53 protein-coding genes and 1 other RNA gene are annotated in these 57,671 nt (G+C 65.5%); 25 read left to right on the top strand and 29 right to left on the bottom strand.

Annotation, left to right across the window (positions count from 1 at the left end; genetic code table 11):
- The first annotated feature begins 227 nt into the window (after positions 1-227).
- The 6 genes from smpB to HK401_RS17335 all read left to right on the top strand — a co-directional run bounded on the left by smpB (position 228) and on the right by HK401_RS17335 (position 5,123).
- Entirely contained in the window at positions 228-698 is a 471-nt protein-coding gene (gene smpB, locus HK401_RS17310; RefSeq protein WP_166973083.1) for an SsrA-binding protein SmpB, read from the top strand.
- Between the two features lie 218 nt (positions 699-916).
- Positions 917-1,294: a transfer-messenger RNA gene (gene ssrA / locus HK401_RS17315) on the top strand.
- 152 nt (positions 1,295-1,446) lie between these two features.
- A complete protein-coding gene (locus HK401_RS17320) occupies positions 1,447-2,004 on the top strand; it encodes a hypothetical protein (RefSeq protein WP_181275905.1) in 558 nt (185 codons plus the stop codon).
- A 96-nt stretch (positions 2,005-2,100) separates the two neighbouring features.
- Positions 2,101-3,393, top strand: coding sequence for a histidine kinase (locus HK401_RS17325; RefSeq protein ID WP_181275906.1), 1,293 nt, complete (start codon positions 2,101-2,103; stop codon positions 3,391-3,393).
- Entirely contained in the window at positions 3,390-4,025 is a 636-nt protein-coding gene (locus HK401_RS17330) for a response regulator (protein ID WP_181275907.1), read from the top strand. The genes HK401_RS17325 and HK401_RS17330 overlap by 4 nt, the downstream gene beginning before the upstream one ends.
- Positions 4,026-4,112: 87 nt before the next feature.
- Positions 4,113-5,123 carry a DUF418 domain-containing protein gene (locus tag HK401_RS17335; RefSeq protein WP_258234309.1) on the top strand — a complete coding sequence of 337 codons (1,011 nt, stop codon included), beginning with the start codon at positions 4,113-4,115 and terminating at the stop codon, positions 5,121-5,123.
- Positions 5,124-5,284: 161 nt separating this feature from the next.
- Here HK401_RS17335 and HK401_RS17340 read toward each other — a convergent pair whose 3' ends face one another.
- From HK401_RS17340 to speB, 4 genes are all read right to left on the bottom strand, one after another.
- Positions 5,285-6,937 (bottom strand): thiamine pyrophosphate-binding protein, encoded by a 1,653-nt coding sequence (locus HK401_RS17340; protein ID WP_181275909.1) that lies wholly within the window; start codon positions 6,935-6,937, stop codon positions 5,285-5,287.
- A 357-nt stretch (positions 6,938-7,294) separates the two neighbouring features.
- Entirely contained in the window at positions 7,295-8,857 is a 1,563-nt protein-coding gene (locus HK401_RS17345; protein WP_181275910.1) for a sodium:solute symporter family protein, read from the bottom strand.
- 91 nt (positions 8,858-8,948) lie between these two features.
- Positions 8,949-10,664 carry a thiamine pyrophosphate-binding protein gene (locus HK401_RS17350; protein ID WP_181275911.1) on the bottom strand — a complete coding sequence of 572 codons (1,716 nt, stop codon included), beginning with the start codon at positions 10,662-10,664 and terminating at the stop codon, positions 8,949-8,951.
- Position 10,665: 1 nt separating this feature from the next.
- Positions 10,666-11,676 (bottom strand): agmatinase, encoded by a 1,011-nt coding sequence (gene speB / locus HK401_RS17355; RefSeq protein ID WP_181275912.1) that lies wholly within the window; start codon positions 11,674-11,676, stop codon positions 10,666-10,668.
- A gap of 202 nt (positions 11,677-11,878) precedes the next feature.
- Between speB and HK401_RS17360 the strand changes: the two genes are divergently transcribed.
- Positions 11,879-13,300: a PucR family transcriptional regulator gene (locus HK401_RS17360; RefSeq protein ID WP_181275913.1), complete on the top strand. Its 1,422-nt coding sequence runs from the start codon at positions 11,879-11,881 to the stop codon at positions 13,298-13,300.
- Positions 13,301-13,321: 21 nt separating this feature from the next.
- On the opposite strand, the gene HK401_RS17365 is transcribed toward HK401_RS17360, so the two are convergent.
- From HK401_RS17365 to HK401_RS17395, 7 genes are all read right to left on the bottom strand, one after another.
- Positions 13,322-14,431, bottom strand: coding sequence for a histidinol-phosphate transaminase (locus HK401_RS17365; protein WP_181275914.1), 1,110 nt, complete (start codon positions 14,429-14,431; stop codon positions 13,322-13,324).
- A 104-nt stretch (positions 14,432-14,535) separates the two neighbouring features.
- A complete protein-coding gene (locus tag HK401_RS17370; RefSeq protein ID WP_181275915.1) occupies positions 14,536-15,342 on the bottom strand; it encodes a tetratricopeptide repeat protein in 807 nt (268 codons plus the stop codon).
- Positions 15,339-16,574 carry a vWA domain-containing protein gene (locus tag HK401_RS21110; protein ID WP_181275916.1) on the bottom strand — a complete coding sequence of 412 codons (1,236 nt, stop codon included), beginning with the start codon at positions 16,572-16,574 and terminating at the stop codon, positions 15,339-15,341. Before HK401_RS21110 ends, HK401_RS17370 begins: the two co-directional genes overlap by 4 nt.
- Positions 16,571-17,545 (bottom strand): vWA domain-containing protein, encoded by a 975-nt coding sequence (locus HK401_RS17380; RefSeq protein ID WP_181275917.1) that lies wholly within the window; start codon positions 17,543-17,545, stop codon positions 16,571-16,573. The genes HK401_RS21110 and HK401_RS17380 overlap by 4 nt, the downstream gene beginning before the upstream one ends.
- Entirely contained in the window at positions 17,536-17,988 is a 453-nt protein-coding gene (locus HK401_RS17385) for a hypothetical protein (RefSeq protein WP_181275918.1), read from the bottom strand. The genes HK401_RS17380 and HK401_RS17385 overlap by 10 nt, the downstream gene beginning before the upstream one ends.
- Positions 17,975-18,859: a DUF58 domain-containing protein gene (locus HK401_RS17390; RefSeq protein ID WP_181275919.1), complete on the bottom strand. Its 885-nt coding sequence runs from the start codon at positions 18,857-18,859 to the stop codon at positions 17,975-17,977. The genes HK401_RS17385 and HK401_RS17390 overlap by 14 nt, the downstream gene beginning before the upstream one ends.
- Positions 18,860-18,871: 12 nt before the next feature.
- Positions 18,872-19,867: an AAA family ATPase gene (locus tag HK401_RS17395; protein ID WP_181275920.1), complete on the bottom strand. Its 996-nt coding sequence runs from the start codon at positions 19,865-19,867 to the stop codon at positions 18,872-18,874.
- Between the two features lie 616 nt (positions 19,868-20,483).
- Here HK401_RS17395 and nrdH point away from each other — a divergent pair.
- The 4 genes from nrdH (at position 20,484) to nrdF (ending at position 24,429) form a co-directional block, all read left to right on the top strand.
- The gene (gene nrdH, locus HK401_RS17400; protein ID WP_025778731.1) at positions 20,484-20,729 is read left to right on the top strand and encodes a glutaredoxin-like protein NrdH; all 246 of its coding nucleotides are present in this window, start codon (positions 20,484-20,486) and stop codon (positions 20,727-20,729) included.
- A 1-nt stretch (position 20,730) separates the two neighbouring features.
- Positions 20,731-21,144 carry a class Ib ribonucleoside-diphosphate reductase assembly flavoprotein NrdI gene (nrdI, locus tag HK401_RS17405; RefSeq protein WP_181275921.1) on the top strand — a complete coding sequence of 138 codons (414 nt, stop codon included), beginning with the start codon at positions 20,731-20,733 and terminating at the stop codon, positions 21,142-21,144.
- A gap of 5 nt (positions 21,145-21,149) precedes the next feature.
- Positions 21,150-23,276, top strand: coding sequence for a class 1b ribonucleoside-diphosphate reductase subunit alpha (gene nrdE / locus HK401_RS17410; protein WP_309136042.1), 2,127 nt, complete (start codon positions 21,150-21,152; stop codon positions 23,274-23,276).
- Positions 23,277-23,457: 181 nt separating this feature from the next.
- Positions 23,458-24,429 carry a class 1b ribonucleoside-diphosphate reductase subunit beta gene (nrdF, locus tag HK401_RS17415; protein WP_181275923.1) on the top strand — a complete coding sequence of 324 codons (972 nt, stop codon included), beginning with the start codon at positions 23,458-23,460 and terminating at the stop codon, positions 24,427-24,429.
- A 316-nt stretch (positions 24,430-24,745) separates the two neighbouring features.
- Here the strand turns inward: nrdF and HK401_RS17420 are convergent, their stop codons facing one another.
- From HK401_RS17420 to sdhC, 6 genes are all read right to left on the bottom strand, one after another.
- On the bottom strand, positions 24,746-24,916 hold the full coding sequence (locus HK401_RS17420; protein WP_181275924.1) for a hypothetical protein: 171 nt from the start codon (positions 24,914-24,916) through the stop codon (positions 24,746-24,748).
- A gap of 400 nt (positions 24,917-25,316) precedes the next feature.
- Positions 25,317-26,612: a D-alanyl-D-alanine carboxypeptidase family protein gene (locus HK401_RS17425; protein ID WP_181275925.1), complete on the bottom strand. Its 1,296-nt coding sequence runs from the start codon at positions 26,610-26,612 to the stop codon at positions 25,317-25,319.
- Between the two features lie 221 nt (positions 26,613-26,833).
- Positions 26,834-27,625 (bottom strand): succinate dehydrogenase iron-sulfur subunit, encoded by a 792-nt coding sequence (locus HK401_RS17430; RefSeq protein ID WP_181275926.1) that lies wholly within the window; start codon positions 27,623-27,625, stop codon positions 26,834-26,836.
- Entirely contained in the window at positions 27,625-29,385 is a 1,761-nt protein-coding gene (sdhA, locus tag HK401_RS17435) for a succinate dehydrogenase flavoprotein subunit (protein ID WP_181275927.1), read from the bottom strand. The genes HK401_RS17430 and sdhA overlap by 1 nt, the downstream gene beginning before the upstream one ends.
- A gap of 9 nt (positions 29,386-29,394) precedes the next feature.
- Positions 29,395-29,844 carry a succinate dehydrogenase hydrophobic membrane anchor subunit gene (locus tag HK401_RS17440; protein WP_181275928.1) on the bottom strand — a complete coding sequence of 150 codons (450 nt, stop codon included), beginning with the start codon at positions 29,842-29,844 and terminating at the stop codon, positions 29,395-29,397.
- Between the two features lies 1 nt (position 29,845).
- On the bottom strand, positions 29,846-30,223 hold the full coding sequence (sdhC, locus tag HK401_RS17445) for a succinate dehydrogenase, cytochrome b556 subunit (protein ID WP_166973017.1): 378 nt from the start codon (positions 30,221-30,223) through the stop codon (positions 29,846-29,848).
- A 412-nt stretch (positions 30,224-30,635) separates the two neighbouring features.
- Between sdhC and HK401_RS17450 the strand changes: the two genes are divergently transcribed.
- From HK401_RS17450 to HK401_RS17470, 5 genes are all read left to right on the top strand, one after another.
- Positions 30,636-31,745, top strand: a complete 1,110-nt coding sequence (locus HK401_RS17450; RefSeq protein ID WP_181275929.1) for a mannose-1-phosphate guanylyltransferase — start codon at positions 30,636-30,638, stop codon at positions 31,743-31,745.
- Positions 31,746-31,929: 184 nt separating this feature from the next.
- Positions 31,930-33,102 carry an amidohydrolase gene (locus HK401_RS17455; RefSeq protein WP_181275930.1) on the top strand — a complete coding sequence of 391 codons (1,173 nt, stop codon included), beginning with the start codon at positions 31,930-31,932 and terminating at the stop codon, positions 33,100-33,102.
- 61 nt (positions 33,103-33,163) lie between these two features.
- Positions 33,164-34,309, top strand: coding sequence for a BMP family ABC transporter substrate-binding protein (locus tag HK401_RS17460; protein ID WP_258234310.1), 1,146 nt, complete (start codon positions 33,164-33,166; stop codon positions 34,307-34,309).
- A gap of 59 nt (positions 34,310-34,368) precedes the next feature.
- Positions 34,369-35,472 (top strand): adenosine deaminase, encoded by a 1,104-nt coding sequence (locus HK401_RS17465; protein ID WP_181275931.1) that lies wholly within the window; start codon positions 34,369-34,371, stop codon positions 35,470-35,472.
- Positions 35,469-35,909: a hypothetical protein gene (locus HK401_RS17470; protein WP_258234311.1), complete on the top strand. Its 441-nt coding sequence runs from the start codon at positions 35,469-35,471 to the stop codon at positions 35,907-35,909. The genes HK401_RS17465 and HK401_RS17470 overlap by 4 nt, the downstream gene beginning before the upstream one ends.
- A gap of 6 nt (positions 35,910-35,915) precedes the next feature.
- On the opposite strand, the gene HK401_RS21115 is transcribed toward HK401_RS17470, so the two are convergent.
- The 4 genes from HK401_RS21115 to HK401_RS17495 form a co-directional block, all read right to left on the bottom strand.
- Positions 35,916-37,304: an FAD-dependent monooxygenase gene (locus HK401_RS21115; protein ID WP_309136036.1), complete on the bottom strand. Its 1,389-nt coding sequence runs from the start codon at positions 37,302-37,304 to the stop codon at positions 35,916-35,918.
- 105 nt (positions 37,305-37,409) lie between these two features.
- Positions 37,410-38,120 carry a hypothetical protein gene (locus HK401_RS17485; RefSeq protein WP_181275932.1) on the bottom strand — a complete coding sequence of 237 codons (711 nt, stop codon included), beginning with the start codon at positions 38,118-38,120 and terminating at the stop codon, positions 37,410-37,412.
- 208 nt (positions 38,121-38,328) lie between these two features.
- Entirely contained in the window at positions 38,329-39,018 is a 690-nt protein-coding gene (locus HK401_RS17490; protein ID WP_181275933.1) for a GNAT family N-acetyltransferase, read from the bottom strand.
- A gap of 115 nt (positions 39,019-39,133) precedes the next feature.
- The gene (locus HK401_RS17495; protein WP_181275934.1) at positions 39,134-39,628 is read right to left on the bottom strand and encodes a MarR family winged helix-turn-helix transcriptional regulator; all 495 of its coding nucleotides are present in this window, start codon (positions 39,626-39,628) and stop codon (positions 39,134-39,136) included.
- Between the two features lie 198 nt (positions 39,629-39,826).
- Here HK401_RS17495 and sucC point away from each other — a divergent pair, with 198 nt between their 5' ends.
- The 4 genes from sucC (at position 39,827) to HK401_RS17515 (ending at position 44,190) form a co-directional block, all read left to right on the top strand.
- A complete protein-coding gene (sucC, locus tag HK401_RS17500) occupies positions 39,827-40,996 on the top strand; it encodes an ADP-forming succinate--CoA ligase subunit beta (protein WP_181275935.1) in 1,170 nt (389 codons plus the stop codon).
- Between the two features lie 18 nt (positions 40,997-41,014).
- Positions 41,015-41,911, top strand: a complete 897-nt coding sequence (sucD, locus tag HK401_RS17505) for a succinate--CoA ligase subunit alpha (RefSeq protein ID WP_181275936.1) — start codon at positions 41,015-41,017, stop codon at positions 41,909-41,911.
- A 288-nt stretch (positions 41,912-42,199) separates the two neighbouring features.
- A complete protein-coding gene (locus HK401_RS17510) occupies positions 42,200-43,285 on the top strand; it encodes a threonine aldolase family protein (RefSeq protein ID WP_309136043.1) in 1,086 nt (361 codons plus the stop codon).
- Positions 43,286-43,392: 107 nt separating this feature from the next.
- On the top strand, positions 43,393-44,190 hold the full coding sequence (locus HK401_RS17515; protein ID WP_181275938.1) for an HAD family acid phosphatase: 798 nt from the start codon (positions 43,393-43,395) through the stop codon (positions 44,188-44,190).
- Between the two features lie 145 nt (positions 44,191-44,335).
- Here HK401_RS17515 and HK401_RS17520 read toward each other — a convergent pair whose 3' ends face one another.
- Together HK401_RS17520 and HK401_RS17525 are read right to left on the bottom strand one after the other, a co-directional pair.
- The gene (locus HK401_RS17520; protein WP_181275939.1) at positions 44,336-45,505 is read right to left on the bottom strand and encodes an RtcB family protein; all 1,170 of its coding nucleotides are present in this window, start codon (positions 45,503-45,505) and stop codon (positions 44,336-44,338) included.
- Between the two features lie 375 nt (positions 45,506-45,880).
- Complete coding sequence (locus HK401_RS17525) at positions 45,881-46,291, bottom strand: universal stress protein (protein ID WP_181275940.1); 411 nt, start codon at positions 46,289-46,291, stop codon at positions 45,881-45,883.
- A 238-nt stretch (positions 46,292-46,529) separates the two neighbouring features.
- On the opposite strand from HK401_RS17525, the gene HK401_RS17530 reads away from it, so the two are divergent.
- Both HK401_RS17530 and HK401_RS17535 read left to right on the top strand, forming a co-directional pair.
- Positions 46,530-47,915 (top strand): MFS transporter, encoded by a 1,386-nt coding sequence (locus HK401_RS17530; protein ID WP_181275941.1) that lies wholly within the window; start codon positions 46,530-46,532, stop codon positions 47,913-47,915.
- A gap of 119 nt (positions 47,916-48,034) precedes the next feature.
- Complete coding sequence (locus HK401_RS17535; protein WP_181275942.1) at positions 48,035-49,420, top strand: class I SAM-dependent methyltransferase; 1,386 nt, start codon at positions 48,035-48,037, stop codon at positions 49,418-49,420.
- 55 nt (positions 49,421-49,475) lie between these two features.
- Here the strand turns inward: HK401_RS17535 and HK401_RS17540 are convergent, their stop codons facing one another.
- Both HK401_RS17540 and HK401_RS17545 read right to left on the bottom strand, forming a co-directional pair.
- Positions 49,476-50,450 (bottom strand): HAAS signaling domain-containing protein, encoded by a 975-nt coding sequence (locus tag HK401_RS17540; protein WP_181275943.1) that lies wholly within the window; start codon positions 50,448-50,450, stop codon positions 49,476-49,478.
- Positions 50,447-50,794: a PadR family transcriptional regulator gene (locus HK401_RS17545; protein WP_181275944.1), complete on the bottom strand. Its 348-nt coding sequence runs from the start codon at positions 50,792-50,794 to the stop codon at positions 50,447-50,449. Before HK401_RS17545 ends, HK401_RS17540 begins: the two co-directional genes overlap by 4 nt.
- Positions 50,795-50,889: 95 nt before the next feature.
- On the opposite strand from HK401_RS17545, the gene HK401_RS20880 reads away from it, so the two are divergent.
- Both HK401_RS20880 and HK401_RS17550 read left to right on the top strand, forming a co-directional pair.
- On the top strand, positions 50,890-51,018 hold the full coding sequence (locus tag HK401_RS20880; RefSeq protein WP_258234326.1) for a hypothetical protein: 129 nt from the start codon (positions 50,890-50,892) through the stop codon (positions 51,016-51,018).
- A gap of 10 nt (positions 51,019-51,028) precedes the next feature.
- On the top strand, positions 51,029-51,313 hold the full coding sequence (locus HK401_RS17550; RefSeq protein ID WP_258234321.1) for an HAD family hydrolase: 285 nt from the start codon (positions 51,029-51,031) through the stop codon (positions 51,311-51,313).
- Positions 51,314-51,518: 205 nt separating this feature from the next.
- On the opposite strand, the gene HK401_RS17555 is transcribed toward HK401_RS17550, so the two are convergent.
- Both HK401_RS17555 and HK401_RS17560 read right to left on the bottom strand, forming a co-directional pair.
- On the bottom strand, positions 51,519-52,874 hold the full coding sequence (locus tag HK401_RS17555) for an APC family permease (protein ID WP_181275945.1): 1,356 nt from the start codon (positions 52,872-52,874) through the stop codon (positions 51,519-51,521).
- 13 nt (positions 52,875-52,887) lie between these two features.
- Positions 52,888-54,549 carry an amidohydrolase gene (locus tag HK401_RS17560; RefSeq protein ID WP_181275946.1) on the bottom strand — a complete coding sequence of 554 codons (1,662 nt, stop codon included), beginning with the start codon at positions 54,547-54,549 and terminating at the stop codon, positions 52,888-52,890.
- 123 nt (positions 54,550-54,672) lie between these two features.
- Between HK401_RS17560 and HK401_RS17565 the strand changes: the two genes are divergently transcribed.
- On the top strand, positions 54,673-55,326 hold the full coding sequence (locus tag HK401_RS17565; protein WP_258234312.1) for a TetR/AcrR family transcriptional regulator C-terminal domain-containing protein: 654 nt from the start codon (positions 54,673-54,675) through the stop codon (positions 55,324-55,326).
- A gap of 3 nt (positions 55,327-55,329) precedes the next feature.
- Here the strand turns inward: HK401_RS17565 and HK401_RS17570 are convergent, their stop codons facing one another.
- Positions 55,330-56,670, bottom strand: coding sequence for an APC family permease (locus HK401_RS17570; protein ID WP_181275947.1), 1,341 nt, complete (start codon positions 56,668-56,670; stop codon positions 55,330-55,332).
- 106 nt (positions 56,671-56,776) lie between these two features.
- Positions 56,777-57,658 carry a carbon-nitrogen hydrolase family protein gene (locus tag HK401_RS17575; RefSeq protein ID WP_219922053.1) on the bottom strand — a complete coding sequence of 294 codons (882 nt, stop codon included), beginning with the start codon at positions 57,656-57,658 and terminating at the stop codon, positions 56,777-56,779.
- Positions 57,659-57,671: the final 13 nt, after the last annotated feature.

Consider the following 57,671-nt stretch of genomic DNA (forward strand, 5'->3'; position numbering starts at 1 on the left):
CCGAGAACAGTAAGACCGGCGGCTACGTCAATCCCCTGCCCTACACCGCCGGCCCCCATTGGCCCCCCGACGGCGGCCCAGCACCCTCGCGCGCGGTGGCGGGGCCGCCGTCGGGTAGCAAATGGAGGGGGTTTCGGCGTTGGGGCCCTGGCCGGGATGGGCTAGAATAGACGGCTGTGTGCGCGAACGCGTCCACCAGCGATGAAGAAGCAGAGAGGAGGCCGGTCATGCCGAAGGACACAGGCAAGAAAGTCATTGCGAGGAACCGCAAGGCACGCCACGACTATCACATCGAAGACACGTGGGAGGCCGGTCTCGTGCTCACCGGCACCGAGGTGAAGTCGCTGCGCGAAGGCCGGGCCTCGCTCACCGACGGATTCGCGCTGATCTTCCAGAACGAGGCATGGCTCGAGGGCGTCTACATCCCCGAATACATGCAGGGGACCTGGACGAATCACACCGCGCGCCGGCGTCGCAAGCTACTCCTCCACCGCGAGGAGATCCTCAAGATCTCGCAGAAGGTCAAGGAATCCGGCCGAACCCTGGTGCCGCTCGAACTCTACTTCGACGGATCTCGGGTCAAGGTCGAAATCGCTCTGGCCAAGGGTAAGCGCGAATGGGACAAGCGCCAGGCGCTGCGCGAAGCGCAGGACAAGCGCGAGGCCGAGCGCGCGATGAAGTCCAAGCAGTTCCTCTGAGCGCACCGAGGCGGTCGTGTCGTCGGCCGCACCCGGACGGATGCGGGTTCGATTCCCGCCATCTCCCCGCCGTCGCCGAGGCGGTCGTGACGGTGGCCGTGGCCGTGCGGAATACGATTGGCTCGGCCGGTGTTGAGCGAGTATGCTGGTGTTCCTGTCCAGCCGAGAAACCCGCCTCCGCGGGCGCCAGAGCGAGGGCAGGATTGGTAACAGAATATGGGGATGATCGGTTTCGACGTTGGACACTTCGTCGGGAGAAGCGGGCCGAGAATGCAGAGTCATCTCGTTAATGTCCTCTGCAAAACAATAGGTGCTAAGTCTAACAACCGCACCGATTTCGCCCTCGCTGCCTGATAGAGCGCGAGCTGCGAATCCGTCAGCCTAGAGTTGCCTCTGCTCTAGATCCTGGCGTCGCTTAAGGGGCCACTGCTTCAGGCACATGTTGGGGGTGCCTGAGGGACTCTTACTCAACTCCGTTCGTTGGCTTACGTGTTCGTGCGATAGCCAGAACCTAAGACACTAGTTCACGAACTGCGCCCGGAGAAGTCCTGACAATCTGCCGACGGACGCGGGTTCGATTCCCGCCATCTCCACTGTGAAGTGCCCTGGATTCCTTGCGGATCCGGGGCTTTTCTGTACCCATCCGGCCGGACGGCCGATATCGATCAGCCGATCGGCTGAGGTCCGCGGGGTTGTGAACCGGAAAGATCGTCATTGTCACGATCTGAAACATCCGGAAGGAATCCCTATGAAGAAGGCGCTCATCGCCCTCGCTGTCGTCTGTTCGCTCCTCGCTGTGATCATCAGCGGCCTCCTGATCGGGGAGCAGAAGGCGAAATCCGACCTCGAGGGTCAGGTCGGCGAGTTCCTCGACGAATGCGGCGTCACAGCCACATCGATCGACGTCCACGGTCGACCGTATCTTCTCTATGCGGCGAAAGGGGACGCTGACCTCACCTACGCCGACCTCGACCCGGTCGACGGCACGAACAAGGACCAGCTGCTCATCCATCGCCTCTCACATGGGACGGCCGATCGGCTCACCCGATTCATCACGTTCGACTACCCATCCGCCGGGGCCACACCGGTGCTCAACGATGACGGATCCTACTCCGAATTCGCCACGATCAAAGGCAAGAAGGTGACGTTCTCCGCGCAGGCTGATGACACGAAGCTGCAGGTCTTCGCGGACGGTCGCCCTGCCGGTGAGCTCAAGCTGCCTCAGTCGGCTGAGGTCAAGGGAGTATCGGCTCAGGAAGTCGGCATCGGCGTCGAGATCGAATATTCCTCGTCCAGCTGCCGCTGATCACCGATCACCGCGTCAATACCGACTGCCCCACCTGCCGCCGAGTACCCCGGCAACACCGAATGCCCACGGCGTCCCCGACTAGACTGAGACCCAATGAGACGAATCATCGCTTGGCTGTGGCTGGTCCCGGTGCCGCTGACGTTCGTGTTCGAGCTGTTCGTGAACTCGGACCCGATGCTGACCATCGGAAACGTCCTCGCCGTCGGCGCGAGCCTGCCCATCCTGATACGGGTGCAACGGGCGAATTGCGGTGTTTCGACGTTGTGGATCGCCGTCCTCGGACTCGTGATCGGTCTCGTCTTCGCCGCCTGGGCCCAGACGATGAGTCTGACCGTGATGTGGCTGAGTCTGGTCGCCATGACGATGTTCACCCGACTTGCCACGAGTTGGGTGAGTGTCGCGCTCATCGTCCTGCTCGCTGCCGGCAACGCCGTCGTTCCATCGCTCATGCCCGACGGGCTGATCTTCAGTCTTGCGGCGATCATCGTCATCGTGGTGGCCATCTCGATCGGTCTGATGCTGCGCTTCGCAGACCGTTCCCTCACCGAGCGGCAGGCCACCGCCGCCGAGGCGGAACGCCGTCGCATCGCCACCGAACTGCACGACCTCATCGCCCATGAGGTGACCGGAATCGTGGTCCTCGCCCAGGCCGCCGGCCGCAGCGACAATGCGGCGCTGACCTCGACCGCCCTGCACAGGATCGAAGAGTCCGGGGCCCGAGCCCTGACCGAGATCCGCCGCCTGGTCTCTGACACCCGGGCGGAAACCGGGACGCGCGCTCCGGTCGCCTCCGGGCCGCAGTCGCTGCGGGACCGGGTCACCGCCTACGGCGATCAAGCAAGCATCGATATCGCCGACGGTCTCGACAACCGCACTGGATCGAACCATCAGGTCGGACCGAAGTCTTCGGGGGAGACCAGTGGTGGAGCCACTCCGACCACCCCGGGTTCGGCCTTGGGGCTCGACGAGCGCGTCTGGCCGGTCCTCGACCGGGTCCTCGTCGAATCACTGACAAACGTCCGCCGCCATGCCGGCTCCGACGCCACGGTCGCCGTCCGCCTCGACCGCGACGAATCGCATCCGGAGACACTGGTGATGACGGTGACGAACGGCCCGGGCACCGGAGGGGTCGGAGCCGGAAGCGGTACGGGACTGAGCAGTCTGCGGACCCGGGTGAGCCACCTCGGCGGAACCGTCGAGGCCGGACCCGAACCCGACGGCGGCTGGAGCGTACGCACCCGCCTGCCCGGGGCAGCGGGAACATCAGCGCAAGCATCGGCCCAGCCGACGGCCCAGCCGACGGCCAAGCCGCCGGCCCAGCCGACGGCCGAACCATCGGCCCCGCCGACGGCACCATCTTTCGAACAGCCGGAGGAACCCCGATGATCACAGTCGCCGTCGTCGATGACCAGGAGATGGTGCGGATGGGGTTCTCCCTCATCCTCGACGCCGAGGACGGCATCTCCGTGATCGGCCAGGCCGCCGACGGCGTCGAGGCGATCGAACTCGCGAGGAGGGACACACCGGATGTCATCCTCCTCGACATCCGCATGCCCCGCCTCGATGGGCTCGCCGCCCTGCCGCGACTGACCGAGCATTCGAAGGTCATCATGGTCACGACCTTCGACGACGATGACTACGTCGACGCGGCACTCGCAGGCGGTGCGAGCGGCTTCCTGCTCAAGGACGCCGGCGCCGACCTCCTCATCGCCGGAGTCAGGGCCGCAGCCAACGGCGATGCGCTCATCTCGCCCTCGCTCACCCTCGATCTGCTCAGCCGTCGGGCCGCGACACAGAGCACGGACACGCGCGCGGTCGACCGGCTGAGTGAGAGGGAACGTGAGGTCGCGAGGCTCGTCGCCATCGGGCGGACGAATCAAGAGATCTGCGAGACCCTCTTCATCTCGCTCGGCACCGTGAAGACTCACCTCGGGAGCATCCAGACTCGACTCGAAGCCCGCAACCGCGTCGAGATCGCCGCAGCGATGTGGGAATCCGGCGTGATGAATCGGCCGTGACCAATCGGCCGAACGGCTGACCCTGTCCGGACCGAATCGGCCACCGAGCCGATGTCCCGAGTGCTCGCGGCGACGAGGATGGATGCCATGAAAACAACACCGCAAACCATCGACAGCCCACCTCGCCGCCGTTCCAGGATCGTCGCCCTCGACGTGGTCCGCGGCTTCGCCCTCTGCGGGATCCTCCTGGTCAACCTGCCGCCCATGTTCGACCTCGGGGTCGACGGTCAGGCGATGGACTTCTATCGGGTCTACGAGGACGTCGTCCAGAATCGCTTCTTCCCGATCTTCTCCTTCCTCTTCGGCATCGGCTTCGGCCTGATGTGGCTGAGCGCGACTGAGCGCAGCCCGCGCCCCCGGCTGGCCCTGCTCCGCCGCTTCGCGTTCCTCGCGGTCATCGGCGGCCTCCACCAGCTCCTCCAGCCCGGCGAGGCGCTCCTGCCCTACGCGGTCGTGGGCATCGTCGTCCTCCTGCCCACGACATGGATTCCGAAACGCTGGCTGACCATCTCCACCGGCATCCTCGGTGCAATCCTGCTGGTCGCCGCGATCATGACCGGGGGAGGGATCACGACCATTCCCGGTCTCTTCCTCCTCGGCCTGGCCACCGGCTGCAGCGGGCTCATCCGCCGCGCCCTCGACCACCCCGGACGACTGGCCCTGCTCGGATCGGTCACCGCGGTGATCAGTGTGGCTGGATTCCTCGTCACCGACTACGAGGCACGGCAGATCAACCAGTGGATCAACGCCGGCCTGGGCATCACGATGGCCTTCACCTACGTCGTCATCGTCGTCCTGCTCCTGCGCACCCCCGCCGAGGTGGTCCTGCGTCCCGTGCTCTCCCCGCTGGGGCGAATGGCGCTGAGCAACTACGTCGGAGCGACGCTCCTCATCGTTGCGGTCCGTGCGGCGACCCCTGATCTCAGCCGGTTCGATTCCCATGGCGGTTACCTCGCCGGCCTCATCATCTCGATCGGGATCCTCACCCTGCAGGTCATCGTCTCGGCGCTGTGGCTGCGGTTCTTCGGGCAGGGTCCGTTGGAGAAGCTGTGGCGCTACGTCACCTGGGGTCCGAACCGCGAGTCCGTCGCCGCCTGAGCTAGAGGTTCTGCCTGAAGCCGTCAGCTCTCCCGGCACACCAAGTGGGTACAGATTGCACATTTTCGAGTCGGAAATGGCAATCTGTACCCACTTGGTGTGCCGCGGCGTCCGTAGGACGGTGAAGTCCGGGGGACTCAAGACGAGCTGAATCGGACTCTTCACGAGTTCACGCGGATGACCTCTTCCTGGTACGGAGCAATGATCGCCCCCGAGATCCGCAGGTCGAGGAGGAGGAACTTCCGGTCCTCGACAGGAGTCACCGTCCACTCCTCGACGACGTCCAGATCGGCCAGCGATCGCACCTCGACTCCATGACCGCCGGCCGCGGTGGCCAAGGCGGCGAAATCGATCTCGTCGATGAGCATCGGCGACTTCTCGAGCCCCTTGAGTCCGTAGAGGTTGACCTCGGCCCCGTAGGCGGCGTCGTTGAAGACGACGGCGATGCCGCGCCCTCCTGCAGAGCGGATTGCAGTGTCGAGATCGGACAGGGCCATGGCACCGCCGCCGTCACCGGTGGTGAGCACGATGGTCGATTCCTGATTGGCTCGGGCCGCCCCGGCCACGCTGTGCCAGCCCAGTCCGATCGACTGGAAGGCCGTGCCGACCATCGCCAGACGATCGGGGGCGCTGGGCTCCCAGAACATGTTCGCCCACGCGATGAAGTGTCCGCCGTCGGAGACGACGACTCGATCGTCGGGCAGGAGCTCACCGAGGCGGGCGGAAGCGGTCCGCGGATCCAGACGCCCATCCTCGGCGAATTCCCTGCCCACCTCGTAGGCGCGGTCGGCCGTCGTGTCCACGGTCTCGCGCCACCCGCTGGATTGAGCCCCGTCTCTGTGCAGCCGGGTGACCAACTCCGAGGCGGCCAGTTTCGCGTCGGCGCGAACGAAACCGCCGACTCGGGCGTTCGTCGCACGATCATCGGTATCGATCTGCCACACCTGCGTCGAGGGATCGAAGAGCTCACCGAAACGCATCGTGAACTGATTGAGTGAAGCGCCGAAGACCACAGCCACATCCGCCTCACGAATGCGCTCCATCGCCCCCGGGGCTCCGAATCCGCCGGTCACGCCGAGGTCGAACTCGACATCGGGGAACACGTTGCGACCCAGCGCGGTCGTCGCGGTCAGGGCGCCCGTGGCCTCGGCAAGGGCACCGAGCTCGGCCTCCGCACCGGCCAGCCAGGCACCGCGCCCAGCCAGGAGCACGGGTCGCTTCGCCTCGGCGAGCTCAGCCGCCAGCCGGTCGAGAGAGACCCTTGCAAAGTCGGTCGCCGGGGCCAGGGGAACAGGGCGCCCGGGGCCCGGCACCTCGGGGATGTCGCCGATGTCGAGGGTCGCGACGTCGTAGGGGATCGCCAGCACAACGGGCACGCGGTAGGTCAGGGCATGTTCGACGGCGGTGACGGTCGCGGCGGCCGCGTCGACCCGGCCCACGGTGTAAGTGCGCACACCCACTGTCGAGGCCATGGCGATCTGGTCGACGTCCCAGGGGCGGGGGCCTGACGTGGGCTCATCACCGACGACGAGGACGAGTGGCACCTTCGCCTGTGCCGCCTCGGCGAGAGCGGTGAGCGTATTCGTGAAGCCGGCGCCGTACGTCGTGGTGGCCGCGGCGATCCGCCCGGAGGTGCGGAAGTGCGCATCGGCCGCGACGACGGCTCCCGCTTCGTGCCGAACGGCGGTGTAGTTCGCCGAGGTCGAGGTGAGCAGGGCATCGAGGAAATAGGCGTTGCCGTTGCCCATGAGACCGAAGACCTCATCGATGTGGCGGGCAAGAGTGTGGGCGACGTGTGCGGAGGTGTGAGCCATGGGAGACCTTTCGCGAATGAGATATGGAAATGAGGGATCCATATATGTCTCACACGCTGGTTCGGTCTCCTGCGACCCGTTCGGCCCTTGCGACCTCTTCGGCTGCTGTGACCAAATCGGGCGCCGACCCGGCGGCTTCGTGCTCCTTTTTCGAGCACCGGCTGATGTGCGCTCGCCCTACTCGCCGGCTTCCGGCGTCGCTGAGAGCAGCTCAGCCTGACTCTTCGAATATAGGTGACTGTGGCGCTCGTCTCCAAGTCGCGCGGGACCCCAGCGCGCAGATCCGCCCCCATCAGAACTACCCGACGGCGGCCCAGCAACTTCGCGCAAGGTTGTTGGGCCGCCGTCAGGTAGTAATCAGCGGCTCAGGCGCTCTTTCCACGCGGCCATGATCTCCGGTGAAGTCGGCTTCGATGCGAGGGATCCCACGAGGTAGCCGATGAGCGAGGCGATCAGACCGAGGTAGATCGCCTCGTTCGAGTAGATGCCCATCGTGATCATGACGACCACGGTGGTCACAGCGCCGAGGATCATGCCGGCCATGACGCCGACGATGGTTCCCCGCTTGAACACGAGACCGCCGAGGATCGGGATGAAGAGGCCGGCGACCAGCAGGTTGTAAGCGACCGTGAGCGCTTCGACGACGCTGGGCATGATCATCGCGAGCACCAGAGTGACGACGCCGAGGCCGATGAGGTAGATCCGCGAATCGCGGATCTCGTCCCCGGTCTCGCGGACGAGGGACTTCACCAGCGTCGATTTCGCCCCGGCTGCGCTCGCCGAGGCGGCCCCACCCGTTCCGTCGACCGATCCCGCACCGCCGGTCGGGTCCGACCCGTCGCCCGCCGAGGCTGCCTCACCCGCACCGTCGGCCGAGACCTCAGGCGCGGAGTCCCTGCGGGCGAGGATCGGTTCGACGATGTCCTGCCGGCACACGGTCGAGGCGGCCATGAGGGAACCGGAGGCCGTCGACATCATCGCGGCCAGTGCCGCGGCGAGGACGAGGCCGGCCAGCACCGGCGACATCGAGGCGCCGACGACGGCGACGAACACATCATCGGGAACCTCGATTCCGGGCACGATCTTCGTCGCAGCCATGCCGATGAGCGCACCCGCGACCGCGTAGAGCAGGCAGTACACGCCGGCGGAGAATCCGCCCCACCGGGCGACACCGGGTGAGCGGGCGGTGAACACGCGCTGCCAGATGTCCTGCCCGATGAGCAGGCCGAGGGTGTAGATGAGAATGTAGCCGAGCACCGCCTGCCAGCCGATGCCCACCGGTGAGGTCTGCTCGGCCGGCAGCGAGGCGAACAGATCGCCCAGTCCGCCGGACCTGCTCAGCACGATCGGGAGCATGATGAGGAAGATGCCGATCGTCTGGATGAGGAACTGGACGAAGTCGGTCAGAGTGATCGACCACATTCCTCCGAGCATCGAGTAGAGGATGACGATGCCGCCGCCGATGAGCACCGACCAGAACTTGTTGAGATCGAACAGGGCGTGGAAGATCGTGGCGTAGGCGACCGTCGAGGTCGTCGAGATCATCAGCCCATAGGCGGTCATGATCGCGCCCGAGACGAACCGCGAACCCTTCCCGTAGCGGAGTTCGAGCATCTGCGAGACCGTGTAGATCTCGAGCTTCTGGATCTTCGGGGCGAAGAACAGCGACAGGGCGATGATGCCCAGGCCGATCGCGAACACCAGCCACATGCCCGACAGTCCCGCAGTGTAGCCGAGGCCGACCCCGCCGATCGTCGAGGCCCCGCCGAGGACGACGGCCGACATCGTCCCCGTGTACAGCCAGCCGCCGAGGCGTCGGCCGGCGACGAGGAAGTCGTCCTGGTTCTTCGCCTTGAATCTTCCCCAGATTCCGAATCCCACCATGGCGGCGAGATAGATGATGACAACGAGTGAGTCCACTGCGACTCCTTCTTTCGGCTCGGCTCGATAGCCGATGCTTGGTTCGACTCGGTGATCGACCCGCGGCACGAGCGCCGCGGGTCGGTTCGGATCAGTCTCCGACGGTGATGTGAATGACGGTGGGTACGGTGCGATCGAGCGCCTCGGCGACGGTCGACGGCAGGTCGGAATCGATGTCGGATTCGGCGATCGTCACCCCGGCCCCGCCCATGGAGCGGCCGAGGGAGGCGAAATCGGGGCGCGCCAGCCGGACCGCGAAGGGCTCCATGTCCCGCTCGACCATCTGACCTTCGATCTCCGCGTAGCCGCCGTTGTCGACGACGACGAAGGGAATGCCCAGCCCCAGCTCCGTGGCCGTCATGATCTCCTGGACGGAGAACATGGCCGCTCCGTCGCCGACGATGCACGCGACGGGACGAGTCGGATCGGCGACCTTCGCTCCGAGTGCGGCGGGAATGCCGTAGCCCAGGGTTGCGAAGCCGGGCATGTAGAGCAGCTGGTCGGGGGTCCGTGCGGACAGAGCGTGCACGGTCCCGTCGTAGGTCACCTGCGAGGAGTCACCGGCGATGACGACATCCGGTCCTGCACCGTCCTCGACGAGCCGGGTGACGCGGGATCCGATCGATGAGAAGTCGAAATCGGCGTCGCGGTTCGCCCGGATCTCTTGGACCCGTGTGGCCCCGGATCCCTTCGCCGAGGCGGCCGTGCCGTTGGTCTCGGGCGACTCCGATCCGAATCCACCCGCCGAGGCGGCGGTGCCCGAGTCATCCGTCGCCGTTCCGTCGTCGAGCACGTCCATGAGCGCGGTGAGGAATTCCGCGGTGTCCGCGCAGGCGAGGATGTCCCCGGGCAGGTTCTTGTTCAGCTGATCAGGGTCGATGTCGCAGCGGATGACAGTCTGTGCAACGGACCGATCGCGGACGCCGATCGCACTCTGGGCGCCGATGACCCCGCCCCACAGGTCGGAGTCGGCCAGTTCCGAGCCGAGGACGATGAGCACATCCGCTGCAGCGGACTCGGCCTGGACAGACGGGAAGCGGACGTTCGAACCGAGCGAGAGCGGGTGGTCCTCGGGCAGAATGCCCTTCCCGTTGGCCGTCGTCGCCACGGGAGCATCGAGTGCCTCGACGAAGCGGGCCACCTCGTGCTGCGCGCGACGAGCTCCCCCGCCGACGATGACGAGCGGACGCCGGGCGGACCGGACCGCCTCGGCGGCGCGGGTGACGACATGATCGTCGAGGGCGGGACGACGACCGGAGAACGGGGCCGGGACGCTGCCGTTCCAGGCTCCCTCGAGCACATCGAGGGGGACCTCGATGTGCACGGGTCCGGGGCGGGCGGAGTCGAACATCGCGAACGCCTCGGCGACGGCCTGGGCGGCACCCTCGGCGGTGCGGGTGCGCTGGGAGGACACGAGCAGCCGGCCCACCGCGCCGGAGGAGTCCTTCGTCTCGTGGAGCATGCCGACGTCGGCGCGTTCGAGTCCGGTGGGAACGCCGGGGGAGAGGATGAGCATCGGACGCGACTCCGCATACGCGGTCGCGGCGGCGGTGAGGACGTTCGTCAGTCCCGGACCCGAGGTCGTGATGACGACCCCGGGCTTGCCGGAGACAAGGAAGTATCCGTCGGCGCCGTAGCCGGCTCCCTGCTCGTGCCGCGGTGTCACCGCGCGGATCCCGTACTCCGGCAGGTGCCGGTAGAACTCGAGGTTGTGGGTGCCGGGGATGCCGAAGATCGTGTCGACGCCGTGCGCGGCGAGGGCGGCCACGACAGCCAGCCCGCCGTTGCGGAATTCCTCGTTCGTCATCTCAGACTCCGAGGGCTTCGCCGGAGGGGCCGGTCGGTTCGGTGGCGCCGTTGGCCTCGGCGGCCCACAGGGAGAGCATCTCGTAGCCGACGTGGGCGGCGGCCAGGCCCGTGATCTCGGCGTGGTCGTAGGCCGGGGCGACCTCGACGATTTCGGCGCCGACGACATTGAGGCCCTGCAGGCCGCGGATCGAATTGAGCAGCTCCCGGCTGGTCATGCCGCCGGCCTCGGGGGTGCCGGTGCCGGGTGCGGCGGCCGGGTCGAGGACATCGATGTCGACCGAGACGTAGACGGGGGCGTCGCCGAGGCGGGCACGCATGCGGGCGACGACGTCGGCCACCGAGGTGAACTGGTATTCGTCGCTGCGGATGATCTGGAAGCCGAGCACACCGTCGTCCTCGAGGTCCTTCTTGCCGTAGAGGGGTCCGCGGATGCCGACGTGCATGCAGGATTCGAGGTCGAGCAGACCCTCCTCGCTGGCGCGGCGGAACGGGGTGCCGTGCGTGTACGGGGCGCCGAAGTACGTGTCCCAGGTGTCGAGGTGCGCGTCGAAGTGGAGGACGGCGATCTTCCCATGCGTCTTGTGCAGGGACCGCAGGTTCGGCAGGGCCAGGGTGTGGTCCCCGCCGAGGGTGAGCAGCTTGGCGCCGTCGGCACGCAGGGCATCGGCGTTGGCTTCGACGGTGGTGATGGCCTCTTCGATGTCGAAGGGGTTGACCCCGAGGTCACCGCAGTCGGCGACCTGCTGCCAGGTGAACGGGTGGACGTTCGTGGCTTGGTTGTAGGGGCGCAGCAGCTTCGAGGACTGGCGGATGTGGGCGGGGCCGAAGCGTGCTCCGGGGCGGTAGCTGACGCCGGCGTCGAAGGGGATGCCGATGACCTTGACGTCGATCTTCTTACCCGGACGTTCGGCCTCGACTTCGTCGATGCGGGGCAGCAGTCCGAAGGTCGGGGGTCCTGCGTAGCGGGGTGTCTTGCTGTAGTCGGCTGGGCCGAGTGGTTGAGACGACATCGGCTGTCTCCTTCGTTCTCGCGAGTTCATTCTGGCGGGCGAACCGACCCAGGCAGGTCGGCGTCCCTCTTCGTGTTACCGCCCCAGGGGGTCGGCGGCGCTCGGCCGGTGTGCCATCAGCCTAGGACGTGGCGCAGGCAACACCGATATCCGTCATGGATGAAATGGGCAGAGAAGTGTCCGGAATGGATAGCATGGGTGCATGGTCAGCCTCGAACAGCTGTGGTCGCGCAGCGAACTCGCCCTCGACGTCCTCGTCGACTCGCCCACAGCCGCCGAGCAGGAGGTGACGATCGTCCACTCCTCGGAGCTGCCGGAGGTCGACGAGTGGCTCGCCGGCGGAGAGGTGCTCCTGACCATCGGGGTCGGGCAGGACCTCGGGGCGGAGACGGTCAAGGACTATGTCCGCCGCCTCAAGGCAGTCGGCGTCCATGCGCTCGGCATCGGGCTGGGCTCCGACCTGCCGTGGCAGCAGGTGCCGCCGATCCTCATCGCCGAGGCCGAAACGGTCGGTCTCCCGCTCTTCGGGGTGCCCGAACCGGTGCCGTTCGTCGCCGTCGTCGATGCCTTCACCCGCATGCGCGAGGCCGAGACGAATCGTGAGCTGACCAGGGCGAGCAGCGCCGCAAGGCGCTTCGCCGCCGCACTGGCGCAGTCGGGACCGGCAGCCCTGGTGGCGGATCTGGCCGAGACGCTCGGCACCCGGGTGCGCTTCGTCTCGCCCACAGGGCGGGCCCTGACCGGGGAGGATGCCGATCCTGATGTGCGTAAGGTGCTCGTCGAGGAGTGCCTGAAACCTTCGCTCGCTCCTCGGCTGATCCGCACCGGGGAGCACATCGTGGAGGCCGTTCCGCTCGGCAGCGAGCGTCCGCTGGGGTGGATCCTCACCCCCGCCGAGGCGGCCGGATCTCCGAAGACGCGTGCCCTGCTCCTGTCGACCGCGGCCTCACTGCTGGCGATGACGCTGTCGGATCGGCCTGCCCGGACCGGGCGATCACCCCTGTTCACGACGGCGATGACCACCGAGGAGGCACGCGCCGAGTGGGCGCGGGCGACGGGGCTGGCACCGGTGGCGACGATCGGGATGCGCATCTTCGGCGGGGTGCGCGGGGATACGGCGGAGAACCTCATCGCCGATATCGTCGGTGAAGCGCTGCTCACCCGCGCCGGGTCGATCCTGGGCGTCGCCGGCTCCACCGAACGCGGTCTCGACGACCTCGTGCTCAGGGCCGCCGAGGCGACGGGGCTGGAGGCGCTGACGGAGAAGAGAGTGGCGCCTGCTCGGATCCACCACGCGTGGACGCTGTGGCGGACCCAACACGAATCAGCGGCATCCGAGGTCAGAGCTCTGCTGTCCTCGGTCGATGAGGATGCTGCCACCCGCTTCGTCGACGGTGTCCTCGGCGAACTCATCCGCGCCGGGGGAGGCCAGGAGCTGTTGGAGACGCTGCGGGTCTACATCGCCGCCTCGGGAGCCAGGGAGCAGGTGGCCGTGGAACTCGGCATCCACCGTCACACGGTGCGTGCGAGGCTGAAGAAGATCGAGTCGCTGCTCGGCCGGGATCTCACTCGGGCCGGCGACGTCCAGGCCGTGGCGATGGCCCTCGAACTCGCTGAACTCTGATGACGGCCGTGCACTCCCGCCCTAGCCGAAGTGTTCGGCCCGGAAGGTCTGGGCGATGTCGAGGACCCGGTCGAGCGCTTCGTCCTCGCCGATGCTGATGCGCACCCCGACACCGAGGTTGCGCACCGCCACTGCCTGTTCGACGCAGGCGTCTTCGAAGGCGGAGGACTTCTCACCCAGCGGCAGCCACACGAAGTTCGCCTGAGCCTCGGGCACGTCCCAGCCCTGTTCGCGCAGTGCCTGGGCGAAGTCGTCACGGGTCGCGGCGATCAAGCGGGCACGTTCGAGCACCTCATCCCAGTGCTTGAGCGATTCGACGGCGGCGGCCTGGCTGAGGTCGGTGACACCGAAGGGGATGACGGCCTTGAGCAGGCCGGTGATGACCTGCGGGTGGGCCACTGCGTAGCCGACGCGCAGTCCTGCCAGGCCGTGGGCCTTGGAGAAGGTGCGCAGCAGCACGAGGTTCGGGTGGTCCTTGACCAGTTCGAGTCCGCGGACGCGGTCGGGGTCAGTGGCGAATTCCCAGTACGCCTCGTCGAGGGCGACGAGGACATGGTCGGGGACCTCGTCGAGGAAGGCGCGCACCTCGGCGTCGGTGAGGACCGGACCGGTGGGGTTGTTCGGTGAGCAGAGGATGATGAGGCTCGTCCGGTCGGTGATCGCTCGCGCCATCGCCGGCAGGTCGTGGCGGCCGTCGGCGGTCAGCGGCACTTCGATGCGTGCGGACCCGGCGAGCCCGGTCGTCTGCGGGTACATCTCGAACGACGGCCACGGGTAGATGGCTGCGGTGCTCGCGTCCGAGGTGATCTGGGTCAGAGCCACGAGCAGTTCGGAGGCTCCGGTGGTCACGGCGAGTTCATCGTTCCCCACGCCGAGGCGGTCGGCCAGTCCCTCTCGCAGCGTCAGAGCCGCGTCGTCGGGGTAGTGGGCTGGGTCCGTGGCGTGGGCGACCATGGCCTCGAGCACCGCGGGCAGGGGTGGGAGGAAGTTCTCGTTGGAGGAGAGTTTGAATGACCGCAGTCCGTCGACCTGCCGCGGGGGCTTGCCCGGAATATAGGGCGGGAAGGTGTCGAGGGCGGTCCGCAGGCGCGGCGTCGACGGAGCAGGAGAAGAGGGGTTCTCGGCGTTCATGCCCTCATGATGTCACAGGCGCATGGGCGGACGATCGCGTGGGAGTCCCGTCCGCGGCGAATCGTTCTCGCGCCCGGATTCGGACCGAGGCCGTCTCGTCCGACTCACCACGGTTTGTCCGGTGAGGACCGTCCGCCGTTGCCGCCGGGACCCTGCTGTTGCTGTTGTCGGTCGGAGTCCTCGGCGCGCTTCTCCAGCTCCTCCCGCTTCTTCTCGCGTTCGGATCTGCCCTCGGATGCCTTCGAGTCATCCGATTGGTCGGAGTTCTCCTCCTCGGACTTCTTGCCATCTCCGTCGGAGGACCTGTCGTCGGACTCCTGATCCTTCGAATCCTCGTCTTGGGAGTCGCCACTCGAATCGCTGTCGTCGGTGCCGTCGTCCTTGGCCTGCTCGCCCTTCTTCTTGTCTTCGACGCGGTCCTTGGCCTTCTCGCTCTTCTGCTTCTCCTCGCTCTTCTTCGGCTGGCATTCTTCGGGTGCCTCGTCGAGAGTCTTGAGCGAACGGTCGTAGAGTTCCTGCGACTGGTCGGGATCCTGAGACGAGATCTCATCGGCCTGCTTCTCGTAGACGAAGGACAGGTTGATCCGGACCGCGCATTCGGCGGAGGTCGGTGCGATCTCGAGCGCGGCTTCGAGATCGGCCTGAGCCTCGTCGTAGTCGCCGACGGCCGCCTCGGCGGTGCCGCGATTGAAGTAGCCGATGTGCCGTTGGAGGGGGCTGAGCCGCAGGAACGCTGTCGCTGCCTTCTTCGCTCCGGGGAAGTCGTTCGAGGCGTAGCGGACCTGGGAGGCGGTGCCGAAGTACGCGGTCAGACCGACATAGGCGGCAACGAGGGTGAACACCGTGCCGAGGATGAGGTTGATCTTCGTGATCCGGCGCAGTCGCGACCACAGGCGTCTGATCCGGTTCATCGGGGGCCTCCTCGCTGGCCGGGCTGCACGGGTGGGGCAGACTGCACGGGCTGGCCGGGCACCCCGCCAGGTCCGGGTCCTACAGGTCCGGGTCCTGCAGGCATGCCGCCTGGCCTCGGCTGGTAGGGAACATTCCCGGGTCCGGGAGGACCGCCTCGGCGTGGGCGTGGGGGAGTGATCGCCTTGAGGCGGAGGTATTCGCGGACGCCGAAGACCAGTTCCACGGCGATCCAGGCGAAGACGAGGATGAGGGGAACCCAGAAGTACTCGTCGACGGTGACTCGGCCGTCCTTCTTCACCAGGGCCTGGTCGTACTTCGGGGCGGTGTAGACGCTGGAGATCTCACCCTTGCCGTCGCGGTGGTGGTAGTCGACGCCGAGGTCGGAGGCGATCCGTTTGAGGTTTCCCTCGTCGATCTTCGAGATCCCCGGATTGCCGTTGCCGTCGACGATGTAGTCATCGTGGTCGGCACCGTTCGTGTCATCATCGCCGCCGAGGCCCGGTTCGTCCCCGCCGGTGCCGTCGCCGACACCGGTGCTGTCGCCGACACCGGAGCCGAAGGGCTGCGAATCCCGCATCTTCCCACCGGCTGCGGTGCCGTAGCCGAACACCGCTCCGCTGTCGATGCGGGAGGCGAAGGACGACCACGAGTCGGGGCCCTGGTCGACCGTCTGCTCACCGTCGCCGAAGTAGAACACGACGCTCTTGTTGTCGGGTCGGTCGTCGGAGTTGGCGCTCATGCGCTTGTCGAGCTCGTCTCCGGCCTCGGTGATCGATGACCCCTTCGAATTGACTGAGGTCTCCGGGGTCAGCACGTCGACGGCGGAGGCGAAGGCGGTGTGATCGGTCGTCAGCGGCATCACCGTCGCCGCGGTCGAGGCGAAGGTGATGATGGACAGGCGGGTGCCGGGGAACTCGTCGGCAAGCGCGAGCATGTCCTCCTTCACCCCGTCGAGACGGGTCCGGTCTCCGTCGAAGTCCTCGGCGGCCATCGACGTCGTCGTGTCGACGACGAAGTACACGTCCGCTTGGGCCTCGTACTCCTCGGTGGTCGACTTGATCGGAATGCCGGGGCGGGCGAGTGCCACCGCGAGGATCGCGACGACGCCCATCCGGGCGAACCATTTCCACCGCGGACCGTCGCCGCGGACGGCGGGAATGATGCACACCGTGAGCAGGGCGAGGACGATCAGGCCCCAGCCGAACCAGGTGAAGACGGGATCGAAGATCATGATTTCGTCCTCCATGCCAGGACGAAGACTCCGGCGAGTCCGAACACGGCGAGGCCGAGCGGGATCGCCGGCATGTCGTGGACGATCGTGTAGGAGCGGCCCGGGGTGTTCTCGGCCTCCTGGCTCTGGATCTCCTCGACGATGCGGTCGATGGTCGAGGCCGAGCCCATGTCGAACTGCTTGCCGCCGGTGCGGTCGGAGACCGATTTCAGCTCTTTCGTCTGCGTCGTCGTCAGGATCGAGGGCGGGGACAGGCTGTAGACGCGCACGTCGGCATCGACGGCGATGTCGGCGGCCTCGTTGAGGTCGAACAGCGGATCACCGGCGAGCATGTTGTCCGTGGCGAAGACGATCGACCTGGACCGCTTCTCGTCCTTCCGGTCGAAGTTGTCGACGCAGCTGACCAGCCCGTCGCCGATGAGGGAGGACCCGCCGATGTTCGGAGGCGAGGTCGACCACGAATAGTCGGTGCCCTCCGAGCCCCAGGTGCGGAAGCCGTCCTCGGCCTCGGCGAGGAAGTTCTCCACCATGTCGTAGTCGTCGGTGAGTGGGAATGCCGAGACCGCTGTGGCATTGAAGACGGTCATGCCGATGCGTTCTCCGTCGAACCGGTCGACGAGCTCCTGATAGGCCTCGAGCAGGTCTGCGTCGTAGCCGAGCATCGAGCCGGAGACATCGAGGCAGAGCATGACGTCGCGCAGCTTCTTCTCCGGATTGACGGTTTCGATCCAGGCGGGGCGGGCGATGCCGGCCAGGGAGGACAGACCGGTGAGGACGATGACGCCGAGGAGGGCGACCGTGGTGAGCAGGCGGGTGCGCATGGCTCGGCGGAAGCTCGGCAGGCTCGTCATCCGACCGCTGTGGGCCACGGGCAGCGACGACGCCGTGGCCTTCGGACGGCGGAAGAACCAGACCGTCGCAACGGCGAGGACTGCGAGGATCAGGGCCAGCCACCAGAACATCAGGACCATCGGGCCACCAACTTCCTGGCATCGGCGATCTGCGCGTGCAGGTCCGCCGGTTCCGTTTCTGCGAACTCGGCTTCGTAGAGGCCGAGCAGACACGCGGCGAGGTCGTCGAGTCCGGCGACCGCGGCATCACGATAGGTCAGGTGCTCGGACTTCACACCCCAGGCGTCATGAGCGAAGTCGCGGACGATCTTCGCCAGCGACCGCGCCGAATCGCGGACATCCGCGTTCTCCGAGTCCAGATCCGACTCCACGTTGGAGATGCGTGAGAAGTAGGTGCTGCGCACCGGGATCGGGATGCGCGGACCGCCTGCTCCGGTGGCCCCGGCGGCGAGCCGGATGAGCGGGGCGAAGAAGTTGCCGGCGACGATGAGCAGCACGAGGATCACCGCGACGTACCAGGCGGGTGAGATCTGCAGCGGACCGACGAGTTCAGCGGGGCCCACGGCGGTGCCTCAGCAGAAGGGTGTGGAGTCGGCCCAGGGCCGACTTCGGATGATCGATCTCGGTGTGGGCGATGCCCAGCTTCGCGAGAAGGTCGATGCGATGCTGTCGGCGGGCCGCCTCGGCGAGGGCGAATTCCTGTCTCACCAGCGGTTTCGTCATCACCGCTGACGGCAGTCCATGATCGGGGCGGGCGACGTCGAACGGCGCCGAGGCGGCCGGCAGTCCCGCGAGATCCGCGTCGGTGACCGTGATCCACAGGACCTCGTGCTGGGCGCGGAGTCGACGGATCGTCGCCTCCTCGTCGGGGCCCAGCGGGGCCTGGTCGGAGATGACGACGAGCAGCATCCGATGGTTGATGTGGCTGCTGATCCACTGCAGCTGGGTGTTGATCGACCCGGGGGAGTCGGTGCCCGCTTCTGCGAGGATCTGCTGGAGGAGGTGCTCGAGGTGGGCTTCGCTGCCCTTCCGCGGGGAGGCGGTCGTGCGTTCGGCGCTGCCGTGGATGAGCATGACATCGTCGCCGTGGCGCACGGCGAGGTAGCCGATCATTCCGGCCATGAGGATCGCCAGGTGGCGTTTGTCCGCTCCCGCCGAGGTCACGGCGTCGAAGTTCCGTGAGGTGTCGACGACGAGGCCGAGGATGTGCCTGCGATGGGCGACATAGCGTTTGACCAGGGGCTCGGTGTGGCGGGCCGTGGCCTTCCAGTCGATGTCGCGGATCTCGTCGCCGGGGATGTAGTCGCGCAGATCATCGAAGTCGAGGCTGTGGCCGTGGAACACCGAGGAGTAGTCGCCGTCGAGGAGGCGACGGGTGCGCCGGTGGGCGTGGATGGTCATCCGCGCCTTGATGCGATTGAGCAGGGCAGTCATCGTCGCAGCCGATCAGGGAGTGGGCACGGCCATGAGGAGGGCATCGACGACCTGGGCGCTCGTGATGTTCTCGGCGGCTGCTTCGAAGTTGAGCTGGATGCGGTGAGCCAGCACCCGGTGGGCGAGGTCCTTGATGTCTTCGGGGATGACGTAGTTACGGCCGCGGATCATTGCGAGTGCCCGACCGGCGTTCGTGAACGCGATCGAGGCGCGCGGGCTGCCGCCGTATTCGATGAAGGGGGCGTAGCGGCCGAGGTACTTCGCCGTGTTGCGGGTCGCATGGACGAGTTCGACGAGGTAGCGGGTGATCGCGGGGTCGATGTAGATGGTGCGGGCATAGCGCTGCATGGTCACCACATCGTCGAGGCTGCACGCCGGTTCCGGCACCGAGTCCTTGTCGAAGACGCCGGAGTCGAGTCGGGTGAGGATCTCGACCTCTTCGTTCGGGTTCGGATGGGTGAGCAGGTCCTTGATCATGAACCGGTCGAGCTGAGCCTCGGGCAGCTGGTACGTGCCTTCCTGCTCGATCGGGTTCTGCGTGGCCATGACGAGGAACGGGCGGGGGAGTTCGAAGCGCTGACCGCCGATGGTCGTCTGCTTCTCCTGCATCGCCTCGAGCATCGCCGACTGCGTCTTCGCCGAGGACCGGTTGATCTCGTCGAGGAGGACGATGTTCGCATGGACAGGTCCGAGCACCGTGTTGAACGACCCCTCATGGGCGTTGTAGATCTGCGAGCCGATGATGTCGGCCGGCAGCAGGTCAGGGGTGCACTGGATGCGGGAGAACTTCCCGTCCACGGCATTGGCCAGGGCCGCCGCGGCCGTGGTCTTCGCGAGCCCCGGGACGCTTTCGAGGAGCAGATGGCCCCCGGAGAGGAGCCCGATGAGCAGGGATTCGCGCAGACGCTGCTGACCGACGACGAAATGGTCGAGATAGGACTCCAGCCCCTTGAGGATGGTCTGCGCGTGTGCGATCTCCTGGGTGTTGGCCGGTGCGGTCGCGGTCATAGTCCCCATGCCTCTCGATTCGTTGCGGTGTGGTCTCCAGCATATTGGTTGGCACTGACGTGAGACAGCCCACGACGTGTCAGTGCTGACACATGGTGCGGCTGCCGGCGATATCGGGCCCGGGGCACACCGCGAACCTGTCGTGGACAGTCTCCGATCCTGCGCCTGCTCCAGTCTCCGTGTCAGTGCCGATCTGTAGCGTTGACGGGACCGATCGAGGGCGGTGGACCGAACGCATGAGCGGAGGTGGTGGAAATGGTCCCGACACACCCACAGGCAGAAATTTTTTCTGTGGACAGCGGTGGAAAACTGCGTCGGGAAATCGGTGGAAAAAAGGTTCGTTCGCCGCTGTCCCCAGTGTCCTCGCAGGTGATCGAACTACATGGGTGTCGTTCACAGCCTGTGGACGACTGTGGACGGTGCGCACACAGGGGTGTGGACCGTCGAAATGACACTGGTGTAACACTGGATATAGGGGTAAGGTCATACCCGAACACAACATCTAGTGGTCGCCCCTGGGCCTGCACGTCGTGATCTTCATCATGATTCGGCAGGCGGAAGGCCCGATCACGCCACACAGAACGCGGAAGCCGCAAGGCAGAATTGAGGAGTCGCCATGATCACCGTGTACACCAAGCCCGCTTGTGTCCAGTGCAACGCCACCTACCGTGCGCTCGATGCCAAGGGACTGAAGTACAAGTCGGTCGATCTCAGCGTCGACGAGAACGCCCTCGACGTCGTCAAAGCCATGGGTTACATGCAGGCGCCCGTCGTCGTCACCGACAACGATCACTGGTCGGGTTTCCGCCCGGACAAGATCGCCACCCTGACCGGCGAGCAGTCAGCGTCCGTCGTGGCCTGAAATGCTCCTGGTCTACTACTCCAGCAGCTCTGAGTTCACCCACCGCTTCGTCGGCAAGCTGCGGCATCCGGCTCTCCGGATTCCGCTGCTGACAAAGCAGGAGACGCTGAGGGTCGACGAACCGTTCGTCCTCGTGACTCCGACCTATGGGGCGGGACGCAACCAAGGCGCCATCCCCAAGCAGGTCATCAAATTCCTCAATAACGAAGAGAACCGACGACACCTCATCGGTGTCATCGGCGCCGGAAACACGAACTTCGGCGAAGATTACTGTCGCGCGGCCAAGAAGGTCGCCGTCAAATGTCAAGTACCCCTCATGTACCGAGTCGAGCTCCTGGGAACCCCGGAGGACGTCGATGCGGTGAATCTAGGATTGGACAAACTGTGCGCGAGCTCGCTGAAGACCGCAATGTAGAGGACATCATCCGCGAAGAGACGGATCTGGACTACCACGCGCTCAACGCCATGCTGAACCTGTATGACGAGAGCGGACGGATCCAGTTCGAACGTGACAAGCAGGCTGCCCGGCAGTACTTCCTCCAGCACGTCAACAACAACACCGTCTTCTTCCACGACCTCAAGGAGAAGCTCGACTACCTCGTCGAGAAGGACTACTACGAGCCCGAGGTCCTGGAACAGTACTCGTTCGACTTCATCGAGGCGCTGTCGAAGCGCGCCTACGATCAGAAGTTCCGGTTCCAGACCTTCCTGGGCGCCTTCAAGTTCTACACCTCCTACACACTGAAGACCTTCGACGGAAAGCGCTACCTCGAACGCTTCGAGGACCGCGTCGTCATGGTCGCCCTGTTCCTCGCCCGCGGCGATGAGACGCTGGCGACCCAGCTCGTCGACGAGATCATCACGGGTCGGTTCCAGCCGGCCACCCCGACCTTCCTCAACGCCGGCAAGAAGCAGCGCGGAGAGCTCGTCTCCTGCTTCCTGCTGCGCATCGAGGACAACATGGAGTCGATCGGCCGGTCCATCAACTCCGCCCTGCAGCTGTCGAAGCGCGGCGGCGGCGTGGCCTTCGCTCTGACGAACATCCGCGAGTCGGGTGCCCCGATCAAGAAGATCGAGAACCAGTCCTCCGGCGTCATCCCGGTCATGAAGCTGCTCGAGGACTCCTTCTCCTACGCCAACCAGCTGGGCGCCCGTCAGGGCGCAGGTGCCGTGTATCTGCACGCCCACCACCCGGACATCTACAGCTTCCTCGACACCAAGCGTGAGAACGCCGATGAGAAGATCCGGATCAAGACCCTGTCCCTGGGCGTCGTGATTCCCGACATCACCTTCGAGCTGGCCAAGCGCAACGAGGACATGTACCTCTTCAGCCCCTACGACGTCGAACGCGTCTACGGCATGCCCTTCTCCGACGTCAGCGTCACGGAGAAGTACACGGAGATGGTCGACAACGCCTCGATCAAGAAGAAGAAGATCAACGCCCGCGAGTTCTTCCAGACCCTGGCCGAGATCCAGTTCGAATCCGGGTACCCGTACGTGATGTTCGAGGACACCGTCAACAAGGCGAACCCGATCGACGGCAAGATCATCATGTCCAACCTGTGCTCGGAGATCCTCCAGGTCTCCGAACCCAGCCGGTACGACGCCGACCTCGGCTACGACGAGATCGGCAAGGACATCTCCTGCAACCTCGGTTCGCTCAACATCGCCCTGACGATGGACTCGGAGGACTTCGGGCAGACCGTCGAGACCGCGATCCGCGGGCTCACCGCCGTCGCCGAGACCTCGGACATCCAGTCCGTGCCCTCGATCGCCCGCGGCAACGACATGTCCCACGCGATCGGGCTGGGCCAGATGAACCTCCACGGCTACCTCGCCCGCGAGCACGTGTACTACGGCTCCGACGAGGGCCTGGACTTCACGAACATGTACTTCTACACCGTCGCCTACCACTGTGTGCGGGCGTCGATGGAGATCGCGAAGGAACGCGGCACCACGTTCGCCGGCTTCGAGCGGTCGAAGTACGCCACCGGCGAATACTTCGACAAGTACACCGATGAGGCGTGGGTTCCGCGCACCGAGCGGGTCGCACAGCTCTTCGCCGAGGCGGGAGTGCACATCCCGACGCAGGACGATTGGCGCGAGCTCAAGGCCCAGGTGGCCGAGCACGGCATCTACAACCAGAACCTGCAGGCCGTGCCGCCGACCGGTTCGATCTCCTACATCAACAACTCGACGTCGTCGATCCACCCGGTGGCCTCGAAGATCGAGATCCGCAAGGAGGGCAAGGTCGGGCGCGTGTACTACCCGGCTCCCTTCATGGACAACGACAACCTCGAGTACTACCAGGATGCGTACGAGATCGGGTACGAGAAGATCATCGACACCTACGCTGAGGCCACAAAGCACGTGGACCAGGGCCTGTCGCTGACGCTGTTCTTCATGGACACCGCGACCACCCGTGACATCAACAAAGCGCAGATCTACGCATGGCGCAAGGGCATCAAGACCATCTACTACATCCGGCTCCGGCAGCTCGCGCTGCAGGGCACGGAGGTCGAGGGCTGCGTCTCCTGCATGCTGTGATCATCGAATCCGGCGAACCGATGCGAATCGGTCCGCCGGATTCGTGCGGGGCCGGCTCCGATCTTGCGGACAATGGCCCGGCCGCATCGGCCGATCGTCTGCGCAGCAGACCGCTCAAACTCAGCACGAAGACGACTTCGTGACTTTTGCAGAACACGACTTTTCGGGAAGAGGGAAACCCTTGGAGAATCTGACTCTGGCCTCGCATGTCGACGCCATCAACTGGAACCGCGTCGTCGATCCGATCGACGATGAGGTGTGGGATCGACTGACGGGCAACTTCTGGCTGCCGGAGAAGGTTCCGCTGAGCAACGACATTCCCTCCTGGGCCACCCTGACCGAGGACGAGAAGACGCTGACGATGCGCGTGTTCACCGGTCTGACGCTGCTCGACACGATCCAGGGCACGGTCGGTGCGATCTCACTCATTCCTGACGCCGTCACGCCGCACGAAGAGGCAGTGATGACGAACATCGCGTTCATGGAGAGCGTGCACGCGAAGTCGTACTCCTCGATCTTCTCCACCCTGTGCTCGACGAAGGAGATCGACGAGGCCTTCCGCTGGTCGCGGGAGAATTCCTTCCTGCAGTCGAAAGCCGACATCATCCTCAGCTACTACCGGGGTGACGATCCGCTCAAGCGCAAGGTCGCCTCGACGCTGCTCGAGTCGTTCCTCTTCTACTCCGGCTTCTACCTGCCCATGTACTGGTCGGCGCATGCGAAGCTGACGAACACCGCCGACCTCATCCGGCTCATCATCCGCGACGAAGCCGTGCACGGCTACTACATCGGCTACAAGTACCAGAAGGGGCTTGAGTCGCAGTCCGAGGAGCGCAGGCAGGAGCTCAAGGACTACACGATGAACCTCATGTTCGAGCTCTACGAGAACGAGGTCTCCTACACCCACGACCTCTACGATTCGGTGGGGCTGGCGGAGGACTGCAAGAAGTTCCTCCACTACAACGCCAACAAGGCGCTGATGAACCTCGGCTATGAGGCGATGTTCCCCAAGGAGGTCACGGACGTCAATCCGGCGATCCTCGCGGCGCTTTCGCCCGGCAGCGATGAGAACCACGACTTCTTCTCCGGTTCGGGTTCGTCCTATGTCATCGGCAAGGCCGAGAACACCGAGGACGAGGACTGGGACTTCTGATCTGACGTCATCGCGGATCGCACAGAGGTCCGGGGTCGCAGCTGTCTGCGACCCCGGACCTTTTTTCAACGTTCACGCCGCCGGACAGGCAGCCTCACGGCCGGGCCGACAATCGGCCGGGCAGACAGTCTCACGGACGGGCAGACAGCCCCACAGCCGGGCAGACAATCGGCCGGCTGAGCCGTGGAACTGCGTCTGGAACGAATCCGCCCTGACCACAAGACATGGGGCTTTGAATACTTCCGTATGAACGAGCAAACGCCCACTCGCTGCGTAAAACCCGGCAGCAAGTGGGCGTTGTCGTGACCTGTGTGGATCAGGCGGCGGCCATCGGCGTGACCTCACGCAGCGAGGTGCCCGTGAAGAGCACGATGCGACCGGTCGCATCCTCGATGGTGACTTCGCCGGGAGCCTGACCGCTGATCCTGGGATCGATCATCCCTGCGTGTGCGAGTCCGCGCTGGACCCACTGTGGGAACTCAGACATGGGTTCCCTCCTTTCTTCAGTTGTGAATAGCGGCAACGACGCGCACTATTCCTCAGGTTGTCTAGTCGGCGATGGGTAGTCGCCGATGGGGATCTGCAGTTCGAAGAGATACAGTGTCCGGATCATTCATCCGAAATGATGAACCAGGATCGGAGCCTGCGACTCAAATGGATTGTCGGCAGGAGCAACGCATCGATCGGTTCGATGAATGCGGACAGCTTCGAACGCAAACCACTATCATAGCCGTCCATGACCGCCACTGTCCATTCGAGGTGGTGGAGCCCACAGAAGCAGGCGTCGAGGCGCGTCCCTACTGACCGCACGGCCCAGGCCGCGTGTGACACGCGATTCGCGCACACACATTCCCCTCGCCGAGGTTGCGCGGCCGCGTCGAGATGGCTCAGCGACGGCCCTGCAGCCTCCCGCGCAGCCTGACCCACAGCACCGCTGTGAGGATGAGCAGGACAACGCCGGCACCGAGGAGGCCGAGTGCCAGGGGGTTGTCCATGGCTGCGCCCAAGGACCGGGAGGCGAGGGAGGAAGAAGCCTGGCCGTCTCCGTCATCGTCTGCGGAATCCTTCGCCGAGGCGGCCGTTTCGTCCTCGTCCCCGCCGGCGTCCCCGCCGCTGCTCGGTGCCGTGGGCTTCGCCTCGGCGGTGGCCTGCACGCCCACGGGGACGGTCTGCAGGGACTTCGGTTCCTTCTGCGCGAAATCCCATTCGAGAAGATCCACGGCGACCTGCCTCGAGTTGTTGTCGATGCCGAGCATCGTCGCAACCACGCGGTGACCATCGCGTTCCGCGACAGCCACATAGGAGCCCTTCGCGGCTCGAGTGAACCCGTTCTTCAGCCCCAGACCGCCGTCGACCTGACCGACGATCTTCGTGTGGTTCTGGATCTCGTAGCCTTTGAACTTCTCTTTCGTCTGCGGGTTCTTCCCGCCCGGGAATTTGAACGTCTCCGTCCCGATGACCTTCATCAGGTAGTCGTCCTCGCACACCGCCCACGCAAGCTTCATGAGGTCTTCGGCGCTCGTGTACTGGCCCTTGGCGTCGAGGCCCGAGGTGTTCGCCGCATGGGTATTCGACATGCCCAGTTCCGCGGCCTTCTGGTTCATCAGCGACACGGCCTTCTTCTGCCCGCCGGCGGCTCGGCCGAGGGCATTCGCGGCATCATTGGCACTCGACATGAGCATCGCGTGGAAGAGCAGGTCGATGGTGTATTTGTTCTTCTGCATGAGGCCGACCTTCGTCCCGTCGATCTCCATGTCTTCGAACTCGGCCGTGACCTTCTTCTGCTTGTCATCGAGGACGTCGACGAGGGCCAGCGCAGTCAGCAGCTTGATCGTCGAGGCAGGAGCATGCCTTTTCTCCACGTTCTTCGCCACGTGCAACTCACCGGAGTCGAGGTCGCCCACGAGCCAGGAGGTGCCCGTCGGCTTCGGGGCCTTAGCTCCGTCGCCGAGGTCGTCGGGACTCACATATGCCGGTGCCGTCTCTTCGCCGGTCGGAGTCGTCGCCGAGGCGGCGGGGGAGAGGACCAGCTGAGCAGCGACAAGCGCGAGGGTCAGCAGTGCGGTGGCGACCGACAGGAACCTCGGCTGCCCGAAACCGGACACGGGTCCGTCGGCGGTCGCAGTCGCAGACCTCGGTGTCGATACGGTCGTCGGGGAAGCAGTGGAGCCGGTGGAACGCATGCGCCCCAGTCTACTTTCGCCTCGAGACGCCCGTATTCAGGTTTCCCTCACCGGCGGGCCCAGTGTCCGCGGCTATCCGGCCCATTCTGCGCTGGGCAGCCCAGTTCCGAACCTGGGCTGCCCAGCGCAGAATGGGCCACTTCACGGATATTGCTGCAGACGAAAGCGGCCCCGCACCGGTGGGTGCGGGGCCGCTTTCGGTCTGACTCAGACCATGTGGGTCAGAAGGCGCGCTGGAGAACCGCCTGCTTCACCTCGGCGATGGCCTTGGTGATCTCGATGCCGCGCGGGCAGGCCTCGGTGCAGTTGAAGGTGGTGCGGCAGCGCCACACGCCTTCCTTGTCGTTGAGGATCTCGAGGCGCATGTCCCCACCCTCGTCACGCGAATCGAAGATGAAACGGTGCGCGTTGACGATCGCGGCCGGCCCGAAGTACTGGCCGTCGGTCCAGAACACGGGGCACGACGAGGTGCACGAGGCGCAGAGGATGCACTTCGTGGTGTCGTCGAAGGCCGCACGCTGCTCGGCCGACTGCAGACGCTCGCGCGTCGGCTCGTGACCAGAGGTGATGAGGAAGGGCATGATCTCGCGGTACGACTGGAAGAAGGGCTCCATGTCGACGATCATGTCCTTCTCGAGCGGCAGTCCTTTGATCGCCTCGACGGTGATCGGCTTGGACGTGTCGAGGTCCTTGAGCAGGGTCTTGCAGGCCAGGCGGTTGCGACCGTTGATGCGCATGGCATCGGAGCCGCACACGCCGTGGGCGCAGGACCGGCGGAAGGACAGCGAGCCGTCGATCTCCCACTTGATCTTGTGGAGGGCGTCGAGCACACGGTCGGTGCCGTACATCGTGACGTTGTACTCTTCCCAGTGCGGCTCCGAGTCGACCTCGGGATCGAAGCGTGCGATCCGGAAGGTGCAGTCGAAGGACGGAATGGAACCGCCTTCGCCCGAGACGCTCTGGGGCAGGTCGATCTTCGACGCTGGTTCGGCTGTTTCTGCAGTGGTGCTCATCAGTACTTACGCTCCATCGGCTGGTAACGGGTGACGATGACGGGCTTCGTCTCCAGACGCATGCCCTTGATGCCGTCGGTCTCCGCTTCGGGATCGAGGTAGGTCATCGTGTGGTGCATGAACTTCTCGTCGTCGCGATCCGGGAAGTCCTCGCGGAAGTGTCCGCCGCGGGATTCCTTGCGGTGGATGGCGGCGACGGAGATGACCTCGGCGAGCTCGAGCAGGAAGCCCAGCTCGACGGCCTCGAGCAGATCGAGGTTGTAGCGCTTTCCGCGGTCCTGGATGCCGACGTTGTTGTAGCGTTCGCGCAGTTCGGCGATCTTGTCGAGGGCTTCCCGGAGGGTCTCGTCGGTGCGGAACACCTGGACGTTGGCGTCCATGACGTCCTGCAGATCCTTGCGGATGGCACCGATGCGTTCGGTTCCGTCCGAGGTCCGCATCTTCTCGAGCAGTTCGACGACGTCGGTCTCCGGGTTCTCCGGGAGTTCGACGGAATCGGCGGTCTTCGCGTATTCCGCGGCGGCGATGCCGGCGCGCTTGCCGAAGACGTTGATGTCGAGAAGCGAGTTCGTGCCTAGGCGGTTCGAGCCGTGCACGGACACGCAGGCACACTCACCGGCCGCGTAGAGGCCGGGGATGATGTTGTCGTTGTCACCGAGGACTTCGGCCTCGATGTTCGTCGGGATGCCGCCCATCGCGTAGTGCGCGGTCGGGAACACCGGCACGGGTTCGGTGTAGGGCTCCACACCGAGGTAGGTGCGGGCGAACTCCGTGATGTCGGGCAGCTTCTCGTCGATGTGCGAGGGCTCGAGGTGGGTGAGGTCGAGGAGGACGTAGTCCTTGTTCGGTCCGCAGCCGCGGCCTTCGCGCACCTCATTGGCCATCGAACGGGCCACGATGTCACGCGGGGCAAGGTCCTTGATCGTCGGGGCGTAGCGTTCCATGAAGCGCTCACCCTCCGAGTTGCGGAGGATGCCGCCCTCACCGCGGGCCGCCTCGGAGAGCAGGATGCCGAGGCCGGCGAGGCCCGTCGGATGGAACTGGAAGAACTCCATGTCCTCGAGCGGGATGCCGCGGTTGTAGGTCACGGCCATGCCGTCGCCGGTCAGGGTGTGGGCGTTCGAGGTGGTCTTGAAGACTTTGCCGACACCCCCGGTGGCGAAGATGATCGACTTCGCCTGGAAGATGTGGATCTCACCGGTGGCCAGTTCGTAGGACACGACGCCGGCCGGGCGCTTGACCCCGTCGACCTCGGTCATGACGAGGTCGAGGACGTAGAACTCGTTGTAGAACTCGACGCCGTGCTTGACGCAGTTCTGGTAGAGGGTCTGGAGGATCATGTGACCGGTGCGGTCGGCTGCGTAGCACGAGCGGCGGACGGCGGACTTGCCGTGGTCGCGGGTGTGACCGCCGAAGCGACGCTGGTCGATCTTGCCCTCGGGGGTGCGGTTGAAGGGCAGCCCCATCTTCTCGAGATCGAGGACGGCGTCGATGGCTTCCTTGGCCATCACCTCGGCGGCGTCCTGGTCGACCAGGTAGTCACCGCCCTTGACGGTGTCGAAGGTGTGCCATTCCCAGTTGTCCTCTTCCACGTTCGCCAGTGCGGCGCACATGCCGCCCTGGGCTGCGCCGGTGTGGGAACGGGTGGGGTAGAGCTTGGTCAGCACAGCGGTGCGGGCGCGCTGTCCCGACTCGATCGCCGCACGCATGCCAGCGCCGCCGGCGCCGACGATGACGACGTCGTAATGATGTACCTGCATGTTTCTCCTTTAGGCCTTGCAGAACTCAGCCAGGACCGAGGGGTCCGCTCCGGCCGGGCAGGGATCGAACGTGAAGATGACGAGCGTGCCGAGCACGATGACGATGACCGAGGCGATGTAGAGGATCATCTGCAGAGCCATGCGTGTGCCGGGCTTCTCGGAGTAGTCCATGATGATGGTGCGCAGGCCGTTGGTGCCGTGCAGCATCGCCAGCCACAGCATGAGCAGATCCCAGATCTGCCAGAACGGGCTGGCCCACTTGCCGGCCACGAAGCCGAAGTCGATGGCCTGGACGCCGTCGCCGGCCCACAGGTTGACGAACAGGTGGCCGAAGATGAGGATCACGAGGACGACGCCGGAGACGCGCATGAACAGCCAGGCGAACATCTCGAACTTCGAGCGGGTGGACTTGTGCCGGGAATAGCCGGTCCGCGGAGCCGGAATGGATGTAGTGCTCATGTCAGCCTCCGAAGGTGTGCATCAGCTGGCGGGGGACGAAGGCGATCATGATGATGAGCCACAGAATGATGACTCCCCAGAACAGCTTCTTCTGATTTTTCGGGCCGCTCTTCGAGAAGTCGACCAGAATGACGCGAAGACCATTGAACGCATGGAATGCGATTGCGGCGACGAGCGCGATCTCACCGAATGCCATGACCGGTGTCTTGTAGGTTCCGATCACAGCGTTGTAGGCCTCGGGCGAGACGCGAACGAGGGCAGTATCGAGCACGTGGACCAGAAGGAAGAAGAAGATTCCGACGCCTGTGACGCGATGCGCGACCCAGGACCACATTCCTTCGTTTCCTCGGTACAGAGTGCCCGTAGACGCTTTGGCCACGGAGCATCCTCCATCTTGATTATTCGGGTGTGTACGTCTAGAAACTACGCTCAAGACCGCTTCCGTGCCAGTCGAGACACCACGGAGCGCGCGGGATCACACGACTACCCTGGCAATTCCCTCAAAACTGGGATTTCGTGTCTCATGGAATTTCAATTACATCACGGTCGTATGATCTAAATGATTTCCCTCACGCTCTGACCTGGGTCGTCCTGTGAGACGTCCGCCATCGCCGAGGTGGTGCCGATCGGAGGCCGGCGACCCGCGCCGAGGTGGTGGCGGGCTCGCCCGGACACCCGCGCCGAGGCGGTGCCCAGGTGAGGATGTCCCCACCGCTGGTCTGGGGTCGACCGTCGCCGACACGGCGGACAACCTCGGCGAAGCGCTGCCCGAACTCTGAGACACTGAAATCGTGAACACGCACTTCCACGCCATCATCCCCGCCGGCGGTTCCGGAACCCGTCTCTGGCCCCTTTCGCGCCGGGCGACCCCGAAGTTCCTCCACGATGTGCTCGGCCTGGGCCGCAGCCTCATCCAGGCCACCTGGGACCGGGTCGCTCCCATCGTCGGAGACGACCGCGTCTGGGTGGTCACGGGGCAGAGTCATCTCGAACAGGTCGTCGAGCAGCTGCCGGAGATCTCACGGTCGAAGATCGTCACCGAACCCTCCCCGAAGGACTCCGCCGCGGCCATCGGCCTGGCGACGATGCTCATCGCCCGGGAGGACCCTGAGGCGATCGTCGGTTCGTTCTCCGCCGATCACTCGATCACGAATGTCGACGAATTCCGGCTGGTCATCGATCAGGCCGTCGCCGCCGCCGAGACCGGCGACATCGTCACCATCGGCATCATGCCGCGCAATCCCGCGACCGCCTACGGCTACATCGAAACCGGTGAGCTGCTCGGACTCGACGGGGCGCCCACGGCCAGGCGCGCACTGGCATTCGCGGAGAAGCCCGCCGCGAGCACCGCCCGGAACTACGTGAACTCCGGTCGCTACCGCTGGAACGCCGGTATGTTCATCGCGAAGGCCACGGCACTCCTCGACGTCCTCGCCGAGGAGGACCCCGCCCTCTTCGCCGGACTCTCCCGCATCGCCGCGGCCTGGGACACCCCCGACCACGGCAGCGTGCTCGGCGAGGTCTGGCCCGGGCTGGAGAAGCGGGCCATCGACTATGTGGTGGCCGAACCTGCCGCCGCGGCCGGTCGGGTCATCGTCATCCCCGGGGACTTCGGCTGGGACGACGTCGGCGACTTCGACTCCGTGGCCCGGCTGCGCCAGCCCGTGCCCGGTGAGCCGCGCGGGGTGATCTCGATCGGCGGCAACACGGACCTGCTCGAGGTCGACGCCTCAGGGGTCGTGTTCTCCGAAGGCCCGCGGACGGTGGCCATCGTCGGTCTCGAGGACCTCGTCGTCGTCGACACCGATGACGTTCTGCTCATCACCTCGCGCTCGCACGCGCAGGATGTGAAGAAGGCCGTGTCCGTCGCCGGTGAGCGCGGACTCGACGAACTCCTCTGATTACCTGCGCACACAGGCAGGGCGTCACCCACCACCGGTCTCGGCCTGAGCACCTGCGGCCGCACCGTCGCCGGAGTATGTCGAAATTGGTCGCAATCGGGACAATTGTGACGACCAGTGCCTAGCATTGCTTCCAATGTCCGACATCGCCATCCCCGACCCGTGTTTCTCAGAAGGACCCGACGTGATCAGCTCGACTATCGCTGAGATCGGTGCAGAGCTCATCGATTTCCGCCGCGACATCCATGCCCATCCGGAACTGTCCTTCCAAGAGTTCGAGACCACCGACAAGATCGTCGCCCGCCTCGAAGCCGCCGGCCTGAAGCCTCGGCGGCTCGAGGGAACCGGCGTCGTCTGCGAAGTGGGTGAAGGCCCGGTCACCGTGGGTCTGCGCGCCGACATCGATGCCCTGCCCGTCGATGACCTCATCGACGAGGAGTTCCGCTCGACGGTGCCCGGAGTCGCCCACGCCTGCGGCCACGACGTCCACCTGACCTCGCTGATCGGCGCGGGCATCGCTCTGCAGAAGATCCACGAAACTCGGCCCGGAGGACTCGGCGGCCGGGTGCGGCTGATCTTCCAGCCCGGCGAGGAGGTGACCCCCGGCGGGGCGCTGCGCGTGATCTCGCAGGGTGTGCTCGACGACGTGCCCGAGGTCTACGCCGTCCACTGCGACCCGAACGTCGACATCGGCAAGGTCGGTTCGCGCATCGGCGCCATCACCGCTGCCGGCGACACCGTCATCATCCGCCTGTCCGGTCACGGCGGGCACACCTCCCGGCCGCACCTGACCGAGGACCTCGTGTACGCGCTGGGCAAGCTCGCCACCGATCTGCCGTCGACGCTGGGCCGCCTCATCGATCCCCGGCACGCGATCTCGCTCGTGTGGGGCGAGATCAGCTCCGGCCATGCCGCGAACGTCGTCCCCAGTGAGGGGATCCTGCGCGGGACCCTGCGCTGCCTCGACGTCGACGGATGGAACCAGGTCGCCGAGGTGCTTCCCGAGCTCGTCGACCGCATCGCCGGACCGTACGGGGTCGAGGTCGACCTCGAACATCGCCGAGGTGTCCCTCCCGTGGTCAACACCGAGGACCAGGTCACCCTCATCGAAACTGCGGTCCGCGGTGAGCTGGGGGAGAACTCCGTCCAGCTGACCCCGCAGTCGATGGGCGGGGAGGACTTCGCCTGGTACCTCACTCACTGCCCGGGCGCCCTCGTACGTCTGGGCACCCGGACTCCCGGCGGCATCACCTATGACATCCACCAGGGTGATCTGCTCATCGACGAACGCGCGGTCGAAATCGCCGCCCGCGTCTTCACTGCCACCGCACTCAAGGTCCTCGAGCGCGATCGCTGACCAGCGTTCTGACTCGGTGCCCGACTACCTCCTGTCAGGACGGGCCGATAATCTTGGCCCCATGAGGATGAGAGCCCGAGCCACCCGGATCGCCGCACTGGCCGCGGTCGGCGTCCTCACACTCAGCGCCTGCTCCGTCACGACACCCGAGGCTCTCCAGGAGCCGAAGCTCGGGTGCTTCGTCTCCGCTCCCGCCGGCTTCGACGATCATTCGGCCGGGGCGCTGACCCTGGAGGAGGCGGAGCTGGCCCGCGGTGCCGGGGTCTTCTCCGGCACCTCGAGTCAGCGTGTCTCCGGTGTCTCGGCCACCTCGGCGGCTCTGCAGCGGATGCATGACCAGGACTGCGCACTGACCTCGGTGATCGGGCCCAGCGGAGCGGGCGCACTCGGCAGCTTCGCCTCCGCCCACCCCGACGATCTGTTCCTCGGCGTCTCCAGCGGTTCGCGCGACCTGCCGAAGAACGTGCTGAGCATCGACTTCGACCTCGTGCCGCCGGCCTTCATCGCCGGCTACATCGCCGCCACCGCCAGCGAGACCGGCGAGGTCGGCGTCGTCGTCGCCCGTGGATTCCCGCAGACTGAGAAGATCCTCACCGCCTTCGACGCCGGGGTCGACCTGTACAACGAGGAGAAGGACGACGGCGCGCAGAAGGTGAAGTCCTACCGCAGCGCCTCGGCGGTCGATCGCACGATCGCCGACACCCGGGAGGCGGGGGCGGATTACTTCGGTGAGTCGTTCGACGATGACGTCGACGTGATCGTGCCCTTCGGTTCGGCGGCCGCCATGGGAGCGGTCACCTCGGCGGAGGAGGAGCGCACCGAGCTGCTCAAGGACGCGGAGAAGTCCGAGGACGGGGCCGACGAGGGGCCGAGCCTGCCGAAGATCGTCTGGTACGGAACCGCGGGAGGCTTCTCGAAGTCGATCGTCGCGACCGTCGAACCCAACGTCCGCCGCGGCCTGCGCACGATGTTCCCCGACTGGCCACAGAGTAAGAACCCCGACGAGGTGGCCCCGGCGTCGAAGGAGGAACCGGAGGAGATCGGCGGCTTCCGGGTCGGCGAGCGACGCTACCTGGGCACGCTCGACAACGGCGGGGTCCGGATCGTCGCCGAGGACGGGTTCCTCTCCCGCGTCTCCGATGCCGGCCGCGGAATCACGGACCTGCGGGAGCGGATCAAGAGCGGAGAGATCGACCCGGAGGGGTGAGACCGGGGCGGTGCGGGTCTCAGCCGAAGTGAAGTGTCATCGGATAAGCTGAGACGGTGATGAATGTACCCGCTGGCGTCGCCTCCGACGACCCCATCCTGCAGCTGCCCAAAGTCTCCCTCCACGATCACCTCGACGGCGGTCTGCGCCCGTCGACGATGATCGAGCTGGCCGATCGCATCGGCCACACCCTGCCGGCCGCCGACGCCGAGTCGCTGGGGAAGTGGTTCTCCGAATCCGCGAACTCCGGTGACCTCGTCCGCTACCTCGAGACGTTCACCCACACCGTTGCACTCATGCAGGACCGTGAGGGTCTGCACCGAGTCGCCAAGGAATGGGTCCTCGACCAGGTCGCCGACGGCGTGTTCTACGCCGAGGCCCGCTGGGCTCCCGAACAGCACCTCGAAGGCGGACTCGAACTCGATGAGGTCGTCGACGCCGTGCAGGGAGGCCTCGAAGCAGGCGTCTCCGAGGCGGCCGCCGATGGCAAGTTCATCCGCGTCGGTCAGCTCATCACCGCGATGCGTCAGGCCGAGAACTCCCTGGCGATCGCCGAGCTGGCCATCCGCCACCGTGAGAAGGGCTCGGAATCCGGTGTCGTCGGCTTCGACATCGCCGGACCGGAGAAGGGCTTCCCGCCGTCGGCGCACCTCTCGGCGTTCAACGCCCTGCACCAGGCCTATGTGCCGTTGACGATCCACGCCGGAGAGGCCGCGGGCAAGGAGTCCATCCACGAGGCCGTGACCATCTGCCATGCGCAGCGCCTGGGTCACGGCGCCCGCATCGTCGAGGACATGGACATCGTCGAAGGGGAGGGCCAGCTCGGCAGCCTCGCCGCATGGGTGCTCGATCAGCAGATTCCGCTCGAGCTGTGCCCGAGTTCGAACCTGCAGACCGACATCGGCGGAACCATCGCGACCCACCCGATCACCGGGCTGAAGGACCTCGGCTTCGCCGTCACCATCAACCCGGACAACCGGCTGATGTCGGGCACCTCGGTGACCCGTGAGATGCGACTGCTCGTCGACGAGGCCGGATGGACGCAGACGGACCTCGAATGGGCCACCGTCAACGCGGTGACCGCTGCCTTCCTGCCCTTGGATGTGCGCGAGCGCATGCTCGACGAGATCCTCATTCCGGGATTCGCTCGGGTGACCATTTGAGTCCACGCAATGACGGCACCGCTGCGGCCGGGGGCTCCCCGGAGCCGGATGGCCACGGTGTGTCCACTCCGCGAGAGATGCTGCTGGTCGTGGTGGTGCTCGGCGTCCAGGCGCTGGCCCTCGTCGGTGCGGCGGTGTCGTTCCTCATCGCGGCCTTCGGGGCGGGACAGCTGGCGACCTCGCTCATCGGCCTCGCCGTCATGTTCCTCATCTTCGCCGCCGGAATCGCGGCGGCGGCCCGAGGAGCCTGGCGCCTGCACCGGTGGGCCCGGCCGGCGTCGATCGCCTTCGAACTGCTCGTCATCGTGTTCGGGTTCTCCGTCATCGGCGGAACCCTGTGGCTGGGGCTGGTGTGCCTCGTCTCCGCCATCGCCGTGATCTTGGGATTCTTCCTCCCGGCAACCGTCGACGCCTACAACCGCGCCCTGGCCGAGTAGTCTGTCTCACCGAGGCGGCGCCGGAGGCGACCATTTCTGGACGCTCGCGGCCTGAGCCGCGATGAGCCTCCCAGGAACTGCTGCGAAAGCCGCGTCTCGGAGGCCGGCGAGCAGCGGGTTCTCGAGTTGGAACAGTTGCCCCATGAGCCGGGACTTCTTCGCGATGGACTGCGTCCGCGGCCGGCGCATCGCGTCGAAACGTCGCAGGGCCGCAGTGAGTTCCGGGTCCGTGTCGGGCTGTCGGTCCGCGTCGGGTTCGTGGCCCGTGTCGGATTTCGCACCCGCCCCGAGGTCGGACGACGGTTCGGACGCGCGTTCGGCACCGTCTCCAGCGCCGCGGTGCACGAGCAGCGGGGCCAGCAGGGCGGAGAGCGTGGCTGCATCCTCCAATGCCTGCCCGCCTCCCTGCCCGAGGTTCGGCGTCATCGCGTGCGCGGCATCGCCGAGGAGCACGACCCGACCGTCGTGATACGTGCGCAGCGGACGGCTGAGGTCGCAGATCGCGGTGCGGGCGACCGCCTCGGCGTCGGTGGCGTCGATGAGTTCGGCGATGGGGGAGTGCCAGCGGGAGAACATCTGCTCGACCGTGGCCTTCTCATCAGCGAAGCTCGCGTGCTCGGGCATGTTCGCCACAGCGAACCAGTAGACCCGGCCGTCGGCCAGCGGGGCGATCCCGAAGCGACGCCCGTGTCCGACCGATTCCCCGGCCTCACCGTCGAGATCCACCGGCACCGAGGTGATGCCCCGCCACGCCGAGTACCCCGAGTACCGCGGGGCCACCGCTTCCCCGGCGACGCTGGTGCGGATGCGACTGTGGAGACCATCGGCTCCGACGATGAGGTCGAAGCGATCCTCGGCAGTCGGCAGCGGCCCTCCGGTCCTGACGGCATGGTCGGATCGGGTGGACCCAATGGGAGCACTGGGGCCAACAGGACCGGTAGAGCCAGCGGGACCATCTGGAGCCGTGGGACCAGCGGAATCAGCAGAGCCGGTGGCGAAGGCCAGTGTTCCGTCAGCTCGAGCCGCAACCGCCTCGGCGCCGGTGCGCACGGTTCCGGGCTCAAGTGCATCGAGAAGGATGCGGTGGAGATCGGCGCGGTCGACGATGCGCAGGGCGCCGACCGAACCATTGGGCACACGGGCGATCCACCGTCCGTCGGAACGGCGCTGACCTGCGGTGAAGCCTTCCACGCTGCTGTCGGTGACGGCGTCGAACTCATCGCGCAGGCCTAAGGCGTCCAAGGCGGCCAGGCCGTTGGCGAAGATCGACAGCCCCGAACCGCCGGCTCTGACCTCGGGCGCGCGTTCGAACACGGTGACCTCGGCGCCGGTTCTCTGCAGCCCCACAGCTGCCGAGAGTCCGCCGATTCCGGCTCCGACGATCGCGATTCTCATAGCCGCATCATCCCATGGCTTCCTGCTGCCGCTTCAGTGGTCGAAACGGTCGGTGCTGTGCCCGGGCGGCGTCGGGTCGTTGGACCGCTGCGGGAGGCCGTCAGGCTACTGGAGGTATTCGCCGCAGGCCTCGGTGAGGAAGTCGCCGGCGACGCCGCCCTCTTCGCCGAGGCTGATCGCCGTCATCTGGATACCCCACCACACGCGCGGCGAGCCGCCCCACTGCTGGCGGAACTCTTCGCGCCGGTCGGGATCATCGGCGAGGTCGTCGGCGGCGAGGCCGATCCGGTCCTGCGCATCGTCGGCGGTGCAGCGTTTCTCATCGTCAGGGCCCTTCGGGTCGAGCTCCGGGATGGCTTTGTCGTCGACGGTCTTGAGCGTGTAGGCGGAGTTGCCGATCTCCTCGACGTCGAAGGTGCCGTGGATGAGCAGGAACGGCGAGAGGTCGTCGTCGACGTTCTTCGCATCGACGGTGACGCTCACGCTGTCGGGACTGTCGGCGGTCACGGTCATCTCACCGGAGTCGGGCACCTCGGGGTTGCCGGTGTGGACGTAGACCTTGAGGTAGGCGGGAGTCTTCTTCTCGGCCGCCTCGGCGAGCCCCTGCCACAGCGGATCCGTGTCCTTCTGACCGCCAGGGGAGGAGTCGACGACGGTGACGTCGGGAGCGTCCTTGGGGGTCTCGATCGGGGTGACCTCCTCCTTGCTCACCGAAGGGCGCTCCTGGGGACGGGTCTCCTCGGGCGTCGACACGCAAGCCGTCGTCGTGGCCAGCAGGGCAGCGGCGGACAGAAGGGCAAGTGGTCGAAGTCGCATGGTTCCTCGAAGTCATATCGGAGTCCGGGTGAGACATGGGCGCACCGGTGGTGAGCATCCTGGTCTCCAGCCTAATGTCCGGGTGCCCGCGAGCCCGGGCTGACGCGCGGCACAGTGTCGAAAGCGCGTTACACAGCGTTGAAAGCACGCGGCGCGAAGCATCGAAAGCGTCAGGCGCCGGGCCGACCGCGTCAGATACCCCGCCGACTCAGCCCTGTCGAGCTTCGGCGATGAGCTCGCGCAGACCCTGCCTCTGCTGGCCATGGGAGTCGAAGTTCGCGTCATCGAGCCAGTTCAGATAGGCCGTGCGCAGCGCCGGCCATTCGGAGTCGATGATGGAGAACCATGCGGTGTCGCGATTGCGGCCCTTGACGATGAGATGCTGTCGGAACAGTCCCTCGAAGGTGAAGCCGAAGCGTTCGGCCGCCCGCTTCGACGGCGCATTCGCGTCATCGCATTTCCATTCGAAGCGGCGGTAGCCGGCGGAGAAGGCGAAATCGGCGCAGAGGAAGAGTGCCTCGGTGGCCGCTCGGGTCCGCGACAGGGCGGGGCCCCACAGGACGTGTCCGACCTCGATGACGCCATTGGCCGTATCAATGCGCATGAGCGCCTGCCGGCCGACTGCATCACCGGTGGACCGGTCGACGACGGCGAAGAAGAGGGGATCGGAACTGTCGGCCGCCTCGGCGATCCAGGAATCGAATTCCGCACGATCGGTCTGCGGGGTCTGCGGCAGGTAGCGGAACCGCTCCTCGATGCCCTCGGGCGCGGAGACCACAGCGAAGAGCGCATCCGCGTGTGCGGACGGATCGAGTGGTTCGAGGTCGACGAAGCGACCATGGATCGTCTTGCGCCGAGGCGGCTGTGCGCCGGCGTAGTCCCTGAGCTCATCGGTCATGGCTGGCTCCTCATCGTCGGGGTCGGCGGTGTGGTTATGGCGTCGGGGTGCGCCCGGCAGCGGGCGGTCGGGGATCGTCGGGACCAGGGTGGCCGGGGCCGGGGGATCGGCGGACTCACTCTTCGTCGCTGTCGAAGCCCGTGGACAGTTCACGCAGCAGGGAAGCGAGCTTGCGGCTGCCGGCGGGGGTGAGCCCGCTGAGGATGTCGCGTTCCTTGAGCAGCAGATCCGCCAGGGCCGAATCGACCGTGGCGCGACCGCTGTCGGTCAGCTGAACGAGAACACCGCGACGATCGCCGGGGTCAGGACGCCGCTCGACCCAGCCGCGGGCGACGAGACGGTCGATGCGGTTGGTCATGGTGCCGCTGGTGACCAGGGTCTCCTGGAGCAGGGTCGAGGGGGAGAGCTGGTACGGCTCGCCGGAACGGCGCAGCGCGGAGAGCACGTCGAAAGCCCAGCCTTCGATTCCGTAGTCGGAGAAGCTGGCCTTCCGCGCGAGGTCCAGCTGCCGGGCCAGACGCGAGACACGGGAGAGGATCTCCATCGGCGAGACGTCGAGATCCGGACGTTCGTGTCGCCAGGCTGCGACTATTCGATCCACTTCGTCCATGAACCGATTTTACGTCCATATCAAGAATCTTGACCACAAAGATACTTCTTGACGAGACATTGCTTACTCTCAAGGGTCCATCTAACCTGCGGGGTTGGATGGACGGGTGCGTTTGGGAATATGGTTGTCCTTGGTTGTTGCATCCGTCAACGAACCTGCAAGGGCAGACCGCCCGGCAGTGAGAGCGAAGGAATACACGTGGATCTTTTCGAGTATCAAGCACGTGACCTGTTCGAGAAGCACGGAGTGCCCGTGCTCAAGGCCCAGGTCGCGACGACGCCAGAAGAAGCGAAGAAGGCAGCTGAGGATCTGGGCGGCGGCGTGGTCGTCGTCAAGTCGCAGGTCAAGATCGGCGGCCGCGGCAAGGCCGGCGGCGTCAAGGTCGCGAAGAACCCCGACGAGGCCGAAGCGCGCGCCGAGGACATCCTCGGACTCGACATCAAGGGCCACATCACCGAAAAGGTGATGATCGCCGAGGGTGCCGACATCGCTGAGGAGTATTACTTCTCCGTCCTGCTCGACCGGTCCAACCGCACCTACCTGGCCATGTGCTCCAAGGAAGGCGGAATGGAGATCGAGCAGCTCGCCGTGGAACGCCCGGAAGCGCTCGCCAAGATCCCCGTCTCGGCCATCGACGGCATCAACGCCGAGAAGGCTGCCGAGATCGCCGAGGCTGCCGGCTTCGACGCCGACACCGCTGCGAAGATCGCCCCCGTGCTGACCAGCCTGTGGACCGTCTTCGAGTCCGAAGACGCCACCCTGGTCGAGGTCAACCCGCTGGTCAAGACCGGTGCCGGTGACATCATCGCCCTCGACGGCAAGGTCTCCCTCGACGACAATGCCGACTTCCGCCACAAGGAGCACGAGGAGCTGCGCGACATCAGCGCGGAGAACCCGCTCGAGCTCAAGGCCAAGAAGCTCGACCTCAACTACGTCAAGCTCGACGGTGAGGTCGGCATCATCGGCAACGGCGCGGGTCTGGTCATGTCGACCCTCGACGTCGTCGCCTACGCCGGTGAGAACCACAACGGCGTCAAGCCCGCGAACTTCCTCGACATCGGAGGCGGCGCCTCGGCCGAGGTCATGGCCAACGGACTCGACGTCATCCTCGGCGATGACCAGGTGAAGTCCGTCTTCGTCAACGTCTTCGGCGGAATCACCGCCTGTGACGCGGTGGCTGACGGCATCGTCAAGGCCCTCGAGATCCTCGGTGATCAGGCCACGAAGCCGCTCGTCGTCCGCCTCGACGGCAACAACGTCGACGAGGGACGCGCCATCCTCAAGAATGCCGCGCACCCGCTCGTCACACTCACTGACACGATGGACGGTGGAGCCGACAAGGCCGCCGAACTGGCTGCTGCCAAGTAAGGAAAGGTCTTTACAACAATGTCTATCTTCCTGAATTCCGATTCGAAGATCATCGTCCAGGGCATCACCGGCGGAGAGGGCTCGAAGCACACCGCCCGTATGCTCGCCGCGGGATCGAACGTCGTCGGCGGTGTCAACGCCCGCAAGGCCGGCACCACCGTGAAGCACAACGACAAGGACGGCAACGAGGTCGAGCTGCCCGTCTTCGGTTCCGTCGCCGAGGCGATGGAAGCCACCGGTGCCGATGTGTCCGTGGCCTTCGTGCCGCCGGCATTCTCCAAGGACGCCGCGATCGAGGCCATCGACGCCAAGATCGGTCTGCTCGTCATCATCACCGAGGGCATCCCGGTGCAGGACTCGGCCGAGGTCTGGGCCCGTGCGCAGGCGGCTGGAAACGCCACCCGCATCATCGGACCCAACTGCCCGGGCATCATCACCCCCGGTGAGTCGCTGGCAGGCATCATCCCGGCCAACATCACGAAGAAGGGCAAGCTGGGTCTCGTCTCGAAGTCCGGCACCCTGACCTACCAGATGATGTACGAGCTGCGTGACCTCGGCTTCTCGACCGCCATCGGCATCGGCGGAGACCCGGTCATCGGCACCACGCACATCGATGCGCTCGAAGCGTTCGAGGCCGACCCGGAGACCGAAGCGATCGTCATGATCGGCGAGATCGGCGGCGACGCCGAGGAGCGTGCCGCGGCCTTCATCAAGGACAACGTGTCGAAGCCGGTCGTCGGCTACGTCGCAGGCTTCACCGCTCCCGAGGGCAAGACCATGGGCCACGCCGGCGCCATCGTCTCCGGCTCCTCGGGAACCGCTCAGGCCAAGAAGGAAGCGCTCGAGGCTGCAGGCGTCAAGGTCGGCAAGACCCCGACCGAGACTGCCGAGCTCATGCGCGGACTCCTCGCCTGAGTCGAGCACTCCCGCAACAGGTGAGCGCCTGACCAGCAGGTAACTGGCAGGTAGCCCGCACACAACTGTCCCTTTGAAGTGCACACGTAGTGAATCTATGCACTGCGTCTGCACTTCAAAGGGACAGTTGTCGTCTGGAGGGTCTGTGGGCAGGCACCAGGGTGCCGCCAGCGGTTGTTCGTGACGCCGACGGTGGTGTGTGCTGCTGCCGAGAGGGGATAGTCTGAGAGCGTGAACGCCCAGACACCTGATCAGACAGCGCAGTCGCAGAACCCTGCGGACACCCTCATCAATTCCGGCACCGCCGCTCCGCCCGTCGACACCAGCCCGGATGCGCACCCGCGCAACTTCGGCTCCGACAACTGGGCCGGCGTCCACCCGGAGGTGCTCGACGCCATCGCCGAAGCCAACGTCGGCCACACTCCCGGCTACGGCGGGGACCCGTGGACGTCCCGCTTCCACGACATCACGGCCCACCACTTCGGACCCAAAGCCCAGGCGTTTCCAGTCTTCAACGGCACCGGCGCCAATGTCCTGGCCCTGCAGTCAGCTCTGCCGCGGTGGGCAGCGGTGATCACGACCGCCTCGGCACATATCAACTACGACGAGACCGGCGCCCCGGAGAAGGTCGGCGGACTCAAGATCGTCGGCGCCGCCACCGAGGACGGCAAGCTCACCCCCGAGACCATCGAGTCCGCGATCATCGGCCGCGGCCACGAGCACAATGCACAGCCGCTGGCAGTGAGCATCTCCGAGTCCACCGAATGGGGCACGACCTACACCCCCGACGAGATCGCGACCATCGCGGCCACCGCCCACGATCTCGACATGATCGTCCACGTCGACGGGTCCCGTCTCGGCAATGCGGCGGCTCACCTCGGCGTCGGGTTAGGCGACATCACCTCCGCCGTCGGCGTCGACATCGTCAGCCTCGGCGGGGCGAAGAACGGCCTGCTCGGCGCCGAGGCGGTCGTCGTCCTCAATCCCGACATCGGCCACGGCATGCGCTTCCTGCGCAAGATGAACCTGCAGCTGGCGTCGAAGATGCGCTTCCTCTCCGCGCAGCTGAATGCGCTCTACGAGGGCGACCTGTGGCGGAACTCGGCCACCCGGTCCAATGAGATGGCGAAATACCTCGCCGACGAACTCGCCGAGGTGGCCGCCAGCGGCCGTGTCCCCGGACTCGAGATCGTGCAGAAGGTCGAATCGAACGTTGTCTTCGTGCGTATGCCCGCCGAGGTGGCCACCCGCGCCCGACAGACGTTCGCCTTCGCGGACTGGCCCTTGGAGAAGGGCATCGTCCGCCTCATGTGCGCGTTCGATACGACAACCGAGGACGTCGACGCCCTCGTCGCCGCGATCGCAGGGAACTGACCGCTCGCCGAAGACCGCGAAATCATTTCGTGAGGTCGAGATCGACGATGGTCGATACCCGTCCGAGACGAAGATCGAAGAGAAGAAACACCGACGAAAGAAGATGGATGAAGAAGGCCTTTGTTCCTGCCCTGACAATTCTGCTCGTGCTCATCATCGGAGTGATCGGATACATCCTCAATTCGGCGCCCACAGCAGATGACGAGGCGACAGGAGACTCGGACAGCTGTGACGTCTCGGCTTACACCATGGGTGTGAAATGGCAACAGCAGAGCGCCGAGGCGGTGGCCCTTCAGGGCCAGACCTACGGTATGGCCACGCGAGCGCTCGACAAAGCTGTCGCTGACGCCCCGGAAGGAGAGGACCTGGCCATCATGACCGACCTCGACGAGACGGCCATCGACAATTCGAAGCTCTTGGCTCGCGATATCGCCGAATGCCACGACTTCAGCGGCTGGGATACCTGGGATGACTGGGAGAAGAACGGAGAGCCGACTCTCATCCCCGGCGCTGCCGAGTTCTTCGACCATGCTGACGAACTCGGTGTCGACATCTACTACGTGTCCGACCGGACCGAGGAGAACCGTGCTGAGAACGTCGCGACTCTCGCTCAGTTGGGCCTGCCGCAGGCCCATGACGAGCACGTCCTGCTTCTCGGACCGCCGAAAGCCGAACGACGAGCACAAGTCGAATCGGGCCACACGCTGCTTATGCAGCTCGGGGATTCGCTGCACGACTTCGACGGCGCATTCGCGGACGCTTCCGTTGAAAAGCAGCGGGAACTCGTGGAGAAGAACCGAGCGAAATTCGGGTCCGAGTGGATGATCTTGCCGAACCCGACATATGGCGACTGGAGCGAGTCCGACCTGGACGAGTGGAAAGCGCCGGTCCGCACCGACGACTGAGCACATCCACAATTGGAGCCGAGACACCGCCGGAGCGCCGAGACACCTGTGCACACAGCGTGGTCTCGGCGCTCCGGCGGTGTCTCGAGGAGCTGCCTGCCGACGAGTCCCGCCGCAGACGGCCCCGACCGGATCACCTGCTGGATCAGTCGCCCTTGACGTTGACGAGCTGACGCAGGGTGTGGCGGATCTCGACGAGCTCGCCCGCATCCTCCATCACCTGGTCGATCGGCTTGTAGGCCTGCGGGATCTCATCGATGAACGCGTCGGTGTCGCGGTACTCGATGCCGGCCATGGCCTCACGAAGCTGATCGCGGGTGAAGGTCTTCCGCGCCTGCGTGCGGGAGTACTGACGGCCGGCCCCATGTGGTGAGGAGTTCAGCGCCACCGGGTTGCCCCTGCCAACGACTACGTAGGACGCGGTGCCCATGGACCCGGGGATGAGCCCGAGTCGGCCGGACTCGGCCTCGATGGCACCCTTGCGGGAGACCCACACCTGCTTGTTGAAATGAGTCTCTGCCTGGGTGAAGTTGTGGTGGCAGTTGATCCGCGCCTCTTCGACCACGGGCTCGCCCATGGTCTCGGAGACCTGCCTGGCCACGCGGTCCATCATCTCCTCCCGGTTGAGCAGGGCGAAGTGCTGCGCCCATTTCAGCTGCCGGATATAGGCGGTGAATTCCGGTGTGCCCTCGACGAGGTAGGCGAGATCCGGGTCCGGCAGTTCGATCCACCACTGCTTGCACAGGCGGGACGCGACCTTGATGTGGTGCATGGCGATCTTGTTGCCGATGCCTCGGGACCCGGAATGGAGGAACATCCACACCCAATCCTCCTCATCGACGGAGACCTCGATGAAGTGGTTGCCAGACCCCAGGGAGCCGAGCTGGTAACGCCAGTGCCCGGCATACTCGCCCGGGTCGAAGCCGGCCTTCTCGGCCAGTTCTTCGAGCTCGGTGATCCGCGGAGCCGCGGTGGCGACGATCTTGCGGTTGTAGGCACCGGCCGAGGTCGGCACCGCCCGCTCGATCGCCTCCCGCAGCCCCGTGAGGTCGCGGGCCACGAGCTGGGCCCGGGTGAACTGGGTGCGCACCGCGATCATGCCGCAGCCGATGTCGACACCGACGGCGGCAGGAATGATCGCGCCCAGGGTGGGGATGACCGAACCGACGGTTGCGCCCTTGCCCAGGTGAGCATCCGGCATCAGAGCCAGATGGGGGTAGATGAACGGCATCCGCGCAGTCGTGTGCGCCTGCTCCAGGGTCTTCTCATCGAGCAGAGACGCCCAGGAGATCAGCCGTTTGCTGAGTGTGTCCATGATCCTTTCCTAGATGTGTTGTGCGGGTCCGGGCCCACAATTCTTGGGACCCATGGGCCTGGAACCCACTGGTCCGGGACCCGCATCGCACCGATCGGAAAGCCATGCGATATGAGAAATGCCCCGGACCGTGATCGGTGCGGGGCGATGAGATGCGCTGTCTCAGCGCTCGCGCAACCGAAGGGTCGACTGATGAAGGGATTCGAATTGCTTCGATCCCTTGAGTTCGCGCGAGTTCGCGACAACGTTCATCAGTGGATTCCTTCGGATTCGTCGACCGCGCCGAGGTGGTGCGGCCCATGCGTCGAATCGACGCACTCCCTGCGCCGAGGTGGCGCAGACGTTCGACTATACACGAACCGTGAGGTTCGTGCCCTACTTCTTCTTCCGGCGGTCGACCTTGACGGACACGACGGGAACGTCGGAGTCGAGGATGATGCGCTGAGCTGTCGAACCCATGATGAGCTTGCCGACGGGGGAGCGGCGACGCGATCCGATGACGATCATGCGGGTGTCGGCGGTCGCCTCGGCGAGAGCCAGCAGCTCTTCGACGGGATCGTTGCCGCGGAGGAACTGAAGGATCTCGTGGGAGACCTCGGATGCCTGCAGGGTCTCCTTGAGCTCGTCGATGTCCTTGCTCGTGGCCACGCCGCGTTCGTCGGGTGTCTCGCCGATTCCGGCATTGAGGACGACGAGGACGTCGTCGAATGCACGGGCCTGCTCGATGCCGAATTCGACAGCGGCCTTGCCTTCGGGCGAGGGGGAATAACCGACGAGAATTGTCATGATCTCTCCTGGTGCGACATTGGACGAAGCTCCCTCAATTTGTAGCACATCAGCCCTCGTCGAACGGGCGGTGTTCGACCTCTGACGGTGTACGGCAGCAGATTCGGAAGGAGATTCTGATCGCACGCAGACCGGGCTCGAGCGTTCGTTTACTGAACAACTCGTCGGTGTTGCCTGAGAAGCAGTAAGGTGACCTGGGCGCTTTGCGCCTCTCCTCGAGTATCAGAAAGTTGTATCAGTGACAGAATCGAATAAGAACCCCGGTGCCGCCGACTCGCGCGGAGTGAGTGCCGGCACGGGTGATAAGAAATCAGAATGGCAGACGGTCAAAGCCATCATCGCGGCCTCGTCGGGCAACCTCGTCGAATGGTTCGACTTCTACATCTACGCCTTCTTCAGCGTCTACTTCGCCGAACAGTTCTTCGTCCAAGGTAACCCGACGCTCTCGCTCATGCAGTCTGCCGGAGTCTTCTTCGTCGGCTTCCTCATGCGGCCCATCGGCGGGTACGTCTTCGGCCGTGCCGCCGACCGACTCGGGCGCAAGAACTCCATGCTCATTTCGATCCTGCTCATGTGCGCCGGATCCCTGTGCATGGCGATCCTGCCCACCAGCGCCACCGCCGGTTCATGGGCGGCCATCCTGCTGCTTCTTGTGCGTATGGTCCAGGGGCTCGCCGTCGGTGGCGAGTACGGCGCGACCGCGACCTACATGTCCGAGGTCGCCACCGAAGGCAAGCGCGGCTTCTACTCCTCGTTCCAGTACGTCACCCTCATCGGCGGCCAGCTGCTGGCCAGCCTGCTCGCCGTCATCATGACCCACACGCTGGGCACCGAGGACATCGAGGCCGGCTGGTGGCGTCTGCCGTTCGTCATCGGCGCCGCTGCCGCCATCGTCTCGCTGTGGCTGCGCCGCGGTCTTGAGGAGACCACCTCAACGGATACCCGCAAGAACGAGAACTCCGGAAGCTTCCGCGAGGTGCTGCGTCACCCGCGCGCATTCTTCGTCGTTCTCGGCATCACGTGCGTCGGCTCGCTCGTCTTCTACGTCTTCACCACCTACATGCAGAAGTTCCTGCTGCTGCAGAACGAAGGCACCCCCGGCGAAGAGATCTTCAACAAGGGTTCGATCGCCGACCTGATGACGGTCTGCCTCGTCATCTTCGTCGTCATGCAGCCCATCGCCGGAGCGATCTCGGACAAGATCGGCCGGAAGAACAACATGCTCATCTTCGTCATCGGCATGATCGCCCTGCCGATCCCGCTGCTGAGCATGATCGGCAAGGCGCAGTCCGTGGTCACCGCCGGTATCCTCATCGTCATCGCGATGGCCTTCATCAGCATGTACACGTCGATCTCCGGCATCGTCAAGGCCGAGATGTTCCCCGCCCACATCCGCGGCATCGGCGTCGGATTCACCTATGCGATCGGCAACTCGCTCTTCGGCGGCTCCGCCGAATACGTCGCACTGTGGTTCCGCAATGCCGGAATCGGCGGCTGGTTCGCCGTCTACGTCGTCATCATTGCGCTCGTCAGCTTCGTGGCCGTGCTCTATATGCACGACAACCGCAAACACTCGACGATCGACAACGCCGATTCCTCGGCGTACAAGCGCATCAGCAGCTGAGAACCTCGCCGAGGCGGCCGACCCCGGCCGCCCCGGCGGACCTTGCGTAGGCGCACCCTTCAGGCAGGCATCGGCGGGCGGGCACACGGCCACCTGCAGGGACGGTTTAGACTGGCCGAATGTCCGCCTCCCTGCTGTCCGCCGATTCTGCCGCCGCCGAACGCAGCCGGGACCTACTGGCGGACTTTCCGCACTTCGCCGACGCTCCCGGGCTGCCGCAGGCTCGCATGCTCGTCGAGTACGTCATGGGTCGCCGGTCTGGTGAGCTCGATGTGTCCGGTCGCGACGCGGCCGGATCATTCATCGCCGCCGAGGAGGTCGCGGCGGTTCCCCACGACATCATCGTCATCGACGATGCCAGGGGCATCCAGGCCGCACTGCTCAGTCGCCTCGCCGAGGTGGCCGTCCATCACGATCGCCTCGACGAGTCCCGCACCGCGGCCGTGGTCGCCGATGGCGCACAGATCCCCCTGCCCGAGGAGATCCCCGCACTCGACGAGCTGGGAAACGCTCGCTTCGCCACCGGACGCGACGTGGAACCCGGGTCGGCTCGTGCCACGGGGGGTGACGCGGAAACCGACTCAGCTCGTGCCACGGGATCAACCGCCTCGGCGGGGGAGTTCGACCGTGAGACCTGGGCTGTCATCAACGCTCCGAAGGCGGTGAGCGCCTTGGCCGAATCCGTGACCGCGCTGCAGGCGCATGTGTCGACGATCATCGTCATCGGACGCAGCGACGCGATGAGCCGGGCGGTGAACAAGGAACTCTCGCGCGGTTTCGGTCGGGTCGACGTCTCGCCCGGGGTGGGCAAGCATCGGATGATCATCGGCAGCCGGCGATTGAGCTCCCCGAGCCTGCCGGACTTCCCAAAGCAGGGGACTATCGCCCACCCGAGGGTCGGCGACATCGCGGTACGAGCCCACGGTGCGTGTTTCTCAGGCGTGAAGAGCGACGAGGGGTCGACCCTGCTCCTCGATGCGCTGCTGGGCCTCTTGCCTGGTGCGAGCAGCGCAGCCGTTCCGACGGACGCTCACTCTGCCTCCGGACAGATGGAGGGACGGACTCCTAACTCCGTCCTCGACCTCGGGTGCGGCAACGGATGGCTGCTCACCGCGGTCATTCGTGCCACGGGAGCGTCACGTGGAGTCGGGGTGGATGTGTCGAAGGCGGCGGTCGCCTCGGCGCGGGCCACGACGGAGGCCAACGGAATCGATGCCGACATCGTCCTCGGTGATGCCGCGGACCCCGACGATGATGCTGTGGTCGCTCTCGGCTCCTTCGACCTCATCGTCCTCAATCCGCCGTTCCACCAGGGGACGACCATCGAGACCGACACCGCCGAGGCGCTCATGACCACGGCCGCGGCACACCTGGCGCCCGGGGGCCGGGTGCTCACGGTCTTCAACACGCATCTGCAGTATCGTCAGCGGCTCGAATCTCGCATCGGACCCAGCGAGCAGCTGGCGCGGAACAGCAAGTTCACGGTGATCGTCAGCCGCGCCTGAGGCAGAAGAGCCCCGAAGAATTCGCTGCGGTCGGCGGGACCGGCTCCGCCTGTGCTCAGGAGTGGTGTTCCCGGCGATAGGTCCGCCACGTGCTCACCTGATCCCAGATGACGATGGCCCAGACCGCGATGACCGTGATGATCTGCTGGACGTCGGCATTCGGGGTGTTCGTGAGCTCCGGGTGGAGGACGGGCTGTGTGAGCAGGGCGACCGTGAGGAAGACCGCCATGGCGACATCGGCGATCCCGCCGATGAGCACTACGATCGGCCTCGCCGAGGCGGTCGTGAACTTCACGATCTCGACCGCGGCGAGGAGAGCCAGGAAGCCCCAGTATCCGAGCAGCCAGCCGAAGCCGAGATCCGGATTGATGAACGTCTCCCCACCGTTGAGATGCCCGACATAGAAAAGGGAAGTCGGGATGAACGGGGCCATGGCGAAGGCCACGATGAAGACCAGCCCGAGCCCCGCCTCGGCGCGGATCTGTTTGCCGTGGGAATCGCGACGATCGAGATCATCGACCGTCCACGTGCCCGACTGTCGTTTCCGCATCGCTTCGGCCGCACCGCCGTCCATTCCGCGGTCGCCGAGGCCGATGATGATCGTGATGGCGGCGAACGCGGTCAGCAGGGCGATGACCGTGTTGCCGGCCGTCTTGCCGATGATCTCCCCGATCTGGGCTTCGGGCGAGAGGGCGATGGTGGTCACGACGTTCGTGAGCACCGCGAGCAGACCGACGAGAGGCAGAACCCACCGCAGTGCCCAGACGAAGAGTGGATAGGAATTCGGGCCGATGAAGTGCTGTGGGGAGTTCGAATACTCTCGCGACAGCACCGCGGGATCGCCGAGTTCTTCGAGGACTTCGCGTTCGATGGCGGCGGTGCGATCCGGGGTCGGGTCCGTGCCCTCGCCGAGGCGGGCATCGACCATGTCATCGATCGTGGCGGTGATCTCGGCTGCGATGTCCGGGCGGGCGTCTTCGGGGAGATGACGGGTGACGTTGTCGACGTAGATTTCGGTGAGCGCACTCATGGTGTGCCGTCCTTCCAGAGCTGTGTGATGCTGGAGTCGAGTTCGAGCCAGTGGCTGTGCAGTGCGGCGGCGACTTCGGCGCCGCTGTCGGTGAGCGTGTAGTACTTGCGGGGACGAGCCTGTTCGGTGTTCCAAACGGCTGTGAGCAGGCCCTGTTTCTCGAGCCGCCGCAGCAGGGGGTAGAGGGTGTTGGCCTCGGTGGGGACGCCTGCTTCGGTCAGAGTCGTCAGCAGCGAGTAGCCGTACTGTGGGCGCCTGCAGGCGACGAGGCTGGCGAAGACGACAGTGCCGCGGCGCAGCTCCTGTTCGTGCGTGGCGAGTGCCTTGTCCGTGTCTTCGTCCATGCGTGACACGATAGTGTGTGACGCACACTATTACAAGAGGCGAGGTATGGATTCGTCTCTGTGGCCTCGCAGATGCCGGCTGTTAGTCTCGTCGCATGGAAACGCGAAGGTGGGTGCTCTTCGATATCGGAGGAGTCCTGGAAGTCGTCGATGACGACGCGGTGTGGCCGAAGTTCCAGCGTCGGTGGCAGGAGCGATCGGGACTCACTCCGATCGCGTGCTGAAGTCGCGATCCTGTCGAATTCGGTCGATGGAGCTCGTTGTGAAGAGGATCGCCGGTTCGGTTTCAGTGCTGTCTTCGATCCTATTCTCTACAGCCACGAAACAGGTCTGCTCAAGCCGGAGCCGGAGGCATATGAGAATGCGCTCGACCGCATTGGCGCCGAACCGCAAAACGTGTTCTTCATCGATGACCATAAGATCTGCGCGGAGGGCGCTCGTGCCGTGGGCATGACCTCGATCGTGCACCGTGACAATGACTCGACTATCGCCGCCGTCGAGAACTACCTCGAGGGATGAGTCCAGGCGGTTGCAGGTTGCAGTGAGAATGTGGCCGCCGCCGAGGCTGCCGGGTTCGAAACCGGCAGGCATTGTCTTGATTCCGGGCCTGTTCGACGGCGCCTCGAACGGGCATTCGTGGATAGTGTGGGTGTCGTTCGGGGTTGCTGTCGCCTGGGGTGCAGGTATGGTTCTCACTTGCCGCAACACCACATGATGAGGTGGCCTATTCCGTGAGATCGAGCATCGGCGTCGGACGCCGGAACCCGCGGGTGACGAACGTGAGGTAGGCGGTCCCGATGATGAGCCAGACCAGGCCGATGAGCAGCGTCCGCGGCGACAGGCTCGTCCACAGCCACAGGGTGAGGCAGAAGCCGATACCCGGCAGCACGATGAAGCTCACGACAGCGCGTGCCCCGCGGCGCTTCCCGTCGATGATGAAGTGCTTGACGACGGAGAGGTTGACCGCGGAGAACGCGATGAGCGCCCCGAAGCTGACCATCTCCGAGATGAAGCTGAGGTCGACAGCCAACGCGAACAGCGACACGACGCCGACGGTGAGCGTGGCGAGGATCGGGGTGTGAAAGCGCGGGGAGAGGCGCCCGAAGAAGGTCTTCGGCAGCACGCCGTCGCGGCCCATCGCGAAGAGGATGCGCGAGACCGAAGCCTGCGAGGTCAGCGCCGAACCGCAGGCACCGGCGACATAGGCGGCGGTGAAGAAGATCGTGAGGAACTCACCTCCCGCAGCGCTCATGACGTCAAGAGCGCCGGAGTCGACATCGGCGAACCGGTTCGACGGGTAGACCAGCTGAGCGAGGAACGACAGCAGGATGTAGATGAGCCCGCCCGTGAGAGTCGCGAAGACGATGGCCCGAGGCACCGTCCGCTTGGCGTCCTTGGCCTCCTCCGACAGTGTTGAGACCGCGTCGAAGCCGAGGAAGGACAGGCAGAGGATCGCCGCTCCGGCCATGACGTTGCCGAATCCCGGCGCGCTCCCGTCGCCGGTGAAGGGTGCCGCGAGATCGACCGTTCCCGACCCCGTCATCGATGCGATCCCGAGAGCCGCGAAGGTGAGGATGAAGATCGCCTGCGCGGCGATGATGACGATGTTCGCCCTGGCCACCGAGACGATGCCGATGACGTTGAGAATCGTGACGAGGACGATCGCGGTGAGCACGAACACCCATGCGGGGATCATCGGGAACGCCGCGGAGAGGTAGATGCCGATGACGAGGTAGTTGATCATCGGCAGGAACAGATAGTCGAGCAGCAGCGCCCATCCGGCGACGAACCCGATTGCGGGCCCGAAGCTCTTCTGCGTGTAGGTGTAGGCCGAACCGGCGAAGGGCAGCTCATGGGCCATCTTCGCGTACGACCTGGCGGTGAAGACCATCGCCGCCAATGTGATGACGTACGCCAACGGCACCCGTCCGCCCGTGACCTGAGTGACGATGCCGTAAGTGGTGAAGATCGTCAGCGGCACCATGTAGACGAGGCCGAAGAAGACGAGCGAGGGCACACCGAGGGCGCGCTTGAGCTGACCTTCGCCATCCGCTCCGGTGTTGGCCGTCGGCTGTGACATGGTCGGTCCTTTCTCAGGCCTGCGAATGCACGGCAACGCCGCCGAGGTAGGTGGCGGCAATTCGTGTGAGCGCGAGTTCGCGTGGGGTCAGGTCCCGTGGATCGTGGTCGAATCGGATGAGGTCGGCACTCGCCCCGACCTGGATCGAGCCCCACGGCTCGGCTGAGTGATCGGCGAAGGCCTGATGGGCCACAGCGGTCGAATACGCGTCGAGGGCGCGGTCGATGTCGACGATCTCCTCGGGTGTCCACCCGCCGTCCGGTTCGCCCGCTTCGTTCTGTCGGCTCGTCCCGATCGCCAGACCTTCGACCGGTGTGCCCGAGGTGCACGGCCAGTCCGAGCCGAACGACAGACGTCCGCCGCCGTCGAGGATGCTGTGCATCCGGTACTGCTGCCGGGCCCGATCCTCGCCGAGGCGGGGCACCGTGAGCACGGTCATGAGGTCATCGAGCTGTGCCCACAGGGGCTGCATGTTCGCAATCACCCCGAGCTCGGCGAACCGGTCGAGGTCCGCGGAGTCGACGAGCTGGGCGTGCGCGATGACCGGTCGGCGATCGCGCGATCCGTTGGCGGCGATGGCCGATTCGATGGCGTCGAGGGCCTGCCGGACGGCGGCGTCGCCGATCGCGTGGATATGGACCTGGAAACCTGCCGCATCGACGGCACGAACCGCCTCGGCGAGGGTCTCACCCTCCCACACGCGCAGACCATGATTGTGCAGGGACGAACAGTACGGTTCGAGCAGGGATCCGGTCTCGTTCTCGACGACGCCGTCGGCGAAGAACTTCACGGTCCGGGCGCTGAGCATCGGATCGGCGAGCTCCTCCACGCGCCTCCTGGCCTCGATCATCGCCGGCAGCTGCTCGGAAAAGCTCCGCGGGTCGGCATAGAGCGCGAGATTGAACCGGATCGTCAACCGGCCCTGAGCCGAGGCGGCAAGATAGGTCTTCACATCAGCCGGTTCGACCCAGGCGTCCTGGACCCAGGTGACTCCGCGCTCGAGGTAGTAGTCCGCCGCTCGCTCCAGAGCACGCAGCCGCACGGATTCGTCCAATGGCGGGCGGACGGCATCGACGAGGTCGACGGCACCCCACTCCCGCAGTGTTCCCAAAGGTGAGCCGTCACCTCGTCGGGGGATCTCCCCGAGAGTCGGTTCGGGGGTGTCCGCGGTGATCCCGGCCAGTTCGAGGGCGCGGGAGTTGCACCACACCGTGTGATAGTCCCAGGCTCGCAGGACGACGGGACGGTCGGATACGGCCTCGTCGAGCCAGCGGGCATCGAAGAGACCGCCGGCGACGAGGCTGCCGTCGTAGGACGCTCCGGTGATCCACTCGAGTTCGGGGTTGGCCTCGGCGAAGCGGGCCACCTCGGCGATGATCTCGGCAACACTGGAACACGAGCGCACCTGCGGACCTTCGACTTCGAGCCCGCCGAAGATCGGGTGGGCGTGACCGTCGCCGAAAGAGGGCATGAGGAAGCCGCCGTCGAGATCGACGACCTCGAGATCGACAGAGTCTGTGAGGGAGCCCGACTCCGCGGCCGCCTCGGCGAGCTGCGCTTCGACATCCGTCGAGCCGATCGCGACGATGACACCGTCATCGACGAGCAGGGAGTCGGCGGTCTCGGTTGAGGCTCCCAGCCAGATGGTGCCGTTGTGGAAATGTGTCAAAGCCACGGTGGGTCTGTCCCTCGCTTCAATGCGTACGATCTCTGATCCGTCACTGTTACGAACAGTGTTCGTATTTGTGACTGAGAACACGATACACTCTGCATGAGGTCAGCGGAAGTAGGAGGCGAGATGGGATTGCGGCTCAACCGGGAACGGCTCGTGGATGCGGCGCTCGTCCTCGTCGACGAGGAGGGCGCGGAGGCACTGTCGATGCGCACCCTCGCTGCTCGTGTCGATCGGCAGGTGTCCTCGCTCTACAACCACGTCTCCGGGCGGACCGAGCTCATCGAACTCATGCGCGCCCGCATCGTCGCCGACATCGACGTCACCGCGTTCGGGTCCGCTGAGGAGCCGGAGTCTTCTGCACGGACAGCTGACAAGGGCTGGGATGCGGCGCTCGAGGAGTGGGCGGGGTCCTATCTGCGGGCGTTTGCGACCCATCCCAACCTCATCCGACTGCTGGCGACCACGCCGATCCGCCACCATTCCGCGTATGCGATGTATGACGCCGTGGTCGCCGGTCTGGTCCGAGCCGGGTGGCCCGAAAGCCTCGTCTTCGCCGTCGTCCGCACCGTCGAGGCACACGTCCTCGGCTCGGCTCTCGACATCGTCGCACCCGGAGATCTGCTGGTCCAGGGTGCCGTCGACGCCGTACTGCCTGCTGTTCGGGAGGCGTTGGCCGAACGCCACGCGCCGACCTATGGTGCGGAGGCGGCGTTCTCTCTCGGACTTCGCGCCCTCATCGACGGGCTGCGGCTGCGGCTCGCCGAGGTGGCAGGCTGAAGCTCAGCCCGCGACCGAATCCACGGCCAGGTCAGAGGGCTGCTTGCGGAAGCCTCTTGTCGTAATTGCGAGGATGACGGCACCGATGACCAGCCAGCTTGCGCCGAGGGTGATCGCGTGGATGTCGAGCTGGGTGAGCAGATAGCCGATGACGAAGACGCCGACGATCGGGCAGACGAGGTAGAGGACGATGTTGTGCGGCCGGCCCGCTCGTCTCTCTTTTGCCCAGTAGACGATGACCGAGACATTGACCATGATGAAGGATAAGAAGGCCCCGAAGTTGATGAACGACGTCGAGGTGGCGACGTTCATGAAGATCGCCACGAGTCCGATGGCGGCGATCGTCAGCAGAGACAGCACGGGGGTGTGGAAACGCGGATTGAGCTTGCCGAAGAAGCCGCGTGGCAGCACCCCGTCGCGGCCCATCGCATAGAGCAGTCGGCTGCCCGCGGCTTGAGCGGCGATGCCCGAGGTGAACTGTGCGATGACGAGCGCGGCGAGGAAGACCGCACCGAAGAGGTGTCCTCCGATGCTTCTGGCGATCTCGAAGGCCGCGGCATCAGAATTCTCGAACACCCCGCCGGGATGGACGAGCTGGACCGCATAGGCCACGACGACGAAGATTCCACCGCCGATGAGGGCGATGAGCATAATCGCCTTCGGCACTGTCTTACGAGGCTCGATGGTCTCCTCGGTGAAAGTGGTGACGGCATCGAACCCGAGGAACGAGTACGCAGCGACCGCGGCACCGCCGCCGATGGCCACGAGTGTGGAGTCGAGGCCCGTGAACGGGCTGGCGCTGAATAGCCCCGCGGCACCGTCGGATCTGAAGACATCCGCCAGTGACAGGGCGACGAAGAAGACGATGACGAGGATCTGGAACGACATCAGGATGAGATTGGCCCGATCGGCGACCTTGATGCCGACGACGTTGAGGACGGTGGTGAGGACGATGAATCCGATGATCCACACCGCCATCGGCACGGCCGGGAACTGCGCCTGCAGGTAGGAGCCGCCGATGAGCCAGATGACCATCGGCAGGAACAGGTAGTCGAGCATCGTCGCCCAACCGACGAGGAAGCCGACGCGGCCGTCGATCGTCTTGCGCACATAGGTGTAGGCCGACCCCGCCACTGGATAGGCCGCGGCCATCCGGCCGTAGCTGTTGGCGGTGAAGAGCATGGCACCGAGGGCCAGCAGATACGCACTTGCGCTCGCCCCATGGGTCTGCGAGGCGGTGACGCCGAAGATGCCGAGGACGATGAGCGGTGTGAGGTAGGCGAGGCCGAAGATGACCAGGGAGGGCAGTTTGAGCGTGCGGTTGAGCGTGACGGTGTCTGACATGGTCACTCCGTTGTCGATGTCATGGATGCAGCAGTGGATGAGGTCGTAGTGATGGGTTCAGGTGCGGCGACGGGTTTGTGATGAAAGCGTCCGTCGGAGTGTCGACTCAGGGGTTGCTCTGACCCGGCGTCCAGCGGGTGGGGTCGAGCGAGCCGTCGTAGAGGGGGAGAGGGATCGGCGCATCCTCGGGCGTGAACTGCGACCACATTCGGTTGGTGCCGGCGGTTCCGAGTTCGCGCACGCGACGAACTCGGGCCGGATCCACGCGCACGACGATCGTGTCCTCACCCAGACCCGCTTCGCCGAGGACGAAGCCTTCGGGGTCGACGGCGATGCTGCGCCCGCGGCCGACGGGCTCGGCGCAGTTGACGCTGAGGACGTAGACCTGGTTGACGATCGCATTCGCCCGGGCGAGGACGAGCTCCTGTTCGCGATCCTGGCTGGTCGTCTTGACGACGTTGAGGATGGCATCGGCACCCATCCAGCTCAGATGCCGAGAGTGTTCCGGGAACCAGGCGTCGTAGCAGATGGAGAGTCCGAACGTGCCGTGATCGGCAGTCGGGGCGACGACGAACTCGGTGCCCGGCCGGTGCGGTTCGTAGGGGCGCCAGGGGAACATCTTCCGGTACGTCGAGACGAGCTCGCCGGCTGGGGAGAAGAGGAGCTGGGTGTTGAAGAAGCTGCCGTCGTCGGCGATCTCACCGATGCTGCCCGGGCACAGCCAGATGCCGTGGTCGGCCGCGATCCGTCCGATGTCGGCGACGAACGCTGAGTCGAGGTAGACGGCCTTCTTCCGCAGTGCGGGCGAGCGCTGCTCTGCGGGCAGGTCGTCGACGCTGTGGAGGTGGAGTTCGGGGTAGACGAGCATCTCGAGCTCGGGATGCCGCGTCGTTGTGGCTGCCACATCGGCACGGAAGTCGGAGAGCGGATCGGACCCGGTCAGCGGCGACCGCTGGGCCAGTCCGACTGCCATTTCGCTGGTTTCCACTGTAGTCCCTTCG

Source organism: Brevibacterium oceani (genome assembly GCF_013623835.1).
Classification (GTDB): domain Bacteria; phylum Actinomycetota; class Actinomycetes; order Actinomycetales; family Brevibacteriaceae; genus Brevibacterium; species Brevibacterium oceani.

Coding starts and splice junctions, on each gene's coding strand:
- HK401_RS17350 (WP_181275911.1), bottom strand. CDS start 10,664: ATGACGAACGAGGAATTCCGCAACGGCGGGCTGGCTGTCGTGGCCGCC.
- HK401_RS17485 (WP_181275932.1), bottom strand. CDS start 38,120: ATGCGACTTCGACCACTTGCCCTTCTGTCCGCCGCTGCCCTGCTGGCC.
- HK401_RS17535 (WP_181275942.1), top strand. CDS start 48,035: ATGTCCGCCTCCCTGCTGTCCGCCGATTCTGCCGCCGCCGAACGCAGC.
- HK401_RS17490 (WP_181275933.1), bottom strand. CDS start 39,018: ATGACCGATGAGCTCAGGGACTACGCCGGCGCACAGCCGCCTCGGCGC.
- HK401_RS17370 (WP_181275915.1), bottom strand. CDS start 15,342: ATGAACCGGATCAGACGCCTGTGGTCGCGACTGCGCCGGATCACGAAG.
- nrdI (WP_181275921.1), top strand. CDS start 20,731: ATGCTCCTGGTCTACTACTCCAGCAGCTCTGAGTTCACCCACCGCTTC.
- HK401_RS21110 (WP_181275916.1), bottom strand. CDS start 16,574: ATGATCTTCGATCCCGTCTTCACCTGGTTCGGCTGGGGCCTGATCGTC.
- HK401_RS17515 (WP_181275938.1), top strand. CDS start 43,393: ATGAAGAAGGCCTTTGTTCCTGCCCTGACAATTCTGCTCGTGCTCATC.
- HK401_RS17525 (WP_181275940.1), bottom strand. CDS start 46,291: ATGACAATTCTCGTCGGTTATTCCCCCTCGCCCGAAGGCAAGGCCGCT.
- HK401_RS17440 (WP_181275928.1), bottom strand. CDS start 29,844: ATGAGCACTACATCCATTCCGGCTCCGCGGACCGGCTATTCCCGGCAC.
- HK401_RS17540 (WP_181275943.1), bottom strand. CDS start 50,450: ATGAGTGCGCTCACCGAAATCTACGTCGACAACGTCACCCGTCATCTC.
- HK401_RS17395 (WP_181275920.1), bottom strand. CDS start 19,867: ATGACCGCGACCGCACCGGCCAACACCCAGGAGATCGCACACGCGCAG.
- HK401_RS17520 (WP_181275939.1), bottom strand. CDS start 45,505: ATGGACACACTCAGCAAACGGCTGATCTCCTGGGCGTCTCTGCTCGAT.
- HK401_RS21115 (WP_309136036.1), bottom strand. CDS start 37,304: ATGAGAATCGCGATCGTCGGAGCCGGAATCGGCGGACTCTCGGCAGCT.
- nrdH (WP_025778731.1), top strand. CDS start 20,484: ATGATCACCGTGTACACCAAGCCCGCTTGTGTCCAGTGCAACGCCACC.
- HK401_RS17495 (WP_181275934.1), bottom strand. CDS start 39,628: ATGGACGAAGTGGATCGAATAGTCGCAGCCTGGCGACACGAACGTCCG.
- HK401_RS17360 (WP_181275913.1), top strand. CDS start 11,879: ATGGTCAGCCTCGAACAGCTGTGGTCGCGCAGCGAACTCGCCCTCGAC.
- HK401_RS17365 (WP_181275914.1), bottom strand. CDS start 14,431: ATGAACGCCGAGAACCCCTCTTCTCCTGCTCCGTCGACGCCGCGCCTG.
- HK401_RS17420 (WP_181275924.1), bottom strand. CDS start 24,916: ATGTCTGAGTTCCCACAGTGGGTCCAGCGCGGACTCGCACACGCAGGG.
- HK401_RS17465 (WP_181275931.1), top strand. CDS start 34,369: ATGAATGTACCCGCTGGCGTCGCCTCCGACGACCCCATCCTGCAGCTG.
- HK401_RS17330 (WP_181275907.1), top strand. CDS start 3,390: ATGATCACAGTCGCCGTCGTCGATGACCAGGAGATGGTGCGGATGGGG.
- HK401_RS17335 (WP_258234309.1), top strand. CDS start 4,113: ATGAAAACAACACCGCAAACCATCGACAGCCCACCTCGCCGCCGTTCC.
- HK401_RS17565 (WP_258234312.1), top strand. CDS start 54,673: ATGGGATTGCGGCTCAACCGGGAACGGCTCGTGGATGCGGCGCTCGTC.
- HK401_RS17425 (WP_181275925.1), bottom strand. CDS start 26,612: ATGCGTTCCACCGGCTCCACTGCTTCCCCGACGACCGTATCGACACCG.
- HK401_RS17545 (WP_181275944.1), bottom strand. CDS start 50,794: ATGGACGAAGACACGGACAAGGCACTCGCCACGCACGAACAGGAGCTG.
- HK401_RS17430 (WP_181275926.1), bottom strand. CDS start 27,625: ATGAGCACCACTGCAGAAACAGCCGAACCAGCGTCGAAGATCGACCTG.
- HK401_RS17570 (WP_181275947.1), bottom strand. CDS start 56,670: ATGTCAGACACCGTCACGCTCAACCGCACGCTCAAACTGCCCTCCCTG.
- smpB (WP_166973083.1), top strand. CDS start 228: ATGCCGAAGGACACAGGCAAGAAAGTCATTGCGAGGAACCGCAAGGCA.
- HK401_RS17555 (WP_181275945.1), bottom strand. CDS start 52,874: ATGTCACAGCCGACGGCCAACACCGGAGCGGATGGCGAAGGTCAGCTC.
- HK401_RS17390 (WP_181275919.1), bottom strand. CDS start 18,859: ATGACTGCCCTGCTCAATCGCATCAAGGCGCGGATGACCATCCACGCC.
- HK401_RS17320 (WP_181275905.1), top strand. CDS start 1,447: ATGAAGAAGGCGCTCATCGCCCTCGCTGTCGTCTGTTCGCTCCTCGCT.
- HK401_RS20880 (WP_258234326.1), top strand. CDS start 50,890: ATGGAAACGCGAAGGTGGGTGCTCTTCGATATCGGAGGAGTCCTGGAA.
- HK401_RS17340 (WP_181275909.1), bottom strand. CDS start 6,937: ATGGCTCACACCTCCGCACACGTCGCCCACACTCTTGCCCGCCACATC.
- HK401_RS17380 (WP_181275917.1), bottom strand. CDS start 17,545: ATGGTCCTGATGTTCTGGTGGCTGGCCCTGATCCTCGCAGTCCTCGCC.
- HK401_RS17460 (WP_258234310.1), top strand. CDS start 33,164: ATGAGGATGAGAGCCCGAGCCACCCGGATCGCCGCACTGGCCGCGGTC.
- speB (WP_181275912.1), bottom strand. CDS start 11,676: ATGTCGTCTCAACCACTCGGCCCAGCCGACTACAGCAAGACACCCCGC.
- HK401_RS17325 (WP_181275906.1), top strand. CDS start 2,101: ATGAGACGAATCATCGCTTGGCTGTGGCTGGTCCCGGTGCCGCTGACG.
- sdhA (WP_181275927.1), bottom strand. CDS start 29,385: ATGCAGGTACATCATTACGACGTCGTCATCGTCGGCGCCGGCGGCGCT.
- sucD (WP_181275936.1), top strand. CDS start 41,015: ATGTCTATCTTCCTGAATTCCGATTCGAAGATCATCGTCCAGGGCATC.